The organism is Sphingobium indicum BiD32 (assembly GCF_000382885.1).
Taxonomy (GTDB): Bacteria; Pseudomonadota; Alphaproteobacteria; order Sphingomonadales; family Sphingomonadaceae; genus Sphingobium; species Sphingobium japonicum_C.
The window spans coordinates 1-54,771 of record NZ_CAVK010000072.1; the positions used below are offsets into that span (position 1 = coordinate 1).

At 61.6% G+C, this 54,771-nt stretch carries 61 protein-coding genes and 1 pseudogene (1 of these 62 only partly in view); 20 read left to right on the top strand and 42 right to left on the bottom strand.

Features of this window, described 5'->3' with window-relative positions:
* Positions 1-200, bottom strand: a 200-nt coding sequence (locus EBBID32_RS24830) for an AbrB/MazE/SpoVT family DNA-binding domain-containing protein (RefSeq protein ID WP_231382137.1), incomplete at its 3' end; no start/stop codon positions are given.
* A gap of 164 nt (positions 201-364) precedes the next feature.
* Between EBBID32_RS24830 and EBBID32_RS07540 the strand changes: the two genes are divergently transcribed.
* The 4 genes from EBBID32_RS07540 (at position 365) to EBBID32_RS07555 (ending at position 3,515) form a co-directional block, all read left to right on the top strand.
* The gene (locus EBBID32_RS07540; RefSeq protein WP_037489668.1) at positions 365-610 is read left to right on the top strand and encodes an AbrB/MazE/SpoVT family DNA-binding domain-containing protein; all 246 of its coding nucleotides are present in this window, start codon (positions 365-367) and stop codon (positions 608-610) included.
* On the top strand, positions 598-987 hold the full coding sequence (locus EBBID32_RS07545; protein ID WP_006953537.1) for a type II toxin-antitoxin system VapC family toxin: 390 nt from the start codon (positions 598-600) through the stop codon (positions 985-987). The genes EBBID32_RS07540 and EBBID32_RS07545 overlap by 13 nt, the downstream gene beginning before the upstream one ends.
* Positions 988-1,010: 23 nt before the next feature.
* Positions 1,011-1,844 carry a restriction endonuclease gene (locus tag EBBID32_RS07550; protein WP_037489574.1) on the top strand — a complete coding sequence of 278 codons (834 nt, stop codon included), beginning with the start codon at positions 1,011-1,013 and terminating at the stop codon, positions 1,842-1,844.
* 447 nt (positions 1,845-2,291) lie between these two features.
* The gene (locus tag EBBID32_RS07555; protein WP_006953541.1) at positions 2,292-3,515 is read left to right on the top strand and encodes an IS256 family transposase; all 1,224 of its coding nucleotides are present in this window, start codon (positions 2,292-2,294) and stop codon (positions 3,513-3,515) included.
* Between the two features lie 41 nt (positions 3,516-3,556).
* Here the strand turns inward: EBBID32_RS07555 and EBBID32_RS07560 are convergent, their stop codons facing one another.
* The 3 genes and pseudogenes from EBBID32_RS07560 to EBBID32_RS07565 all read right to left on the bottom strand — a co-directional run bounded on the left by EBBID32_RS07560 (position 3,557) and on the right by EBBID32_RS07565 (position 6,439).
* Entirely contained in the window at positions 3,557-5,221 is a 1,665-nt protein-coding gene (locus EBBID32_RS07560) for a SulP family inorganic anion transporter (protein WP_051093302.1), read from the bottom strand.
* Positions 5,222-5,329: 108 nt separating this feature from the next.
* Positions 5,330-5,479: pseudogene (locus tag EBBID32_RS24035) on the bottom strand (IS481 family transposase); the annotation flags it as partial.
* A gap of 84 nt (positions 5,480-5,563) precedes the next feature.
* Positions 5,564-6,439: an MBL fold metallo-hydrolase gene (locus EBBID32_RS07565; RefSeq protein WP_006953545.1), complete on the bottom strand. Its 876-nt coding sequence runs from the start codon at positions 6,437-6,439 to the stop codon at positions 5,564-5,566.
* A 73-nt stretch (positions 6,440-6,512) separates the two neighbouring features.
* Between EBBID32_RS07565 and EBBID32_RS07570 the strand changes: the two genes are divergently transcribed.
* Genes EBBID32_RS07570 through EBBID32_RS07580 form a run of 3 tightly spaced genes read left to right on the top strand, consistent with a single transcriptional unit; the run spans position 6,513 to position 8,140 of the window.
* Positions 6,513-6,827 (top strand): ArsR/SmtB family transcription factor, encoded by a 315-nt coding sequence (locus EBBID32_RS07570; RefSeq protein ID WP_006953547.1) that lies wholly within the window; start codon positions 6,513-6,515, stop codon positions 6,825-6,827.
* Positions 6,828-6,831: 4 nt separating this feature from the next.
* Positions 6,832-7,353 carry a rhodanese family protein gene (locus EBBID32_RS07575; protein ID WP_037489674.1) on the top strand — a complete coding sequence of 174 codons (522 nt, stop codon included), beginning with the start codon at positions 6,832-6,834 and terminating at the stop codon, positions 7,351-7,353.
* 16 nt (positions 7,354-7,369) lie between these two features.
* On the top strand, positions 7,370-8,140 hold the full coding sequence (locus EBBID32_RS07580) for a sulfite exporter TauE/SafE family protein (protein ID WP_156022500.1): 771 nt from the start codon (positions 7,370-7,372) through the stop codon (positions 8,138-8,140).
* Between the two features lie 3 nt (positions 8,141-8,143).
* Here EBBID32_RS07580 and EBBID32_RS07585 read toward each other — a convergent pair whose 3' ends face one another.
* A complete protein-coding gene (locus tag EBBID32_RS07585) occupies positions 8,144-8,980 on the bottom strand; it encodes a universal stress protein (RefSeq protein WP_006953552.1) in 837 nt (278 codons plus the stop codon).
* A 427-nt stretch (positions 8,981-9,407) separates the two neighbouring features.
* On the opposite strand from EBBID32_RS07585, the gene EBBID32_RS07590 reads away from it, so the two are divergent.
* From EBBID32_RS07590 to EBBID32_RS24040, 3 genes are all read left to right on the top strand, one after another.
* A complete protein-coding gene (locus tag EBBID32_RS07590) occupies positions 9,408-9,644 on the top strand; it encodes a hypothetical protein (RefSeq protein WP_006953553.1) in 237 nt (78 codons plus the stop codon).
* Between the two features lie 75 nt (positions 9,645-9,719).
* A complete protein-coding gene (locus EBBID32_RS07595) occupies positions 9,720-10,046 on the top strand; it encodes a TraR/DksA family transcriptional regulator (protein WP_037489677.1) in 327 nt (108 codons plus the stop codon).
* Between the two features lie 330 nt (positions 10,047-10,376).
* Entirely contained in the window at positions 10,377-11,057 is a 681-nt protein-coding gene (locus EBBID32_RS24040; protein ID WP_156022495.1) for a hypothetical protein, read from the top strand.
* A gap of 39 nt (positions 11,058-11,096) precedes the next feature.
* Here the strand turns inward: EBBID32_RS24040 and EBBID32_RS07605 are convergent, their stop codons facing one another.
* The gene (locus tag EBBID32_RS07605) at positions 11,097-11,381 is read right to left on the bottom strand and encodes a hypothetical protein (protein WP_037489580.1); all 285 of its coding nucleotides are present in this window, start codon (positions 11,379-11,381) and stop codon (positions 11,097-11,099) included.
* A 441-nt stretch (positions 11,382-11,822) separates the two neighbouring features.
* Between EBBID32_RS07605 and EBBID32_RS07610 the strand changes: the two genes are divergently transcribed.
* Positions 11,823-12,032 carry a hypothetical protein gene (locus EBBID32_RS07610; RefSeq protein WP_006953557.1) on the top strand — a complete coding sequence of 70 codons (210 nt, stop codon included), beginning with the start codon at positions 11,823-11,825 and terminating at the stop codon, positions 12,030-12,032.
* 2 nt (positions 12,033-12,034) lie between these two features.
* Here the strand turns inward: EBBID32_RS07610 and EBBID32_RS07615 are convergent, their stop codons facing one another.
* The 19 genes from EBBID32_RS07615 to EBBID32_RS07705 all read right to left on the bottom strand — a co-directional run bounded on the left by EBBID32_RS07615 (position 12,035) and on the right by EBBID32_RS07705 (position 31,166).
* Positions 12,035-14,836 carry a conjugal transfer protein TraG N-terminal domain-containing protein gene (locus EBBID32_RS07615; protein ID WP_006953559.1) on the bottom strand — a complete coding sequence of 934 codons (2,802 nt, stop codon included), beginning with the start codon at positions 14,834-14,836 and terminating at the stop codon, positions 12,035-12,037.
* Between the two features lie 16 nt (positions 14,837-14,852).
* Positions 14,853-16,253: a conjugal transfer protein TraH gene (locus tag EBBID32_RS07620; protein ID WP_037489583.1), complete on the bottom strand. Its 1,401-nt coding sequence runs from the start codon at positions 16,251-16,253 to the stop codon at positions 14,853-14,855.
* Between the two features lie 65 nt (positions 16,254-16,318).
* Positions 16,319-17,140 (bottom strand): conjugal transfer protein TraF, encoded by an 822-nt coding sequence (locus EBBID32_RS07625; protein WP_006953565.1) that lies wholly within the window; start codon positions 17,138-17,140, stop codon positions 16,319-16,321.
* Positions 17,141-17,288: 148 nt separating this feature from the next.
* Positions 17,289-19,118, bottom strand: a complete 1,830-nt coding sequence (locus EBBID32_RS07630) for a conjugal transfer protein TraN (RefSeq protein WP_037489680.1) — start codon at positions 19,116-19,118, stop codon at positions 17,289-17,291.
* Between the two features lie 32 nt (positions 19,119-19,150).
* Positions 19,151-19,897: a type-F conjugative transfer system pilin assembly protein TrbC gene (gene trbC, locus EBBID32_RS07635; RefSeq protein WP_006953569.1), complete on the bottom strand. Its 747-nt coding sequence runs from the start codon at positions 19,895-19,897 to the stop codon at positions 19,151-19,153.
* 9 nt (positions 19,898-19,906) lie between these two features.
* Entirely contained in the window at positions 19,907-20,926 is a 1,020-nt protein-coding gene (gene traU, locus EBBID32_RS07640; RefSeq protein ID WP_006953571.1) for a conjugal transfer pilus assembly protein TraU, read from the bottom strand.
* Positions 20,926-21,195 carry a hypothetical protein gene (locus EBBID32_RS07645; RefSeq protein ID WP_006953574.1) on the bottom strand — a complete coding sequence of 90 codons (270 nt, stop codon included), beginning with the start codon at positions 21,193-21,195 and terminating at the stop codon, positions 20,926-20,928. The genes traU and EBBID32_RS07645 overlap by 1 nt, the downstream gene beginning before the upstream one ends.
* Positions 21,195-21,800 (bottom strand): type-F conjugative transfer system protein TraW, encoded by a 606-nt coding sequence (traW, locus tag EBBID32_RS07650; RefSeq protein WP_440590957.1) that lies wholly within the window; start codon positions 21,798-21,800, stop codon positions 21,195-21,197. Before traW ends, EBBID32_RS07645 begins: the two co-directional genes overlap by 1 nt.
* Positions 21,801-21,847: 47 nt before the next feature.
* Entirely contained in the window at positions 21,848-22,384 is a 537-nt protein-coding gene (locus EBBID32_RS07655; RefSeq protein ID WP_006953577.1) for a S26 family signal peptidase, read from the bottom strand.
* On the bottom strand, positions 22,365-23,006 hold the full coding sequence (locus EBBID32_RS07660) for a type-F conjugative transfer system protein TrbI (protein WP_006953579.1): 642 nt from the start codon (positions 23,004-23,006) through the stop codon (positions 22,365-22,367). The genes EBBID32_RS07655 and EBBID32_RS07660 overlap by 20 nt, the downstream gene beginning before the upstream one ends.
* A complete protein-coding gene (locus EBBID32_RS07665) occupies positions 22,999-23,358 on the bottom strand; it encodes a hypothetical protein (protein WP_006953581.1) in 360 nt (119 codons plus the stop codon). The genes EBBID32_RS07660 and EBBID32_RS07665 overlap by 8 nt, the downstream gene beginning before the upstream one ends.
* Positions 23,359-23,361: 3 nt before the next feature.
* Entirely contained in the window at positions 23,362-25,953 is a 2,592-nt protein-coding gene (gene traC / locus EBBID32_RS07670; protein ID WP_006953582.1) for a type IV secretion system protein TraC, read from the bottom strand.
* A gap of 1 nt (position 25,954) precedes the next feature.
* Positions 25,955-26,755 carry a TraV family lipoprotein gene (locus EBBID32_RS07675; RefSeq protein WP_006953584.1) on the bottom strand — a complete coding sequence of 267 codons (801 nt, stop codon included), beginning with the start codon at positions 26,753-26,755 and terminating at the stop codon, positions 25,955-25,957.
* Positions 26,756-26,916: 161 nt separating this feature from the next.
* Positions 26,917-27,789 carry a DsbC family protein gene (locus EBBID32_RS07680; protein ID WP_037489590.1) on the bottom strand — a complete coding sequence of 291 codons (873 nt, stop codon included), beginning with the start codon at positions 27,787-27,789 and terminating at the stop codon, positions 26,917-26,919.
* Positions 27,776-29,098: a TraB/VirB10 family protein gene (locus EBBID32_RS07685; protein ID WP_006953588.1), complete on the bottom strand. Its 1,323-nt coding sequence runs from the start codon at positions 29,096-29,098 to the stop codon at positions 27,776-27,778. Before EBBID32_RS07685 ends, EBBID32_RS07680 begins: the two co-directional genes overlap by 14 nt.
* Before the next feature lie 4 nt (positions 29,099-29,102).
* A complete protein-coding gene (locus EBBID32_RS07690) occupies positions 29,103-29,921 on the bottom strand; it encodes a type-F conjugative transfer system secretin TraK (protein ID WP_037489593.1) in 819 nt (272 codons plus the stop codon).
* Positions 29,918-30,496 (bottom strand): type IV conjugative transfer system protein TraE, encoded by a 579-nt coding sequence (locus EBBID32_RS07695; RefSeq protein WP_006953591.1) that lies wholly within the window; start codon positions 30,494-30,496, stop codon positions 29,918-29,920. The genes EBBID32_RS07690 and EBBID32_RS07695 overlap by 4 nt, the downstream gene beginning before the upstream one ends.
* 1 nt (position 30,497) lies before the next feature.
* Complete coding sequence (traL, locus tag EBBID32_RS07700) at positions 30,498-30,788, bottom strand: type IV conjugative transfer system protein TraL (protein ID WP_006953593.1); 291 nt, start codon at positions 30,786-30,788, stop codon at positions 30,498-30,500.
* A gap of 57 nt (positions 30,789-30,845) precedes the next feature.
* Complete coding sequence (locus EBBID32_RS07705; protein ID WP_037489682.1) at positions 30,846-31,166, bottom strand: hypothetical protein; 321 nt, start codon at positions 31,164-31,166, stop codon at positions 30,846-30,848.
* Positions 31,167-32,128: 962 nt separating this feature from the next.
* Here EBBID32_RS07705 and EBBID32_RS07710 point away from each other — a divergent pair.
* Positions 32,129-32,623: a hypothetical protein gene (locus tag EBBID32_RS07710; protein WP_037489596.1), complete on the top strand. Its 495-nt coding sequence runs from the start codon at positions 32,129-32,131 to the stop codon at positions 32,621-32,623.
* A 34-nt stretch (positions 32,624-32,657) separates the two neighbouring features.
* On the opposite strand, the gene EBBID32_RS24495 is transcribed toward EBBID32_RS07710, so the two are convergent.
* Positions 32,658-33,620: a lytic transglycosylase domain-containing protein gene (locus EBBID32_RS24495; RefSeq protein WP_037489599.1), complete on the bottom strand. Its 963-nt coding sequence runs from the start codon at positions 33,618-33,620 to the stop codon at positions 32,658-32,660.
* 110 nt (positions 33,621-33,730) lie between these two features.
* On the opposite strand from EBBID32_RS24495, the gene EBBID32_RS07720 reads away from it, so the two are divergent.
* Entirely contained in the window at positions 33,731-35,026 is a 1,296-nt protein-coding gene (locus tag EBBID32_RS07720) for a hypothetical protein (protein WP_006953603.1), read from the top strand.
* Here the strand turns inward: EBBID32_RS07720 and EBBID32_RS07725 are convergent.
* The 4 genes from EBBID32_RS07725 to EBBID32_RS23515 all read right to left on the bottom strand — a co-directional run bounded on the left by EBBID32_RS07725 (position 35,023) and on the right by EBBID32_RS23515 (position 36,815).
* On the bottom strand, positions 35,023-35,292 hold the full coding sequence (locus EBBID32_RS07725) for a hypothetical protein (protein WP_006953604.1): 270 nt from the start codon (positions 35,290-35,292) through the stop codon (positions 35,023-35,025). The genes EBBID32_RS07720 and EBBID32_RS07725 overlap by 4 nt on opposite strands.
* Before the next feature lie 431 nt (positions 35,293-35,723).
* Positions 35,724-36,218, bottom strand: coding sequence for a hypothetical protein (locus EBBID32_RS24050; RefSeq protein ID WP_037489602.1), 495 nt, complete (start codon positions 36,216-36,218; stop codon positions 35,724-35,726).
* A 32-nt stretch (positions 36,219-36,250) separates the two neighbouring features.
* A complete protein-coding gene (locus tag EBBID32_RS07735) occupies positions 36,251-36,460 on the bottom strand; it encodes a hypothetical protein (RefSeq protein ID WP_037489604.1) in 210 nt (69 codons plus the stop codon).
* A gap of 199 nt (positions 36,461-36,659) precedes the next feature.
* The gene (locus tag EBBID32_RS23515) at positions 36,660-36,815 is read right to left on the bottom strand and encodes a YdcH family protein (RefSeq protein ID WP_006953606.1); all 156 of its coding nucleotides are present in this window, start codon (positions 36,813-36,815) and stop codon (positions 36,660-36,662) included.
* A 600-nt stretch (positions 36,816-37,415) separates the two neighbouring features.
* Between EBBID32_RS23515 and EBBID32_RS07740 the strand changes: the two genes are divergently transcribed.
* The 4 genes from EBBID32_RS07740 (at position 37,416) to EBBID32_RS07755 (ending at position 39,254) form a co-directional block, all read left to right on the top strand.
* Entirely contained in the window at positions 37,416-37,634 is a 219-nt protein-coding gene (locus tag EBBID32_RS07740; protein WP_006953609.1) for a hypothetical protein, read from the top strand.
* Between the two features lie 88 nt (positions 37,635-37,722).
* Entirely contained in the window at positions 37,723-38,028 is a 306-nt protein-coding gene (locus EBBID32_RS07745; protein WP_006953612.1) for a hypothetical protein, read from the top strand.
* Positions 38,029-38,097: 69 nt separating this feature from the next.
* Positions 38,098-38,682, top strand: coding sequence for a hypothetical protein (locus tag EBBID32_RS07750; protein WP_037489610.1), 585 nt, complete (start codon positions 38,098-38,100; stop codon positions 38,680-38,682).
* Entirely contained in the window at positions 38,679-39,254 is a 576-nt protein-coding gene (locus EBBID32_RS07755; protein ID WP_037489613.1) for a hypothetical protein, read from the top strand. Before EBBID32_RS07750 ends, EBBID32_RS07755 begins: the two co-directional genes overlap by 4 nt.
* A 334-nt stretch (positions 39,255-39,588) precedes the next feature.
* Here EBBID32_RS07755 and EBBID32_RS07760 read toward each other — a convergent pair whose 3' ends face one another.
* Positions 39,589-40,896, bottom strand: coding sequence for an SLC13 family permease (locus EBBID32_RS07760; protein ID WP_006953620.1), 1,308 nt, complete (start codon positions 40,894-40,896; stop codon positions 39,589-39,591).
* 102 nt (positions 40,897-40,998) lie between these two features.
* Between EBBID32_RS07760 and EBBID32_RS07765 the strand changes: the two genes are divergently transcribed.
* On the top strand, positions 40,999-41,877 hold the full coding sequence (locus EBBID32_RS07765; RefSeq protein ID WP_037489616.1) for a hypothetical protein: 879 nt from the start codon (positions 40,999-41,001) through the stop codon (positions 41,875-41,877).
* Positions 41,878-41,984: 107 nt separating this feature from the next.
* Positions 41,985-42,461 (top strand): response regulator, encoded by a 477-nt coding sequence (locus EBBID32_RS23520; RefSeq protein ID WP_231382138.1) that lies wholly within the window; start codon positions 41,985-41,987, stop codon positions 42,459-42,461.
* 146 nt (positions 42,462-42,607) lie between these two features.
* Here EBBID32_RS23520 and EBBID32_RS07775 read toward each other — a convergent pair whose 3' ends face one another.
* Positions 42,608-43,006 (bottom strand): MarR family winged helix-turn-helix transcriptional regulator, encoded by a 399-nt coding sequence (locus tag EBBID32_RS07775; protein ID WP_006953625.1) that lies wholly within the window; start codon positions 43,004-43,006, stop codon positions 42,608-42,610.
* Positions 43,007-43,095: 89 nt separating this feature from the next.
* Between EBBID32_RS07775 and EBBID32_RS07780 the strand changes: the two genes are divergently transcribed.
* A complete protein-coding gene (locus EBBID32_RS07780; RefSeq protein WP_006953627.1) occupies positions 43,096-44,883 on the top strand; it encodes a chloride channel protein in 1,788 nt (595 codons plus the stop codon).
* Here EBBID32_RS07780 and EBBID32_RS07785 read toward each other — a convergent pair.
* The 10 genes from EBBID32_RS07785 to EBBID32_RS07835 all read right to left on the bottom strand — a co-directional run.
* Positions 44,880-46,289: an efflux transporter outer membrane subunit gene (locus EBBID32_RS07785; RefSeq protein WP_037489622.1), complete on the bottom strand. Its 1,410-nt coding sequence runs from the start codon at positions 46,287-46,289 to the stop codon at positions 44,880-44,882. The genes EBBID32_RS07780 and EBBID32_RS07785 overlap by 4 nt on opposite strands.
* Positions 46,283-47,182: an efflux RND transporter periplasmic adaptor subunit gene (locus EBBID32_RS07790; protein WP_006953631.1), complete on the bottom strand. Its 900-nt coding sequence runs from the start codon at positions 47,180-47,182 to the stop codon at positions 46,283-46,285. The genes EBBID32_RS07785 and EBBID32_RS07790 overlap by 7 nt, the downstream gene beginning before the upstream one ends.
* Before the next feature lies 1 nt (position 47,183).
* Positions 47,184-47,408, bottom strand: a complete 225-nt coding sequence (locus tag EBBID32_RS07795; RefSeq protein WP_006953633.1) for a DUF1656 domain-containing protein — start codon at positions 47,406-47,408, stop codon at positions 47,184-47,186.
* Complete coding sequence (locus EBBID32_RS07800) at positions 47,405-49,480, bottom strand: FUSC family protein (RefSeq protein ID WP_006953636.1); 2,076 nt, start codon at positions 49,478-49,480, stop codon at positions 47,405-47,407. Before EBBID32_RS07800 ends, EBBID32_RS07795 begins: the two co-directional genes overlap by 4 nt.
* A gap of 145 nt (positions 49,481-49,625) precedes the next feature.
* On the bottom strand, positions 49,626-49,871 hold the full coding sequence (locus tag EBBID32_RS07805; RefSeq protein ID WP_231382139.1) for a hypothetical protein: 246 nt from the start codon (positions 49,869-49,871) through the stop codon (positions 49,626-49,628).
* A gap of 447 nt (positions 49,872-50,318) precedes the next feature.
* Positions 50,319-50,633: a hypothetical protein gene (locus EBBID32_RS07815; RefSeq protein WP_006953639.1), complete on the bottom strand. Its 315-nt coding sequence runs from the start codon at positions 50,631-50,633 to the stop codon at positions 50,319-50,321.
* A gap of 80 nt (positions 50,634-50,713) precedes the next feature.
* Positions 50,714-51,157: a Cu(I)-responsive transcriptional regulator gene (gene cueR, locus EBBID32_RS07820; protein WP_006953641.1), complete on the bottom strand. Its 444-nt coding sequence runs from the start codon at positions 51,155-51,157 to the stop codon at positions 50,714-50,716.
* Positions 51,154-53,649, bottom strand: a complete 2,496-nt coding sequence (locus EBBID32_RS07825; RefSeq protein WP_006953644.1) for a heavy metal translocating P-type ATPase — start codon at positions 53,647-53,649, stop codon at positions 51,154-51,156. The genes cueR and EBBID32_RS07825 overlap by 4 nt, the downstream gene beginning before the upstream one ends.
* 487 nt (positions 53,650-54,136) lie before the next feature.
* Positions 54,137-54,424 carry a hypothetical protein gene (locus EBBID32_RS07830; protein WP_006953646.1) on the bottom strand — a complete coding sequence of 96 codons (288 nt, stop codon included), beginning with the start codon at positions 54,422-54,424 and terminating at the stop codon, positions 54,137-54,139.
* Positions 54,425-54,582: 158 nt separating this feature from the next.
* A protein-coding gene (locus tag EBBID32_RS07835; protein ID WP_231382140.1) for a type II toxin-antitoxin system HipA family toxin crosses the window boundary here: on the bottom strand, positions 54,583-54,771 show its end. 1,020 nt of this gene lie beyond the right edge of the window; 189 of the gene's 1,209 nt are visible here — the last part of the coding sequence; the start codon falls outside the window, past its right edge; the stop codon is at positions 54,583-54,585.

Sequence of the window (54,771 nt, forward strand, 5' to 3'; positions counted from 1 at the left end):
CTTCGGGCCGACTGGGCCAGATTGAGGATGTCGCCGCCCTGAAGCTTCATTTCCTTGCGCAGTTGCGCCGGAATCTGGATCCGGCCATCAGCAGTGATTTTGACGCTATGAATGGTCATCGGCGGTTTCTCTCTTGGATGCGGACATGAGGCATCTACGGCGAAATCTAATATAATGTCGCTATCGGTGCTATCCACCATAGATTGAAGTCCCCCCATTTATGTCCGAGAATCATGTTTATCGGACATAAAGCCATCCATCATTCCTCGCTGGACGGCGAATGTCATTAGAACACTCAATGGTCATTTGATGTTAGAGCTGGTAGTAGAATCGTCATATGCCACTCGTGAGGACGCAGGCCATCATGACGCTCCAGATAACCATAACGCCCAATGGACGGATGAGCCTTCCTATCGAAATCCGTAGGCGCCTCGGACTTGAAAAAGGCGGTGCGGTGCTGGTCGAAGAAACGGCTGAAGGTGTCGTCCTGCGGACAGTCGCCCAAGCTGTTGCTCGGGCGCAAGCGCTAAGCAAGGCGCTCACGGAGGGCAAGGACGGCACCTCCGTCGACGATTTCCTGAAAGAGCGGAAGAGCGAATGGCAGGAGTAGTCCTCGACGCCTCGGCCATATTGACGCTGCTGAAAGGCGAACCTGGGGCCGAAAAGGTCGCGGGCGTCCTTGATGAGTCGATAGTCAGCGCGGTCAACTACGCGGAGGTCGTGTCGCATTATGCAAAAACCGGCTCACCCCGCGAGCTTATCGATGAAATGCTCGGTGCATTGCCGATCACTGTCGTTCCGGTCGATACGGAACTTAGCGCGCAAGCCGGAATGCTCCGGCCGCTCACGATCAAGGCCGGGCTTTCGCTCGGCGACCGCTTCTGCCTCGCCCTTGCAATCCGGGATGACCTGCCGGCATGGACCGCCGACAAGGACTGGAAGACCATCGAACACACAATCGGCGCCACGGTAGTGGTGATCCGGTGACGAACGGCGTGCGACCAATCGACATGATCCTGCTCGACGACATTTTCGAGATGGGCAGCGGCTATGTCCTCGACTTCTCCGATCGGACGATGAGCCAGTTCTTTGCGCAAGAACTGAACCTCGACATCGACGATCCGAAATATGCGCGGAACGGAACCTCCAAGGCGAAGCGGCTGCGGGCCTTCCTGACGATTGTCGATCCCGCAACCGCCGTGCGGACGCTGCGCGCGCTTTGGGAGTATCGCCAGGCCATCTACGCACGGCGCGGCAGGGCGGAAGCTGTGGCCAATGCCGAGGGTCGCTTTCTCGAACTGATCGCGCGGCTCGAGGGTGGGCCGGCGGCGCCGGCAGCCACTCCGCCGCCCGCCTTCCGGAGGACGCAAATCGCAGAGGCGCGGAAGGCTCTCCTTGCTCTCTGGGACCTTCCACCCCAGCAGCGCGGCTTCGCATTCGAGCGCTTCCTGCGGGACACCTTCGACCTCTTCGGACTGAAGCCGCGGGACAGCTTTCGTCTCCGGGGAGAGCAAATCGACGGCAGCTTCGATCTGGCCGGCCACACCTATTTGCTCGAAGCCAAATGGGAGGCGAAGCCCACCCCGGCCGCCGATCTTCATGTGTTCGAAGGCAAGCTCGGCGAGAAGGCGGCGTGGTCGCGCGGACTGTTCGTCAGCTATATCGGCTTCAGCGAAGACGGCCTGCACGCCTTTGGCCGCGGCAAGCGGATCATCTGCATGAGCGGCGAGGATTTCGACGAAATGTTCGCGCAGGAGCTACCGATCGACGAGGTCATCGCCCGCAAGGCGCGACGTTTCGCTGAGACAGGCAATCCCTATAGCCGCGTGCGCGAACTATTTTAGGACATCGGCGGGGAATACGAAGAGGAAGGAGCCACACGGATCCCCGTTGTGGACGAATTTGCAAAGACAGCTGTGCACGCCGAGCGAGGAAGCAACGGTCGCGCGGGTCCGTGACGACATCCTCGAAGTCAATCATTGAGGGAAGCCGGGCGTCACCCCCTCAATGACTCTATCTAGCAGGGGACAGCCATTTAACAGTAGTAATGTTAAATGGCTGTTGTGATGTTAGACGATCGACCCGAGATCGGATTAGACACTCTTGGCGAGGCGGCTGTGGCCTAACGATCTCGAACGCGTGCTGGAAGTCCCGCTGCGTTTCAAAGCCGATAGCCGGGATCCGGTGGACGAACTGGTTGGCAGTACAAGGCGCCACGCTGCCGTTTTAGACCCGGGAGTGTCAGGATTTCCGTGTGCGGCGAGGCATAATGGGCAACAAGGAGACCCAATATGTCACGACGGAAAGAACCCTCGATACCGAACGAGATTCTCGATCAGCTGTTGGCCGGCACTGACGCGGCGGCAGCGCTCAGCCAGGGCGGCCTGCTCGATTCACTGAAGAAGGCTTTTGCCGAACGGGCCCTCAACGCGGAGATGGATCATCATCTCGGGCATGATGACCAGGTGGGCAACAACCGCAATGGCTATGGTCGCAAGACGGTGACGACCGACAGTGGGCGGATCGAGGTCGAGGTGCCGCGCGATCGGGCCGGCAGTTTCGATCCGCAGTTGATCGCCAAGTATCAGCGTCGCTTCCCCGGTTTCGACGACAAGATCATCTCCATGTACGCGCGGGGCATGAGCACGCGGGAGATCACCGGACATTTGCGCGATCTGTATGGGATCGAGGCCTCGCCCGATCTGATCAGCACGATCACCGACGCGGTGCTGGAGGAAGTCGCAGCCTGGCAGCAGCGGCCCCTGGATCCTGCCTATCCGCTGGTTTTCTTCGATGCGATCCGGGTCAAAATCAGGGACGAAGGCATGGTCCGCAACAAGGCGATCCATATTGCCCTGGGCGTTATGGCCGACGGCACCAAGGTCGTCCTGGGGCTGTGGCTGGAGCAGAATGAAGGCGCCAAATTCTGGCTGCGCGTCATGAACGAACTGCGCAACCGTGGCGTCGAGGACATCATGCTGGCCGTCGTTGATGGGCTCAAGGGCTTCCCCGATGCCATCACCGCCGTATTTCCCGAAGCGATGGTTCAGACCTGCATCGTCCACTTGCTGCGAAACTCGATGGATTTCGTGGCGTGGAAGGATCGCAAGGCGCTCGGAATGGCCCTGAAAGCCATCTACCGTGCCGTCGATGCCGCCGCCGCCCAGGAGGCGCTGACGGCATTCGAGGCCGGCTTCTGGGGCCAGCGCTATCCCGCTATCGGCCAGAGCTGGCGTCGGGCCTGGACCGAGGTCATCCCATTTTTCGCCTTTCCCGACGAAGTCAGGCGGATCGTCTATACGACGAATTCCATAGAAGCCCTCAATTCCAAGCTGCGCCGGGCGGTCCGCGCCAGAGGGCATTTCCCCAATGATGAGGCAGCCACCAAGCTGCTTTATCTGATCTTGAACAGATCGGAAAAAGAGTGGAAAATGCCGCCCCGTGAGTGGAACATGGCAAAGGCACAATTTGCCGTGCTCTTCGGCGAACGTTTCATCAGAGCCATGACGGCCTGATGGTCAACCGCCTCGCCGCACACGGAAATCCTGACACTCCCTTAGACCCCGATCGCCGCCAGTGCTTCATGACGACTTCCAAAGATCTTTCCCTTTCCGAGCGCTGCCGTGACACCGTGGCGATCCAAATCAGCATGGAGTGAGGGGCTTACGCGAGCGAAGAATATCCCTATCTCCTGGCGATGCAGTTCCTCCAACAGGCTCAGGACCACGCGCGCGGCCGTGTAATCGATGTTGGTGATCGCATCGGCCTCGATGACCAGCCAGCGCACCCGATCGGGAGCACTGTTCACCAACGATAGGATCTCGTCAGCGAAGCGAGAGGCGTTTGCATAGAATAGAACCGCACCGAATCTATAAAAGATGAGGCCAGGCGCGGACTCGTGCCCTGGCGTCACCGGCGTCGCAATCCAACCGTGCTCCGCTTGCCATTGCAGGACCGCGGTGTTTGGTCGATAGCTCTGCCGCACATGCCTGAGCAGCGATAGGGTGATGGCTAACAGGACGCCCTGCTCGACGCCAATGATCGCGACCGCACAAGCGGTTGTGACGGCCAATTTGAATTCGCCGGGGCTTTCGCCTCTCATCGCGCGCAGTGTGCCAAGATCAATCATGCCGATGGCAATTGTGAAGATCACGGCGGCCAGCATGCATCGCGGCAGGAACTGGAGAGGCGCTGTGAGAAGGAGCAGGACAATGAACACACAGCCTGCGAACGCGATCTGGGCTAGTTGGCTGCGCGCACCGGCACGTTCTGCCATCGCCGTCTGCGTAGGGCTTCCGTTCACGACGAATGCCCCTGAGAGCGCTGCCGCGCCATTCGCGATGGCGAGACCCAGAATATCGTCATCCTCAACAAGGTGTTCGTTGTAACGCGCCGCGATCGCGCGCGCCGTCGCTGCGCTTTGGGCGATAATCACCACGAAGCACGAAGCGGCGACCGGCAACAGTTGAAGCACTTCATCCCAATTCGGGAGTGATAGACCAAACGGTGGCAATCCGCCTGCAACCGGACCAATCGTCGCGACGCCGAACGCAGCGAAGTTCCACGCCCAACTGGCGCCGGCCGTCGCAATGACCAGTCCGAGAGCAATCGGCGCATTCGGGGCAAGCCGCTTGCCGCCAAGCAGCGCCAACACCAGAAGCAGCGAAAGCCCAAGCGTAGCGGGGCTCAGGTGAGAAATGCCATTTACCAATTGCCACAACTGCGAAACGGCTCCGTGACCGCTGGCCGCGATCCCCAGCATGTCACCCAACATCGCAATTGCCACCTGGATTCCAACACCCGTGAGGAACCCGACCAGCACGGTGCGCGACAAGAAATCGGCGAGGAAGCCGAGTTTGAAAAGCCGCGCCACGATCAGCATTACGGCCGTCAGCAGCGCCGTCATTGCCGCAAGCGATGCATAATGAGCACTGCCCGGCGTCGCCATGTGACTGAGCGAGCCTGCCAGAATGGCCGCCGTGCCCGAGTCCGCAGCCACCACAAGGTGCCGCGAGGAGCCGACCAGCGCGAAACCGAGGGGTGCCAGCAGAGCGGTGTAAAGCCCCGCGACGAGAGGCATGCCGGCGATGTGGGCGTACCCCAACAATTGCGGTACGTTCATTGACGCGAGGTTGATACCGGCGACCAGATCACGCCGCGCGCCTTCTACACCTCCTACCGGGTAGGCAGCCCCAAATAGTCTCCATCTTGGCAATTTCATCCAACCACCACCCCCGGCCAAGAGATGTATCTATCACATGCCACCGCTCGAAAGACGGTTTGCGGTTGACGCCGGAACAGCCTGCGCCGGGCCCGAAACACAGGAGCGGGAACGATCGTTCCCCAGCCCCCATTTCGCCACCGTCTTCGGGTCGACACCATGGTGATTGGCCAGAACCCGCAGACTGTCCTGGCTATGCTGAATTGCCTGATGGACCGCCTCGGTCGTGCGAGCGCTTCGGTGAAGAACTTGGCCCAAAATGGATCCTTCCGTCCGTTGCCTGGGATGCACCCCGATATGCCGGATGTTGCCTCTCCGCCACCGACCAACTGTGCCCTGCTGTTACCCTTGGCTCTTAATCTTAACCGGTATTTTGAGATAGTGGACGCCGTTCGCTTCCGCTGCCGGCAAGTGCCCAGCGCGAATGTTAACCTGAATCGAGGGAAGCAGCAGCTTTGGGACGGCAAGCGTGGCATCGCGGGCCTCCCGCATCGCCACAAACGCATCCTCGGTCACGCCGTCATGGACGTGCACATTGGCTTGCCGCTGCTCGCTTACAGTCGTTTCCCACCGATACTCCTCACGGCCTGGCGCCTTGTAGTCATGGCACATCAGCAGCCGTGTATTCGCCGGGAGATCCAGGATCCGCCGAATCGAATGATAGAGTGTCCGCGCGTCGCCTCCGGGAAAATCAGCCCGAGCCGTACCGTAGTCCGGCATGAAGAGCGTGTCGCCGACGAAGACCGCATCGCCGATCCGATAGGCCACGTCCGCCGGTGTGTGTCCGGGCACATGCATGACCTCGATCTCAAGGTCTCCGAGAGTGCACCGCTCGCCATCGCCAAGCAGGTGATCGAAATCGGAGCCGTCGGTCTTCAAGTCCTCGAAAGCAAAAACGGGACGAAAGATTCTCTGCACATCCCGGATATGCTCACCGATGCCGATCACCGCGCCCGTCTTTGCCTTGATGTAGGGCGCTGCAGACAGGTGATCGGCATGCGCATGGGTTTCGAGCACCATCACGATGACCAACCCCTGCTCCTCCGCGCACCGGAGAATGCGCTCGACCGAGCGAGTGTCCACCTCACCATTTGACAAGTTGAAGTCGAGCACCGGGTCGATGACCGCAGCCCGGCGACTCTCGGGATCACCGAGCAGGTAGCTCACCGTGTTGGTCGGTTCGTCAAAGAATGCCTCAATGATCGGCTTGCTGGACATCGCGCCACCTCCCGTGTCTTGACACATATATTGTTGATTACTAATTTAGCAATATCGCATATTAGAGGCGAACATGCTCAAACAGCCGATGGATCTCGCCACCTTCGAAGCAAAGGCCAGCCAGGTCGCAAGCCTGCTCAAGGCCATAGGCAATACCCGTCGCCTGATGGTGCTCTGCAAACTCGTCGAACATGGCGAGATGACTGTCACCCAACTCGTGGCGGAATCCGGACTATCGCAATCCGCCCTTTCCCAGCATCTCGCTAAAATGCGTGGCGAAGCCATCGTCACCACACGCCGCGAGAGCCAGACGATCTGGTATCGCATCGCGGATCCGAAGACGGGCGACCTCCTCGCCACACTCTACAACCTATATTGCATGGAGTGACATGATGCCGATTGCGACCATCACCCCGATTGACGCCAAGCGGGCGATTTCTGCAGGCGCGACCCTGGTCGACATCCGCGATCCTGACGAACATGCTCGCGAGCGGATTCCCGGCGCGGTAAACATCCCGCTCGCCAGAGTGGGCGACGTATCAACCGCCGCCGGGCCAATTATCTTCCATTGCAAATCCGGCATGCGTACCGGTACCGCTGCTCAAGCGCTTGCCGACGCGGCACACGGACGCCCTTGCTATATTCTCGAAGGAGGAATGGATGCATGGAAAAAGGCTGGCGCGGCCACCCAGATCGATCATAAACAGCCGATTACGGTGATGCGCCAAGTCCAACTTGTCACCGGCAGCCTGGTGTTGCTGGGCACTGTCCTTTCGCTAACCGTCGCCCCCGCCTTCATGGCCCTCCCCGCCTTCATTGGCGCAGGCCTGATGTTTGCCGGCGCAACGGGCTGGTGCGGCATGGCGACCCTGCTCAGCACATTGCCCAGGAACCGCCGCGCGCCAATGGCCTGAACCGGCCGTGCCCGCCATGGGAAGCCTCGTCGCCGTCGCCTCTGGCGCTGTTATCGGCCTCGTGCTCGGACTGGTCGGCGGTGGCGGATCCATCCTCGCCGTTCCGCTCCTCGTTTATGCCGTCGGGGTCGGCTCGACCCATGCTGCCATCGGGACGGCCGCAGTCGCGGTCGCTGCCAATGCAGCGACGGGACTGATTGGCCATGCGCGTGAAGGGACCGTCAAATGGCCATGCGCCATTGTCTTTGCCCTCGCGGGCGTGTTGGGCGCCGCACTCGGAGCAGAGCTGGGTAAAGCGATGGATGGCAATCGCCTCCTCAGTCTGTTCGGATTGCTGATGATCGGCGTCGGCATATCGATGTTGAGGCCGCGCCATGACGCGGAAGCGCCAAATGTGCGTCTATCCCGCGCCACCGCTTCGGTTCTATTACCTCGCCTCGTACCGATCGGTTTTAGCGTTGGACTCGCCGCTGGCTTCTTCGGAATTGGCGGAGGTTTCCTCATCGTCCCGGGTCTCATGGCCGCCACGGCAATGCCATTGCGCAACGCAATCGGCACATCACTGGCGGTCGTGACCGCGCTTGGCGTCACGACCGCGGCTTCCTACGCCCTGTCCGGCTTCGTAAACTGGCCGCTGGTCGCCCTGATGATCCTTGGCGGCATAGGGGGCGGCCTTATCGGTATCCGGCTAGGGCGCCGCATGGCGACACGCAAAGATCTGCTGGAGCGGACCTTCGCGCTGATCGTGATCGCCGTTGGACTATATGTCTCCCTGCGAGGGATCTGAACATCAGTGCGAGATGAGGATCGGTAACTTCGGGTCATCGAGAACCGATCGCGTCACGCCCCCCAGGACGAATTGCCGCGCGCGAGACTGCCCGAACGCGCCCATGACCAACAGACCGCGCTCATCACGCTGACAATAGCCCTGGAGCGCCGCTGCCGCATCGCACCCATCAAGTCCAATTTCGACCGCCTTCGCATCGATCCCATGCAGCCTGAGGTTGCGAACCGCCTCGGCCAGGGGGGCCGCCCTTGACAGGTCCTTCTCACCGGCGACCTGCACGATCGCAACCGAACTGGCCTGCCGCGCCCAAGGCATCGCATCGGAGAGTGCGCGTGCCGAAACGCTGCTCCCATCCCAGGCGATGGCGATCCTGTCGAAATTCCATTCCGAGCTCGTGACCTCTGGCAGCAACAGGACGGGACGACCGCTTTCGAACACCAGTCCCTCGGCGAGCGAAATCGTCTCCGCATGTCCATAAACCGGAACCACCGTGAGGTCATGCGCCCTCGCCCGCACGGCGAGCTCCCAGTGGGTTACCATGCCAGGACAGTTTATTGTTACCGTCTCACCGAGCTGTTCGCCCGCCAGCTTCGCTACGAAACTTTCGCCAAGCGCAAGGCCGTTGGCGATGCTCTTCTTGTTTTCACCCGCGATCATGCCATCGATGTTGAGGAGCTTGTTCGCCAACCAGTTCGACATCTGGGGGATATGGACCTGGCAGACGGCAAGTGAGACTTTCGCGCCAAACCGCGCGCCCAGTTCGGCCACCCTGTCGATCGCCCATTGCGGGGTCGGTTCGGGATGTGTGTTGGTCTGCAACAGAATATCTCGAATGGTCATCATATCCTCCAGTTCCCCGCTCTATGGCACGCGGGTCGTGATCGGCTGATCCGTAAAGTCCCGGACCCCAAAGGCACGCCTCAGTCTGGAGAAAACGCAATCAAGCAGCCAGGTTGGAACAGTCGGTTACCTCATGAGCAAGCCATACATGGCGTTACGCGGCGATTCTCGTGACGCACCACCGTCCTGTGCCGCTGCAGAAGATGCGCGTGGCGCTGCCAGCAATAGGAGCCACCGAACCCCAGCAATGGAACGCGAATTGCTCCGCCGCGACAAACCAATCCACGATTTGCGCTCGATCCGAAGCGGATCAGACCTACAGGCGGCGCCTCGGTCCGCTCCATCCGGTGGTTTACGTAACGCGGTAGGCGGTTTGGTTCGCTAGTGCATGCAAGTAGTAGAATCTTGGTGGCCGAGGAGAAACGACATGAACGCACTCGATGACCTGAAGGCGGATCTCGTCAAGCTCAGGGGGGAAGCGGAGGTTCAAGTCCACCTCGCGACCATGGAAGCCAAGCAAGAATGGGGTAACATTGAGGCCAAGTGGAACCGCTTCGTCGCTGAAGCGGGCCTGCACAAGAGCGGCGAGGAAATCGGGACTGCCCTGCAAAATCTTGGCAATGAACTTCGCGACGCCTACCGGCGCCTGAAAAAGGCGCTCTGAACGTCGGACCAATGCGATATCACGCCAACGGCCTAATATCGACCGGATCGCATGTATATTCCAGGGGATGATCAAATGACCGATGCCGCCGCCACGAAAGTCCGGCTTGAAGCACAGCTCGCGGAGCTTCGCGGCAGACATGGCCGGATCGAGGCCGATCTCGCGGAACCCCTGGCTGCCGATTTTTCCGAGCAGGCGGTCGAAAAGGAAGACGATGCCGCGCTCGAGGGTCAGGCCGCCCTCCTCGACCGCGAGATAGCATCCGTGAGCCGTGCCCTCGAAAGGATCGAGCAGGGCACCTATGGCGACTGCGTCCGCTGCGGCGCCGCTATCGCACCCGCGCGCCTTGAGGCCCGGCCGGAAGCCGCACTCTGCATCAGTTGCGCCCGTAGTGAGCAGTGACATCCAGCGCTAGCGCGTGACGATGCGCATCGCAGCCCTCCGCGAACCGGCTGACCACCCAACAGGGCTACAGCGTTGCGTCGCTCACGCGCGAGAGCCTTCGTTCGGTTCAATCGTACAGGCTGGACAACTATCTTGATCAGGGATGGACAATCACCGGCCGATCCCGATCGCAAATATTTCACCTTGTCCACCTCCGGGGATATCTCCTGCCCGCCCACCGCCGGTGCTCCCCCTACTCTCAGCCTGAACGATCTCCTCGAATGCTTGATCTAAGCCGCGGGCAGCAACATCATTCCAGCGCCCGCCGCCACCCCCGACGAACCTTCGATGACAGACGTATTCGCTGCTTTAACCACCGCTGCAGAGGGCTTCGAGACTATTTCAGGCGTGAAGCTGGCTGATCATCTATGGACCCACACCGCGCCCTTCCATTCTGGCGAAGTCGCATCGACCTTGATCCGCTGCGGGTGCCCCGGACACCCCGCTCCCGGCTTTCTGCTTCTTTACGCAACCGACGTCCGGCTACCGCTGCTCTATTTGCCGAGGCGGCAGCCTCTCCGGGTCCAGACAATACAAGGAACGCGACATTGTACTATTGGCGGTCCCTTTCTGGCCCTTGTGGTCTGTGAGGTCGCCCCCGATGGTCAAGCTCAGGCCATGCAAGCCTGCGCAATACCTATCTATCGCTCCCGCCGCTTTGTTCCGGTCAACTCAGACCTTGGCCGTGACGTGCTCCGCGCGCTCGAGCACCTTCAGGTGACACTCGACGCCTACGGTGCCGAATGTACGATCCGGTGTGAACCGCCCTTCTCCGACACGATGGCACGCCATCTCACGCTCAGCTTTGCCGCAACGGACCACGCGATCCGCGAAATCAGGCTTGAGATCGCCGGGGACGACTTATCCAATCACTCGGACATGGCCCGGCCGCCGGTCGACTTCCTGGTGACCTCAAAGAACTGGGCTGATGGCACTTTCACCCGCTGGCTCGCAGGGGTCCTGGCATAATCGCCAATCCGCGCCGCGACCGCAGCCGAACTGAGTTTATCACCAAAGCCCCTGTCGTAGCGCGGCTTCATGTCGTTTCGGCTGCGCCTCCCGAGACTTGCGAATGTTAACCAACTTGAATTGCAGGGCCGGCAGGTCGCGGAGAGGAAGGAGATGGCCGTGCAGGGTGGGGTTCACCTCTACCTTGATCTGGGCCTTGCCGCACTGGCAGTTGAGCTTGATCTCCATTCCCTCCTGACCCTGTCGCGTCGCCGTCACGCGGTAGTCCCCGGAAGGCGATTGTGCCGTGAAGCCCAGATCGTACGGCGGGAACTTGCTTTGCATATGCCGGACCTCGTCCTCCAATGAGTCTGGAAGCGGGCAGGGAGGACCACATAGAGCGGCAGCTTGAACTGCGCCTGGCCGTTGTAGAGCGCGCCACGCCCCAGCGGACACCAGCCACTACGAAGCGGGTAGTTCCACAAGATCCTGCGCCGTCAGCTCAAGCGCCTTCAGATTCGGACTGGGGGCCACTGCAGACGGTTCCCAGGCATCAAGCAGCGACCTCAATTTCTCGGCGCGAGATGCCTTCACGATATATCTGCGGTATAATTTCCAAGGCCGCTCAATCCTTCAAAACTTCCGCCTCAATATATCACGACATATCTATAGCTTACGATCCGAAGGTCGATCCTAGCGCGCTTGAATACCAGCGAGCACGGTAATTCACCTCAATCCGTTGCGAAACACGCTCGAACCGGCTATTTTCCTTCGCAGGAGATGCTCATGCGTTTCGTCAAATTCGACCTCGATACCTATATTCGAACGAAGGATATGTCCGGCGGCGCGATCTACACCGTCGTCGAGGATGATCTGCCAGAACTCGAGATGATCACGGATGAGCAAGGGCACCCCACCCGCGGAGGCCTCATCGGCTATGCTCTCGCCTATGCTTTGATGGCCGGCTTCGTCGGAGCGATGTTCTACATCCTCTGATCCTATTTACGAAGCTTGGGATCCTGGAAGAAGCCGCGGTCATGGTCACGGTTCACCTCCTGCTCAAGATCGGCCGCCCCTTGCACTCGCTGCCCCCGCACCGTCTGCGCCGCCGCACGATCACCGCCCAGCTCGGCCTTGCCCGCTTCGATGATTGCGCCGGCACCTACATCCCCGCCGCCGGCAGGACCGGCGGGCAACCGTCCGGGCCCGTGTGGCCGGTAGGATGCCCTGACATCCGCCTCGCTGGAGACGCCTGGCCGGCTCACATCGACGAGGTCAGGATCGTGCAGGCGACCCGCGATCTCGGACCGGATGCCGTCCTGCTTGTCATGCATCCAGCGTGTGATCATTTCCTGGCGAACAATCCGCTGCTGGTCGGTAAGATCTGTCGCCCAAAGCTCGGGCGCGTCGAGGCCTGGGTTTTCGACCTGTTGGCGGCGATACCATTGCGCCAGATCCTGGCTCAGATTCTCGCTGAGTTGCATGCCATGCGTCTCGGCATAGCTGGCGTCGCGGGAAAGTTGCTGGGAAAGCTCCTCCAATTTACGTGCCGTTTCGGAATAGGATTTGGCGAGCGCGAGCGAATCTTCCGTGCTCGCCGACGCTGACGATGTCGTCGAGGCCCTACTGAAGCTGCCGCTGCGCGAATACGTCCCGTCGGACATCGACGCGCCGGTGCCACTTGAATGTTCATCCCGTACACCACTCGAAGACGTGCTGGCGCTATCGGTGCCCCGGGATTCATCGGTGTTATGGCGCAGCGCGTCAGTCTGAGTTCCCGTCTTCGAAACAGAGGCACCAATAGTCGGCAGAATTCCGCCTCTCCCACCTCTCCCCGCACCGCCTTTGCCCCCGCCTACGCCAAGACCGACATTTCCACCGACCGTATCGTTAATCTGCGCTTGTCGTTCATGCCCCTGAGAGACCCGTGCGCTCTGAGAAATAGATGATCGCTCCTCCAAGCCTTGCGTGCTGCTCCCTGTCCGCCGGTCGAACTGGTCGACGGAGGTGTTCGCCTGGCGCCCACTGCTTGAATCCCAACCGGAAGACCGCTCGGTCGAGGTGCCGAAAGCGCTCCGGTTCGCGTGGGTCGCGGTCAGAATCTCGGCCGCGGCATTTTCATAGGCCTGCGACTGCCGGTGAGCCTCGCTGGCCATCTCGCGCCATTCGGCAACGGAGCCGCTTGTCATCGTCGGCGTAAAGCCGAGCCGCGAGATCGCTCCCGACGTGTCGAAGACTTCCTGCCCATTTCCGAAGCCCGTCACCATCGCCCCATTGTCCTGGCGCCATCCAAAGCTCGCCCCCCCGCCCATATAGGTCGGCGCGGTCGACCACTGATCAGCCTGCCGCATGTTCGATGTCGCGTTCGCCCAACTCACATTGCCATAGGAGTAGTTCCCGGTGGTCTGCTCGAGCGCGGCCGCCTCGGCCGCGTTCTGCGCCGGCGCCAGCATCGACATGGAGTGGCCGGCAATCGACATGGCACCGCGCGCGAGACCCGCGGCCAGGAAAGGCACGCTCATCAGCATGAAGCCGGCAATCGTCGCTGTTTCCCCGTTTACCGCGCCGATCCCGGCATAGCTCGCGAGCGTAACGCCGCCGCCGGCAACACCCGTTGCGGCCGACGTCGCGCGGGTCATGCAGATCATGTGAAGGATGACGTAGAGCGGGCCCCAGGCGGCGAGGTAGAAGAACCCCATCGCATAGCCCTTGAGCGAACTCAGGCCCGTCTGCGGCATCAGGAACAGCGGGAAGATCACCGGGAACATGGCGAAGAAGACGACGGTCAGGACGATGTTCAGGATCGGCACCCAGGCCATCGCCTGCTGCGCGATCGAGCTATAGGTGTTGCGCGCCTGAATGTCGGCGCGTGTCTGTGCGAACGTGTCGATCGCTGCGGCCCCGGCTCCGCCCGCCATGCCGTTGCGCGCCTGCATGAACGCATTGATCGCGGTGTTCTGCCGCATGACTTCCGCATAGCTGCCGCTCGAGCCCGTGAAGGCCGCGCTAACGATCGGCACATCGTGCTTGAGCTTGTCGGCGGCGAGCGCGTTGCTCAGCTTCGGATAGGCCTCCTTCCCCCAGAGCGGGGTGTTGGCCTCGATCATCGGTCCCCACTGCGCGTCCAGCGCCTGATAGGCCTGCCGACAGGTGATGATGTAACTGTTGACCGTTCCGTCGCCCTGGCGCTCGAGCCATTGCTGCGACCGAGCCTCAGCGCCAGGCCCGATCTCCGCCCACAGATCAGTCGCCTTGGCGAGATTGGTCAGCGACTTCTGATAGAGCATGACGTCGCCGAACAGGCAGTTCTTGAAATGGTTCTCAAGGTTCGTCGAGAACTCCGCGTCCCGGATGACGAAATTGCGCGTGGCATCGAAGAGACGCGCGCCATAGACCATGCCATTGGTCGAATAGTTAAGCTCGCTTGGCATGACGAACACGGCCTCGGCGGTCCGGGTCAGCCAGTCGCCGATCTGCGTCGTGAAGCTGGCGAGAATGCCCAATCCCATTGGCACGTTGTCCACCGTCGCCGGGGCGAGGCTCGGATTGAGCCGGTCGGTCACCTTGATGTCGACCGTGGGGACCATCAGGCAGAGATAGATTGCCGTCGCCTGCAGGAACCAGTTCATCCACGCTTTGTAGTTGAGCGTGAAGGCCACAACGAGCAGTGAATAAATGAGACCCATGACCATGACGACGCGGATGAGGGACTTGTAGCCCCCGCCGCCGGACCAGGCCGCCACCGCGTTGAAGATGTTTACGAGATACTCGCCGCCGCCAACCGTGAAAACCTCAAGCATAGCCCTGCCCCCACGCCTAGTTCAGCCCTTGAGCGTTGAGCCCGCGCGAGAAATTGAGCGCGGCCGCCATGCCCGGCGTCATCGAGTTCTGCAGCGTCGATTCCAACATGACGGAGCGGTTGATGATCTGCATCGTGACCTGCAGCTTGTTGTTCAGCCTGACGTCGCGCTGGCTGAACTTCGCTCGTGTAGCCGCGATCTGCTGCTTCCACTGCGTCGCTGTTTCCTGATCGAACGTCTGGTAGTGGACTTTCGCCTGTTCGACACGATCGAGCATATTGTCGAGCATAGCGGACAGAAGATCGACCGCGACGATCTCGGAGAGCGTCTCGATCTCGCCCTGGGTCAGCGCGTAATGCGCATAGGCCTGCACTGCGAGAATCTTGTAGATCGGCACGGTCGCGAGGTTCAGGAGCTGCTTTTCGGCCGCATCGAGCGGCGTGTCCGTGCGGATTTTGTCGCTCATAGATCGGATCATCGTCGCGATCCGCGGCCGCAACGCCGATGAGGCCGGCACGCTCAGTGTCTGCTCGCCGACATCGTAGCAGTTCTCGTCATTGCAGCGCAGAATCTTGACCGGCGGTGCATCGGCTGTTCCATCGAGCAGCGCGGTTACGACCGCTTCCTCGGCCGGTCCGAACATCACAACCTTCCCGCCCACGCTGGGATCGGTCGAGGGTGTCGTCACCACGGTGCCGACAAGCGTCATGACATATTCGGAGAAGCTTTGATCGAAGGCGCCGAACTTGGCGGACTTCCGAAGCGCTTCCCAGGTGTAATTATGCGGCTCTCCCACCAACTGGTCTTTCATCGACGCATCGGTATTGCCCGCGATCGTCGAATCCCGGCGGTTGCCGTTGTTGCAGCCCTGACGCGCCGCCGCCCAGTCGGAGAAGACGCCCTGACTGTTGCCGACTGCTTCGCAGATTGTCGCCCGTGTCGTTTCCATCTGCGGCCAGATGCCGCCGACGAGCGCCTGCGCCGTCTCGCAGCTCGAGATGTTCATCTGGTTGAGCAGCTGCGCCTTCTGGCTGAACTCGTCCATGACCTTGCCGATTTCCGGGGAGACGGAATCGATCGCCAGCTTGAAGGCGAAACCCAGGGCATTGTTGGCCGTCGCCTTCAGCATCGCGATGATCTCGGACGCGTTGATGAAGGAGAAGCTGCCGCTGAACAGGTCGATGCCGCCGCAGCCCGCGCGGGCGCTCGGAAGCTGCAGATTGAAGGGCTGGACGCTCTTCTGCGGAAACCGTGTCCAGACGTTGCCGAGCGAATAGTAGCCCGCCGATTGTCCCTGGAAGGCCGAAGGACCCGTCACATTGGCGGCGCCTCCCGCATCCGAGAAGAAATTGTTCATTTCGGAGGCAACATCGGCGTGGGCCGTTTCGGTGACCGCAAGATTGGCAGCGGCCAACATCGCAGCCCAGCCTGCCGTGCCGCGAAGGACCCGGCGCCATGCCGTCGCAGAGTGAAACTGTCCCATCAGTAATCGCTCCCCACCTTGGTATTGGTCAGCGCGAAAATGCGATCCATGATCTCATCCGCGCTCAGGATGCCGTAGCCCACCGGAATCGTCCGCTTCGTCGCGGTATCGAACAGCACCAGCGCGGGCGTCTCGTTGCCCGGGATTCCCATGCGCGCCCGCTGTCCGGCATCGACGACATAATTCGGGAAATCGCGGCTCGGGCCGCCGTCCATCGACACGGCCATCACCGCCATGCGGTGGCTGTCAGCAACCGATCTAAGGATCGGCGAGAACAGCTCGCAGGCGCCGCAGCTCTGGGCAAAGAAGTAGAACAGGCCGTAGCGCTGCCCCAGATTGGTCAGAACGGCATCGCGATCCGCTTTGCGGTTGTCGAGCCATGCCCGCTTGCCGACCGTGGAGACAGGACGCTGCAGCGTGTAGTCGAGGTCGGGGTTCTGCCACAACGCCCGCTGCCAGGTGTCCGAGAAGGTCGATGCTCGATCGAGCTGCTCGCGTTGAAAGCGGACATAGGCGATCACATTCTCTTCAGTAGGGTCGAGGATCGCACGGGCCTTCAGTTCGTCGAGCTGGCGTGTGATCGCGCTCATGCGCTCCACCGCGCTCTGTTGTGGCGGCGATGGCTGCGCGGCCTGCTCCTTCGGTCGAGGCTTCGCGCAGTAGAACCATTGCCCAAGCTTGCGCTCGCCGCAGTAGAAATCGTCTGGGCCGCTCGATCGTTCAACGCCATCGTCAGCGGGGCCGGGGGATTGCGCGGCGACAGGCCTCCCAACAGCAACCAGGGTCAGGATCACGACGGAGAGTATGAACAAGCGGACCATGATCGAACCTCCTTTCCGTAGTACCGTCCGCGGCGTGACAGAGAAGCGCGGAAGGGTATGAGAGGCATGGAGTAGCGCGTTCGAGGCTGTGCCAACGCAGCGAGAGCATGCGAACGGATAGGCGCCCAGGGGCAAGGCCGCGCTGGGATCATTTGCCGTGAAGGTCATAGTAATCCTGAATCTTCTGCTGGATCTGGGTCATCGTCTCGACTTCATCGGGGAGGCGCGCCGCATCGACGAACTCCGCATAGACCTCGGTGAAATCCATGACCGACAGGTCGAGCCGGGCGAACTCGTCGATGGTGAAGCCGAGGCACTGCTCGCGCTTGGGCGCGCCCCAGGGCCTTCCGAGCTGGATGCGACCCTGCTCCTGAAGAATACGGCTGAGCTTGCTCTCGAAGCAGCAATAGGCCGTGCGCTTGGTACTGCAGATGCCGAGGAAACTCGACGAGCAATAGGTCCCGACATTGTGGCAGAAGCCCATGCGGTCCCTGATGTCGAGCTTCATCTCGTCCTGCGAACAGGCGAAGAGCGTCAGGAAGGGGGTCGCGAGCGCTGCAATCGCGACGGGCCCGCCTGCCAATGCCGCGGCGCCGGCGCCGGCCGTCAGGACACCCGAAACCTTGCCCGCGCAGCAGTTGATGAGGCCGAAGACGGGCTTGTGGCACGTCTCTCTGTCCCCGCTGAACACGGTGAAATTGGTCTCGTCGAACTCCTTGCCCGCCTGGTCGATCGAATGGAGCGCAACAAGCGCATCCTTGAACTCGGTCGACGCCTCGCGGACGATCGGCTCGCAGTCACCGTTGATGCAGTAGACGTCGTTGCCGCAGATATATTGAGGGGTGTCGGTCACCGTTCCGCCTGGCGTCCGGCATCGATAGATGCGCTCTTCGACCAAGCAGGAGCCACCGGGATCGTCGTCCAGGCATTCGGTCCGCGTATATGTGCAGCTGCCATTGGCCTCGAGGGTCCCGCAGTCGTTGTGGCCGGTCGAGATCCGCTTGCACTCGTAGGTGCGCTCCCATGCCCAGCAGGGCTGGGTCACGGCCACGCCATTGACGATGCGGGTCACGGGATCGCTCGAGGTGCAGACCTCGGTCTGCAGCGTACACATCGAATCCCCGGCGAGCGGCGCGCACAGCCCTTCGTTGCGCGAAACCGTGGTGACAGTGGGCTCGTCGACCTTGGAGAGCCAGTATTGCCCGGTCGCGAGCACATAGCCCGGATGATAAGCGCCCGGCGTAATCCCCTGGGCTTCGGCAGTACATTTGACCTCGACGGCGGTGTGACCAAGGCTCTTGCAAGTATCCGCCGCCGTGTAGCCGTAGGCGCTCATGTTGTCGCAATAGTCGATCGGGCGGCTTTCCCAGCAGACGCCGGACACGATCTCGTCGTCAAACGCGGCACGGGCGGGATAAGGGCCGCCATCCTCCGGCATGATGCTGAGCCGGCCGGCGTAATAGGTGTATATCGTTCGCGTCTCGGCACGCACATCCAGACTGACAGAACAGGTGCGGTTCTCGGTCGTGACCTTGCTACCGGTGTTGCAGCTGGTCTCGTAGTAGCCGTCGCTGCCGGCCGGTGGGGGCAACGGTGTACAAGTGCCGGACGTACCGCTCATCTCCTCGCCCGCGAGGAAGGTCGAAGGATCGTTCTCGACCGATGTGGCGCGCGAGGTCGTCGCGAGGATCTCCGCATTGCTGAAAGTCGGCCGGCTCCCATCGGCGTCAGTCGTGATTCGGTACGGATCACTCGAGGCTTTCGCGGAATGAGCCGCGGCCTCGAGGTTATCTGGATGATCGAAATAGTTGCCCTCGGGGAGCGCGGTGCCCGAATATCCCGGTACGACTTCCGCGCGGGCATTGTCGGTTGGGACCAGGGTACTGTCGTGTCTCGTCTCGTTGCCGAGCGTCCTGCCTTCCTCACGCGCCTCTTCAAGCGTCATCTGCGCGGCCGCCGGCGATGCAAGCGCGAACATCGCGGCAAACGCAGCAAGGGCAGCGCGGAGGCTCACCGAGCAGGCTTCCTCATGTTGGCGAGACCGATCGCGGCAACCCGCGCGCCCGGCCCGTTGCCGTCAGCAAAGGACGAGAGGGCATATTCGATCGTCACGTTGCCGATCATCCGGTCGTGGGGCGGCACCTTGGTGCGGCACGAGAAGCCTGCACACAGATCAAAGTCGGAGGAGACCGCGACATAGGTGGGGACCGCCTGGACGTCGAATGCCCGGAAGAGCCGCGGATCGATGCCGATATTGGCGAAGTCGTCCTGCCGCTCGACGATCTTGCCGAGCGTCTGTGAGAACTCCTTCATCGAGTTATTCGGAAAGCCGCGAAAAACGACCACGCCGCCGGCGCGCGCGGTATCCTGTATGAGCTGCCGCAACGCCTTCGGCGGCATCGACAGGCTGGCGAAGGCGATGAGTTGCGGCGCTTCGCCGCCACCGGCCATCGCATTGGACGCCGCGCCCTGCACGATCTCGTCGAAATCGATCGGACCGGCCGGCCCCTTTGGCAGATCCGTCTTGGCGACGCGCTGCATGTTGCGCAGGCCATCGTCATGAACCGTAGCCGCATCCTCTCGGAAGGCATCGCCACGGTCCTTGACCTGATCGACGAACGCCTGTGCATCGGCCTGCAGATCGGCGGATCGCTGCTTGATCGCCTGCACATCCAGACCATCGATGGTCTGGGCAAGCAGAACCGAAACACTGGCGAGTGCGATGATACCGGCCGAACCCCAGGCGATAAGTCGCATCATGCCCTCCTAAAGCACGCAGCAGTTGCGCTTGCGCCAGACGAGGTAGCCCATGTCCTCGCCGCCGGCGGGATAGGCACGCCCGGCGTCAGGCGGCATGGTCGAGGCCCCGATCGCCGAGCAGGCGAAGCGGCCGTTGACCGTCGGAATGGGATTGGTCATCTGGAACCGATATTGTTGCTTGCGCATGATCGGCATCAGGTACTTCTTGCACAGGCCGGCCGAGCCCATGGTGCCCCACGCCAGAGCCTGTCGGTGCATCTTGTAGGCGAAACGGGACAGCGCGAGCCGCGACGACTGGACGTGGCCGATCGATGATGGGATGTTTCCGTTGAGCGGATACATGCTGCCCTGGCAGCCCGCACACCAGAACAGCGGATCGAGCGGCAGATGGACGGTGCCGGCGATGCAATCCCCAGCACAAGCAGCCTGGGCGATCGGATTGGCGAAGACGATCGCCTCGGGATTGATCAATGCGGCCAGCGAATCGTCCTGCCAGAGCGGGTCGACCTCGGTCATGTAAGCGATGTCGAACGAAGCCTGCTCGAAGCAGACGAAATCGGTGAGGATCTCCATCCAGTAGAGCAGCGGATAGACGTACCAGTGCACGTGCCATTTGGCGGTGCTCTGCGACCGCCCGCCCACCATCGACGGGCCCGCGAGATAGCCCTGGCCGATGTCGAAGCCGGGCGCGATGCGCATGCCGCCCAGATTGGGGAAGCACCAAGGCTTCATCGTCACGTCGGCAAGGCGCGCCGGCTCCCAGAAGCCGACCGCGATGCCGATGCGCGGCAAAGGGTCGGCGCAGGCACAGATCGGCGAGGCAGGATTGTTGGTGTCCGGCCGCCCGCTCGGCCAGATCTTGAGCCCACCGACAGAGAGCGGGAACAGACAGGACCAGCAGACATCGGTGATCGGATTGACGAACTTGCCGTTGCAGGTCGGTCCTGCCGCCTGCGCCGCCTGCGGCACCGCAAGAGTGCCAAGCGCGAGCAGCACAGCCGCCAACGTGGATCGAAGCGCGCGCATCACCGGCCCTCCCCCAATGTCGCCAGATAGGCCGTGTCGGCGCCGTGCTTGCGGCGCAGGTAGACGAGCGTCGCGATGAGCGCCGCGAGCAGCAGGACCGCGATCAGGCAGGGCGCACCGCGCCCCAACGACGCGCGCAGCGGCTTCAGAGCCAGAATGCTTGCCGCGAGCGCGAGGCAGAGGCTCTGCCAGAGGAAGCGCAATCGCCTGAGGCCCGCGGTTTCGGGCGCGGCCATCGGCGTGCGCAGCATGTCCAGCCAGAGCGGCATCAGCCCGGACTCCCCGGCTTGATGACCATCTCGGAGACCCGCATGACCTTGCCAGCCTGCGTCACGACTGCGGGCGTGTGCTCGATGCCGAAGATACCGGTGAGCTTGCCTTCCTGGTCGAAGTAGAAGCGGCGCTTCTTCGCGGTCATCTGCTCGATCGGTGATCCGCTGACGAAGATGATCTTGGCCTTGAGATCGGTGTAGCGCGCCGTCGCCCAGGCCAGCTCGGCCGCATTATCGCCGTCGACAAAAACGAGGTCCTGCCTGATCGCGACGAAGTCGAGCGGGTTGATCTTCTGCCCGGCCGCAGCGATCAGATTACCCTTCTGGTCCCTGATATCGCGCTCGATCGCAACGGTCGGATCATAGTCCCAGTTCCTGGCTGTTCGTGCCGGCGTGATGCCTTCGACGGGCTTGGGCCGGCGAACCTTGGCCTCGACCCGTTTGGCGAACACATCGTTCATGCGCGCGAGCTCGCCGCTCGCCTCCGCGCGGCGCAGGCGAGCCTCTATGGTCGAGAGAAGGTCCGGCTCGATGATCGGGAATGCCTGCCCTGCCTGGCCATAATCCTTCGCCTCGCTGCGCATGGGGCCGACCAGCAGCAAGGCTCCGGCGACCGCCAGCAGGGCGATGCCTCCGCCAAGGACGCCCCTCACAGCACCGGCTCCCCGGTTCCGACGATCTGCCGCGCGCAGACGAAGCCGATCTCGGCATAGCGGCTGTCGAAGCCATCCTTGTGCGGCGTGCCGGCGAAGAAGCAGCCCGGCGGCACTCGCCCGGTCGCGCCTGGCGTCAGGGGCTCGCCTGCCCTCGTGAAGGATTTCATCCGCGACACCCGGGCGCCGTTGATCGTGACGTCCGCGCCATCGTGGCGGACAACGTCTCCGGGCAGGCCATAGACGATCTTGCCAAACATCTCCGGCTGCTCACCGAAATGGCGGCGCAGCAACGCGCTGGGCGGAGGGTCGAAGAAGACGTAGTCGCCCTTCTCCGGCATGTGGCCGCGCCGGATGAGGAACGCCCAGTTGGGAAGCGAGTGAGAGGTGTTGATCAGGAAGAGATGATCATCCCGCCAGTCGCTGATCGCTCCGAGCGTAACGCTGCCCGCGACGAACGCACCGAACGTAAGCCAGAGCCGCCCGTTCGGTCGCCATCCGTGCGCAGGCACGTCATTGACCGCCGCTGCCATCACCGCCTCCGAATGTTGAGACTGAAGCGGCCGGCGGCGCATATTGCGGGCCGGCGGCCGGCGCCATCGGGCCCGCCGCCATCGGATCGATAGTGCCCATCGGAGGCGCGGCCTGAGCCGGCACCGCTGCCTGCGGCTGCGCGGCCAGCATCGCCTGCTGCTCGAGCTGCTGAAGCTCCGCCACGCTGGCTTGCCTGGGGCGCGCCACGCCCGACGCGTAGACGGCCTCCTTCAGCTTATCGGTGATGTCGGGCACGTTCTTCGTCAGCACCGCTTCGCCGACGAGCACGATCTGACCGCTGGCGCTGCGGCGCTGCAGCTCGGTATCGAGCGAGGCCATGAACCGCCGCATCTCGGCCTCGACCTGGGAGGGCGGCGACGGGGATCGGGCCTGGGCCTGGACATATTCGCCGACAATCGACGACAGGCGCGCCGAAACGATACGATCCTGCTTGGGCGTGACCAGCACCTTGGTCACCCACATGCCCCAGATCAGCGCAGCGAGCACAAGCACGCCCATGAGGATCTGAAGCCGCGTGAAGCCCGCGAAGATCGCGCGCCGTCGCCGACGTTGAGGCGCGACCGCAGGGGCCGGTAGATCGAGTTCGGGCTGTTCAGCCATTGTCTTGACTCCCCCTCGAGAGCGCCGGCGGCATGATCCTGTGGCGCCGAAGGACGATCAGTCCGGCGGCCAGAATGAGGTGCGCGGCGACGAAGATGTGCTTGAACGAGGCGATCCGCTCAGGGCTCGCGGTGACATACCGGCTCGTCAGGTTGTCCAGCTGATGAATGAGCCCGTCGAACGAAAAGCCGCCGAGGGCGAGGAAGAAGAGCGCGAACAGGCCCCATGTCAGGAGCAGCGTGGTCGCGGCGAAGCCGGCGAGGTGCAGATAGAAATGGAGGATAGCGCGCGCCCGAGGCAGTCGCGGATGGGTTGCGCGTGAGCTGTCGGCGGTGGAGATGGTGCTTGCCATGGCTCACTCCGCCGCTTCGGCAAGGCCGGCGTCGGGATGCGCCGCCCATTTTTCGGGATTGTCGGGAAAGGCGATCCGCTCGATCGCCTCGTCCATGCTGAGGCCCTGCGCCACCAGGCTCTCGATCGCCGCGTAGACCGTCGGGCTCGACGAATAGACCGCGGCGGAAAAGGGATCGAGCACCAGGCGGCCGACCGCCAGCGTCTCCGGACCCTTGATGAGAATGTCGGAATATTCGCGGCCGTTGATCTTCAGCGATCGGAGCAAGGCGTCGGTGTGATCATCCATCTCGAAGCGATCGTGCTTCTTGAAGTCGGCAATGGTCTCGGGCTTCTGCTGGAGGATGACGAACCAGTCCGAGTTCTCGAGCGCGGCGATCGATCCGGCCGACTTGTAGTAGTCGTTGAGTGACTGCGTCGCGGTCACCAGCGAGGCGCCGTATTTGCGGCAGGTTCTCGCATAGGTTTCGATGAAGTCCGCCATCGCGCCGCCGCGCAGCATCTGCCAGGCCTCGTCCAGCAGCAGCGCCTTGGGGATCGCGCGGTCGACCTTGCGCATCATCTGCTGCGACATGAACATGATCGCGGTCAGGACGACGCTTCGGAGCTCCTCGCGCGAGGACAGGTCCGAAAGCTCGAAGACCGTGAGCTGCGCCGACAGCTCGAACGAGACTTCGCCCTGGAAGAAGCGGCCATAGGTGCCGCCAGACGAAAACGGCCGCATGGCAATGCCGAGATCGCTGGCGAGACCGTTGCCCGTCGCATCGAGCGCCGCGATCACATCGTCGATAGATCCATGGCGGCCTTTCTCCGTCCAGACGCTGTTTACGGCGCCGTCGATCAGCCCGCGCTCGGTATCGTTCAGCCGGTCGATATGGCGCGACATCTGGTTCACGATGGCCTTGAGCATCGCCATGCAGTCGAGGAGATAGTCCTCGTCCGTAGCCGCGAGCTCTTCGTCGATCATGCTGAACGGGTTCAGGCAGAAGCCCGAGGACATGGTGAACTCGACGAACGCACCGCCCTGGAGTTTCGCGGAGTGTTCGAAAGAGCGGCCGTCGTCGATTACGACGACCCGAGCGCCCGCGCCGCAAAGCGAAGCGCAAAGCTCCTGCAGCGTCACCGACTTCCCAGAGCCCGATTTGCCGAACACCGCGACATTGTGGTTGCCGGCGGCATTTTCGAACGGCGACCAGAAAAACGGCTGTCCGCGCCGGCCGATCAGCATGAGATGCGGCACCTGGCCGCCGAGGAACTCGCCCTGGATCGGCGCGAGGTTAGCGGCAGTTGTCGTCAGCAGCGTGCGCATGCGCTTCATGCGATCGAGATCCCGCGACAGACCATTGGCCATCGTCATGGGCATCGCGCACAGCAGACCCATGATCTGCAGGTACCGATCGTCGAGAAGATCCCAGCCCGCCGCGCGGTAGACCGATTTCAGCACCCGCTCGTTGGCATCGCCCTTCCCCTTGGGCGAGAAGGATGTCGCGCTGAAGAAGACGCGGACGAGCTTGCGGCCTTGGCGCAGTTCATCGTTCACATAGCGCCATTCCTGGCTTTGATCGCGCAACTGCGGCAGAAACCGGGCCGACTTGGAATCGGCGAGGCTCGTCGTCCGCATGAACTTGAATCCGGCCTTGTTCGTGAGCGCCTGCGGGTCGGGGAACTCGACGCACAGATTGGTCGCGACCGGACACGGCATCCTCAGCTTATCGGTGAACATGTCGCCGATGAGGCGCGCGACGTCCCAGGGCGCCCACCGGGTCGGGAGGTTCCGCACCGAGAAAGACCGCACGTCGAAGACGTCTGGAAGGATTTCGCCTATTTCAGGAGCGTCATCGACCGTGTTACCGGTCGGCCGGAAGCGCTCGGTTCGCAGCAGCATCCGATCGGGCTCGATATGGAGCTCGACATCCCGGCGAATGGCCTGATCGGCGATCGGGTCGAGCGGATTGTAGTTGACCACATCCTCACCGGCCGCTGTCGTCGGCGAGGTGATGTCGTCGATCCAGGCGATGAGGTCGGTCGGGTCCATCTTGCGGGCCGATACATTGATCGAGGCCAGCGCCGAGATGAGGCCGTCCATCACCGCAGTGATCTCCTCGACCGAGACGCTCGAATTTTCTGGCGTCGAATAGGAGATGGCGACTCGGTGGTTGCGCAGCGAGAACGGCGCGTCGGCCGACAGCGAGCGCCACACCCCATCGGTCAGGAAATCGACGCGGTGTTTGGCCATGCGCTCATAGACGCCCCGCGCGGCGTAGCGCGGGAGGTACCATTTCGATAGGCGCTCGCCCACGCGCGGGCTCATCCATTGATGGAACTGAAGACAACCCGGCGCGGGGATGGCCTCTGAAAGGAACTGGGTGAGGATCTCGCCGGTGCGTTCGTCAGCGCCGATGAGCGGGGCAGCCTCGACGACGAAGCCCCGCGACGCGCTGTTGTAGAATATCCCCGTCTTGGCATCGTAGCTGCGGTAGGGTAGCCAATGCGCCAGCATCGGCACACCCAGCTCTGGCCGGCCGGCATCGGGACGCTTGGCATCGCCGAGGATGCCCGACATCAGATTCTCGATGAAACCGCCCTCGCCTGCCATGTCAATTATCCTCGGAAACGGCAGCGGGGAAGCTTGCCGCCTTGACGGGACCGCTCTTCGCGGGCGCGGGCTCCGCGCCCGTTTGGGCCGCGGCGTCCCGCGCGCCCTTGGCGACGCCGGATGCGATGCCCTGATAGGCGGGATCAGCCTTGACGCGATTGACAGCCGCCACGCCCGCGGCCGAGGTCACTGTTGCGCTCTGCGCAGCCGGCTTTGGCGCGAGCACACCACTGCTCGCCGGCGTTCCCGCAGGAATGGCTGGCGCCGAAGCAGGGACAGCACCTACAGCAGGCGAGACCACGGCGCCCTTTACGGGAACCGCACCACCCTGCGGCTTGGGCGCCAGGCGCGCAGCGACATCCGCCTTGATCGCGCTCACGGGATCTGCGCTCCGCGCGCGGGCGGCAGCGACCGCTGCGGGATCGGGAAGGGTGGGATCAATTCCGGCCAGGCCGCCGGGCGGGTCGGCGCGATCGACGGCGTCGGCGAAGGACTCAAACGGGTCGGGATATACAGCAGCCGAACGGCCGGACGGTGGGGCCACCTGGAGAACGGCTTGCTGCCATTCGCCACTCGCGACGACGGCATGGACAGCGCTGGCCTCATGGAGACGGCCCCGTTCATCGATATAGGGTTGGAACACGATACGCAGCACCTTCTCGCGGGTGCGCGCCGGATCGCTCGCGGCTAGACGGGCCGGCTGCGAAATGGCAGCGCGATTAACCCTTCCGGCGGGACGCTGCCCATAGCCGCCCGCCGGCGATGGTTCGCTGTCGGAAGCATCGCCCGAGATCATCGCCAAGGCGCGATCGTCGATGTTGGAACTCGGTGCACAGATCCCATCAGGAGCCGCGCACGAGAAGCTCCCCTTCACGTTGCCTCCAAAGCTCGCACAGCCGGCAAGCGTCATGAGGCTGGCTATCGCGACGGATGCGGTTAGCCGGCTACGGCTGTGGCGCGCGCTCACGACTGCGTCTCCCTCAGCCACTGCTCGAGGAAGGCGCGCGGCCGATAGCCCTCGAGGACGGCGCCATCGCTGCGCACAATGACCGGCGTCCCATTGAGGCCGTGCCGGTGCGCGAATGCCTCATTCGCGTCGAGACCCGAGGTGTTGCACGCCGGCCCCGCCTTCAAAGGTTCGCCGGCATAGGCCGCGTGCAGCGCCGCTTCCCGGTTCTTCGCGCAATAGACCCGGTCGGTGACGTCGCGGCTGCCCAGGACCGAGATCGGGCGCTCGACCACCCTCAGGTTCATCTCCTTGAGAACGCCGGTGAGCGCCCGGCAGTAGCCGCAGCGGAAATCTGTGAAAACGGTCACCGTCTGTCCGGCCGGATTGCCCCAGACGATGGCGCCATCCTGCGGAAGGCCCGCCAGGGAGAGTTTGCGCGCCTTTGCCGGCGCGGCCTGTTGCTCGCGCCGAGCCGACGCCGCCGCAAGCTGCTGGGGCGCATCATCTTCTCCGGTTGCCGCAGCGGCATTCGCCCGTGCGGCGGAGCCGACAAGCATGTCGGGGTTCATCTCGAGGAGCCGCGCCGCGGTAATGTCCTGGCGCGTCTGCATATCGTAGACGCGGCCAATCATCAGGTACCGGGCGCCCGCGTCGACATAGAACAGATTGTCACCCGCCGTGATCTCGCAAAGGCCGCCGATCTTGCCGCAATCGATCGCGCTGATGGCGGTCTTGGGCAGCCGGGTCTTGAGCAACGCGCGAACCCGATCCTCGGGGGAGCTGGTGTCGGCCGCGAGCGCAATGCCAGCGACACTGAGACCAAGCACGGTCGCGGCCATGAGCCGTGACGGCCGCGCGAGGACACGCAAACGATCAATTGCGGACATATACACCCTCCAGGAAGACGATCTCGACATCCACGCCGGTCGGCATCTCGATGACCGGCTGATATTGTTCGGCGCGCTCGATCAGGTATTTCGACACCATGTCGCCGGTCTGGGCGATGCCCTCGCCGAAACCACCCTCGAGGATCTCGCCGGTCGACAGCTTGTCACGCTGCCCGTTGGTCGTGATGTTGGTGCCCTGGAAGACGCTGTTCGCGTTGGCCGAGAAGCCGCGCCCGAAACCGCCGGCGAGGCCGGCAAGGAATGCCTGGGTTACCAAAGAGCCCTCGCGCGATACGACGCGGCCTCTGACGCCGGTCTTGCCGCCGAAGGCGATAAAGCCTTTGACCTCGGAGACGGCGTAGCGACCGCCCGGCTGCGGACAGGTCATCTTCTGCAGCTTCACATAGACCTTCTCGCTCGAGAGATCCCCGCGGGCCGCGCCGTTGATGAGACAACCTTCGATCTTCGTCGTGAGCAATCTGCCGTTCTGATAGACCGAGCGGGCCGGTCCCGTGACGCGCAGCACGACCGGGAGCGGATCGGTCTGGCTGTTCACTCCAGCGCTGGCATCCACGCCGACGATGACTTTCGCCCGAGCGAAACTGTTCGGCGGCAAATAGTTGACGCTGTCAGTGTAGACCGTGTTGCCCTTGGCCACACGGGTTGCGTTGCCGGTGTCAACGACCGAGAAATTGACCAGCTTGACCTCGCTGGCCGCGCGCATCGGTCCCGCCGCACCGCCCCCGGCTCCATCGGGCCGTTGATAGGACTGGGGACCGTTCGGCCCGTAAAGAGCGGCCGGGCCAGCGGCGACAGGCGCCGGCGACCTGTGCTCGTTCACCTGCCGGCGCAGCTGCTCGTTCTCGGACTGGTAGGCGGACAGGACGCGCTGGCCATCGGCCTGCATCGCCTGGTTCTGACCCTTGAGCGTCTCCACCTGCGCGGTCAGCATCTCAAGCCGGCGGTTTTGCCCATCGATCGACTTGAGCTGGTTTTCCGTCGACTGGAAGCGGTTCTCCGAAAGCGCCATCCATTCCTGTTGCGACAGGTTGCGGTTGACAAGATCCTTCGTCGAGACGGTGACCTCAGCCACGCCGTCTTCGCCAAGCTTCTCGCTGTCTTCACTGCCGCTGAAAATCCAGAACGAGGAGACGACCAGCCCGGCACCCGCCGCGCCCGCCAGGAGCAGACGCTGCTTGCGCCGCACCGCCTCGTTGCCAGCCAGATCGCCAGACAAGGGCGAGACGCCTTCGTCGGATCCTCCATCGAGCGGCGGGCGCTTGCGATTCAAGAAATCGGAAAGGGCCATGTTCTCACCTCCTGTCCAGCGATGATTGGCCGTTCTGGGATACGAGGTAGGCCGTGGTGACCTTGCCCGGGCCGAGCTTGTTTTCCGCGACCGACACCGCGAGCGCGCTCGCCGGCGCAACCATCGCCTCGGTGAGCTCGACGAGCTGGTCGCCCTTGTTCTCGATGCGCAGGACCTTGCCGGTGAGATCTTGCCCGCGATATTCGGCGATCATCTGCACCTTGAGTGTGCCGACATAGACCGGCCGCAAGGCGCGCTGGCGCATCTCATAACCGTCGGCAACGGCATTGGAGTACATCGCCTGGACGAGCTCGACCGCGGCGTCGCGAGGTGCGAGCCTCTGTGCCGACCCGTTCTCGGCTGCCTTCTCGCTGGCGATCGCCGGATTTGAGACGAAGACCTGGGCCGCCTGCTCGCCATTTATCCGGCAGACGAACTTGTAGACGTAACCGCGCTTGCTCGTTGCGAAAAAGGACAGCGCTGGCCGCGCAAAGCCGTCCGGCACCGACAGATAAATGTCGCCGCGCACCGGTTCGTTGACGACCGAAAAGTCATCCATCGGATTGCCCGTCGAGATTTTCGACACTGACGCGAACTCGTCTTCGACCAGGCTTATGCGGGTCAGGTCCTTGGCCGAGGCCATGCAATCAACCTGGGCGCTGTCCGCGGCCATCACCGTCTGATCCGCCCAGGCGGGAGCTGCCGCCAGCAGCACTGCGGCCCCCACCAGGCCAGCACCTATGCCGCGGCTCACCAAGCAATCGATACGCGACAGGAAGGCTGTGCCCGCAGCAACGCTGCCGATAACGTAGACCGACATCATTTATCCTTCCCCGTTTGCTCGCTGGAGAGGGCCGTCACCATCCCGAAGCCGATCAGCTTCAGTGACAGGCCGGAATATTCCCAGTCGTACCGGAAGGTCCGGCGTTCGTTGGAAATGACCTTGTTCCCGACGATCGTGTGCAGGCTGCCCGTGACCTCGGAACGAAGGTTTCTGGTGTCGAGCTCCATTTTCTCGATCGTGAAGAACTGCGAGATCGACGAACCACGCTGCTCATTGACGATCTTGAGCAGGTCCGCCTTGACCTTGCCCTGCATGCGGGGGCTCGTGATATCGAGCACCGCGTTCATCCAGTATTCGAGGTTCTGGGGACTGCGATCGAGGGTCAGCACAACCGTATCGCGGGTGACCATCTCGAGATATTCGCGGCTGACCCCAGCAGAACTGACCGTAAGCGGCGAGCGCAAGATCGGCTGAAGAACCACTTCCCGGTCGCGGGATACGGTGAATATCAGCAGCAACAGCGTCAGTGCGCAAAGCGCGGTCGCCACGATCGCCAGGATGTTCCTCTGCCGGAGGACGCGCTGGCTGTGCGAATGGCTGTACGAAAGTTCCATATCACCCCGCCATCAATCGAAGGTACGAGGGTGGTGTGGCTCTCAGGCCGGTAAAACCGGCCGGAAGATACCAATAGGCCAAGTGGAGAAGCCACGACGTCGCCCGACCTGCCTTAGCTTTTCTGAGACCCCACCAGCCCGCGCCCGAAAGCGCCATTCCGATGAGGATGTGCTGAGACAGGATCCCCCAAGCGAAGGGAATGACCATCGCCAGGAACTCATCCAGGGTCCACAGCCCGATCAGCTCGGGATCATCCAGATGCGTTGGGATGACGTACTTGTCCGTAGCCATTGCACCACCCTCTCCTTGGACCGGTCGAGGCTGCTACCTCGGCCGATCGCGGGACTGTCAGATCGTCGCCGTGACGGTCGAAGTGACGATCGGAATGCCGGTGCCGGCACCAACGCCCACTCCGACGGGAATGGCGATCTGGCCCATCGAGAAGCGCCCCGAGGCAAGCGCGACGATGCCACCGGCGAGACTGAGCACAGTGATGATCTTGCCGCCCGAGCCTTCCAGGAAGTCGGTAAATTTGGTGAGCGCGGTATCGAACGTGGTGTCGGCGCCGGCGAACGCCGGACCCGCGAACCAGAAGAACGCGAAGAGGAACGCCGCGAGAACGAGGATCACCAGCTCCGCGCGCCCACTCTCTTTGAAGACAGAGTGCATGATGGGGTTTCCTTCATATGAAGGCGCGACGGTTCCGCGCCCATCGACAAGCTGGGTCATCGGTCCTGCGGCTCGCAACAATGCGCGTGACCCGGTGTCACGAATCACATCGTTTTTTTCATTTCCTTGGTCGCCAGCAGGGATATCGGGGCGGCGCGCCCCGCCCGGCGGGGCGCCATGCCCTTGAATACGGGGCATCCTGACCAACCTTACGGGGCAACGCGCCCCGCAATTGCGGGCTGACCTTTTTCACGATAGATTCGCAATGCTAAATCTATCAAATATTAACCATTGCCCGTTCATCATCTCGTTTAGGCAACAGACCATATTCGGGATCTGACGAACCCGGGCAAATCAGGACGTGGGCACTATGGGCGCCGACTCACGAGGTTACACCCTTGACATCTCCGAGCCGCTTTTTCGGCTTACGACCGAGAGTATTCGCCTTCACTCAAATGAGACAAGGCGATACCAAACTCTCGATGATCTTCTAAATAGCCGCATTCCTGGAATATCAAAAATTGATGAAGAAGACACAAAAAACATAAAGCATCACATAATTACTCTGCGGTCATCCGGACCAATCAGGGTTCAACTATGCATTACGGAATCAAGTGCCGACAATCTTGAACGCATTAAGAATCTTTTAGAAACCAAGCTTATGACAGAGGTTTCTGTTAGCGATACCTTGTCCGCACTTCTGTTCGATTATGTGGTGGAAAAGCGAGCCGTCCGGACAATCGCAACTCTCGGACTGGACGAACCCGATCAGCCCGGTTCCAACGGCTCGGCGAACGGCACCCATAGCTAAAAGTACAGGCTGACAGCAGCTTAGCTATTCGTTCTGGTCGAATCTGGCTCTAACCGGGCTTGCATTGGCTATGGCGCTATGATTGTCTTCCCCATCCATACGGCTTTGGGGGATCAACATGTCATCTCATGCCAAGGTACGGGCATAAGTTGTGGAGGCTTCGGAAGGCGACGAGCTTGAGGGGGATTACGTCTCCTTGATCCTCCAGGCCATGGCCGAGAAAAGCACCCCTCAGCGCAAGCTCGCCGTGCTGACCGGTATCAGCAAGTCGAGGCTGGGAGTCCTGCTTCATAAGGACCCCGAGAAGCGGGCGACTATGACACTCCCCGAGTTCGAGCGAATTTTGCATGCGCTGGGCATGAATCTTGTCCATGCTTATGTCTGCCTGCGCACCTTCAAGGACCTCGATGCCTATTACCGCAAATGCTATTCCACCGCGGTCCTTATGCTCTGCGACATATGCGTGGGCGCGCCCCGGAAAATGATCGGGGTACTCGAGGAACTTGGCGGCATCGATGGAACGGAAATCAGGTTGAACTGGAGCCCCGCGTTTCAGAATGCCTTCATCAAGAAGGTCACCGAAGAGGTCGAAGCCATACACAAGCGCCGAAATCGCCTCACCGACGATGACAATTTTGATCTCTAGCCGGCTTGCCAGCGATGAGCCGGAAGCCGACGCGCTAATATGTCGCCACGGCAGCCCTTCTCCCCACGACCTGAGGCCTGGTGTCCATCGTGGAAGTAACGACGGTTGCCTGCCGGCCGGCGCCACTCAGTCTCGACCAGTTCAGCAAGACATTTTCGACATAGGCCTGGGTCTCGGTGATCTGCGGGACGCGACCGTTGCGGACCCGCCCGGGCCCTGCATTATATGCGGCAAGAGCCAGATGGTAATGGCCGAAGCGGTCAAGCTGCTCGCGCAGATACTTCGCGCCGCCCCGCAGATTGCCCTCGACGCTGTAGCGATTGACCCCCAGCGACGCCGCCGTCGCCGGCATGAGCTGGGTCAGTCCGAAGGCGTTCTTGGGCGAATAGATATTGGGTTGGTAGCGGCTCTCGCGAATGATCATCGCATCGAACAAGCCCACGGGAATGCCGTACTCGCAGGCGATATTGCTCATCATTCCAAAATAGCCGGCCCGCCGAAATTCCGCATCGGATCTCAGGAACCCCGTGGGCCTGTAGTCTGGAAGCGAGCAACCGGGAACATAGCGAGGCACCGTCGCAGCGAAGGCGGCGTCGCCGCCGCGCATCCAGAGCGGCACGGGAATCGGCGGTGGTGGAAGAGCAGAGCCCGCGACGGCGGAGGCGAAAGGCCTTGCGACGCCGGCATAGGAGAAGGGAACGCCGTCCAGGGCGCCTTGCACCTCCGAAGCGGCGGCCATGCTCGCGTTCATCTGATGCTCGACCCACCGCCGGTTGAGATCGTGAACGCGGAATTGCGATACGAATTCGGTCGCCACCGGGACCGCGGGAATTTCCACAGTAGCCGTCTCGCGAACAGGCGCCTGGCGTTGCGGCACCGGCGCGCCCATCGCGATAAGCTGGACGCTGCGGGCCGTTCGCGCGGGAGGCGATGCCGCCGCCACACCGGCTCCCAACACCACCGTCAGAACTCCGACGCCAACCAATGTCGATCGCATGATGACCTCCCAAATCTGCGTTGGGAAAAGTGGAGATCAGCTGGTCCCAGCTTGTCAATCCATCGCACGGCCGGGAATACGTCCTGGATCAACCTGTCGTCGAGCTCGTCATGTGGTTGATTGCGCGCCACAGCAACGGTTGCGGAGCGGGTAGAATTCCACTTCCCGCACCCGTGCGGGATGCACTCATGCGGTGGTATGTCGGCACCGGTTCGCGCGGCGACGAAGAGGCCGGCATCATGCTGGTACAACAGGCGCGGATCGGCGAAAAATGGATTGCCTGCGATTGCCTGCCGGCAGGCGAACCCCCACCCATCCTGACACCCGCCTTCCTCTCGGAGGCGGAAACCTATTATCTTCGCCGCCTCACGAGCGCCAACCGGCCAGAACATCTGCCAGACTGCCCTTTTTTCCGGGACCAGGCGACAAATCGCATCACGGAAGTGCGGACGCAGGAAAGTCCGGCCGACCCGCCCACTGGCTTTTTCGAGGTTCTGAGACCGGCGCCTGAAAAGCTTGCCCAGCGACCGGATGAGGACAGCACCGACGATCGGACAAGGCAAGCATCGGTACCGCGTCTCGCCCGCCTGCTCTGGCGACTTCTTAATCTATCCGGCCTCAACCGCTGCCCGCCGCTGGCCGAAGATACAGCCGAATTGTCCATCAGCAGCGAATTCAAGGTCCTTTCAACCGCTGCCGCCAAAATCGAGATCGCGCCAGGCATCGAACTGGGCAGAGCCTTCTGGACACATGCCCAGGCGCTCCACAGCCGGCGCGTTTATGCGCGCCTGCGAGAGCTGTCTCACATATGGCCTCGCGGTCACGCCCCTCAGGCGTTCCTGGCCCTGTTTGCTCAGGAGTTCCGCGGCTCCACGATCCATGTCGCCGGGAGCGATCCCGTGGTGCTCGCCAATCGCGTCCAGTCGCCCTCCATACGCGGCAACCCGATCAAAGGCCCCTACCTCACGATCATCGTCGCCGGCGAATATCCCGAAGCCCACGGCTATGCACCTCTTCGCGCCTATGCGCAGCCCATCTACTCGGGCCAGCGATTCATCCCGGTGGACTCCGAATTCGAGCGGAGCATCCTGCGAGAACTGATCAATCTTCGATGGTCGTTCGACCGCAACGGGATCGACCTCGCCCTCGAAAAGCCAGTGTTCGACACGCTGACACCGGCCGGCCCCTGTCGCCCCGACTTCGTCCTGGAAGCACATTCGCGCAGCACCGGCGAGATCAGGGTGCTCATCTTGGAAGCCATGGGATCAAACGATGATGCCTACCTGGCCGCCAAAGCGGTAGTTCATCCGAAAATGGCGCACATCGCACCGGTTGTTTGCATACGCCCTCGCGACCTCGAGGAAGGCCGCATCGGTTCGCTGGTTCGCCGTGCCTTCGGAGCCTAGCGCCAGCTCATCGAAGCAGCGAAGAGCATGACAATCCCAAGGGTCACCGGCATCGACGTCACATAAAGCTTTTGCCAGCGCCACCATGTCTTTGGCACGAAGAGAGCAGCCGAGCGCAGCGAGGTGACGGTTGCCCAGCAGCGCTCACGATAGAGTTCAACCATGATCATCGCGCAGGACAGACCAAGGGCGATCGTGCAGCAGAAGCCTGCGGCGAGATAGAGCGCCATCCAGTTGGCCAGTTCAACTGCCGTAAGCTGTTGCATTGCGGGCAAGTGTATAACCGAGAATCACGAAGAAAGTCTAACCGCTCCAAACCTTCGCTGGCCTACCTGGTCGGGACTGACCGGTGCGGGCTCGGCGGGCCCATAGCGACCGGGTCGAAACCGCGCCGTCAAAAACGTCGGCGGTGGAAGGGCTCGGCCTTTGTCGCGGAATAGGTCGACGCGCACCCAACTTGGGTCAATTACATATATTGCGACGCATTAGCATATGTGCTACTGACTATGAAATTCGTAACCTATCGCACATACCATGCGACACATGACTTGCACGATATGCTGCCATCATTAAAATGATGTGGGAATATTAGCCTTTCACAATCATTTAATTATGGGTCAATACACAAATATATTATGATAAAATCATATTTTGAATATATTTAACTTTCTATCTTGCGATCTTTATTTTTTGATTTTCAGGAATAGTCTGTTGGAAAGGGCAGAAAATCCAAGACCAAAGACCTCTTTGCCCCAACAACGGACAACTTATGCACGCCTCGGTTCTTGTCATACTCTATGAAGGTCACGAAACGGTTGAAATCCACAAAAGCGAGGGCGAGGCCCGTCATGGACTCCTGCGCTTTGTTGACCGGCATTGGCCGGATCGGTTTGGCCTCCCCCCTCCGCCCCTCGACGATACGACGCGGATCGATACCTTCTTCAAAGACGGAGGCATTTACCTTATCGCTAAGGCGGATCTGGCCTCTCTGGGCCAACAGATCGACAACGCTGACCAAGACCGCAGCCGCCTCAATGGCGTCCGCTTGCGATGATCCATCTGGGAATCCTCGATCACCGCATAAGTAGGCAGAGCTCTGTGTTCGAATACCTTCCCAGACGAAAGCTTTACCCGAGGCGAGCCAGCACCTCCCACTGAGTGACGCCTGGCCCGCCAGAATGGCGACGAACATGTGTCGAAACGGCGCCACCTGGCCCAGGGATGCTACGCTTTCGGAAATTGTTCCGCTCGAGCCCCCAAGACCGCGCCGATGCCGTCTTCACCCCCTCCCCGCCTTCCCGGGCCGTGCAGCGCAACATCATGGGCGTACTGCAGGTGAGCTGCGGCCGCCGCCTCCCCGCAGCGATCCAGAATTTCCAGAGCCTCCACCATGAGTGCGATCGCTCGCGCCAGATCCGGATCAGGAGCGCTCATGCAGCCCGCTCAATGCGTTTCAATGCCATCTCCCGCGCCCTTCTCTGCAGCTTTCGCCGGCGCACCGGATCACCTACCGCCCCGCACATGACCCCAAACATATCTTGCAAGACCGCGATCATTGAAACGATTTAAGCGGTGGGTCGCCGGCGGTATCCAGGCAAAACGCCCGAAGAAAAGCGTCGGACCATACGCCAACTCAACTCTTCGCGATTTCTTCCTTGAAGCGGAGCTTTTGCTTCTTGAGCTCCTGGATCACGGCTACATCTGGAAGAGGGCGGCTCATTTCCTCGCGAATCTGCCGGTCAAGATTGGCATGCTTCAGCTGCAATGCGCTGGCATGGGGTGAATTCATTGGTTCATCCTCTTTGCTCAGCCGGACTCGCGATTGCGAGCCGGCACCGATCCAATCCTGATTGGATCATATCCCGCACAGATTGCCAGAGGTTAATCTCTTGCCGGTCATTGGGCCAGACACGGTTTCCACATGCAGTAGAATGCCTGACCCACCCCAAACCACCAGGAAAATCGTCAAATTATAATTTTCACAATATATATAATAGTTCATTACATATAACTAACTTACAAGCATCAATATATACTTTGCTAGGCGTTGTGATGATGTGCAGAGATCATCTGCATATATTTATTCTTACAATATATTACATAATTTACCATACCTCACCTGATCAGGCATAACGCAGGTATCCACGACTTGACATTCCGCTCGAAATTACCATAATGATTTTATTATGATGGCATATGACCTCCATCCCCGGATACAGGCCGGCAACAGCACAGCACGGCTGGATGCCCTAGGCGACTGACGCTCGGTTCGTCCGCCTAGGGCCCTCTCAAAACACAACAGGGCGCTTAGCTCGCCCGTGTTCAACTCATTGCGCATACGTGCGCCTGGCTCGCGAAAATCGCGGCCACATGGTGAGAGGAGATATCCGTGCTGAACCATTTTGTCGTGGAGGCCAACAAGATCACTGCAGGCGTGGCGGTGCGCATCCCTGGCGGCTTCCGCTTTTTCCATTCCGATCCTCGATTCCGCCGACTTGACGGCCAGATCTTCCGCAAGGCGCGTACCCTGGCGCGCAAGGTGCGCGAACTCGCGCAGTCACTCGGGCGGCCTGGCGAACCTGAAAGACCACAGCCTGTCCTGACCTAGGCTTCGAGCGTCGATCGGCTCCCCGCTCGCTGCGGGCCAACCTCTGCCGACGGCAACGCCTCGAATTTGCAGCGACAAGATCAAAGGTGTGGAAATGAGAAACAAACAACGCAGCCTCAACAGGAGCGTCCGACGCAGGCTGGAAATAGAGAAAATCCTTTCGCAATATCCGAACCTGCCTTCCAACAAGATCAATGAGATCGTGCATTGGTTCAAGCGAGAGGCAACGGCCATGGAGGTTGCAGTGGTTGCAAGCAATCTGGACGTCCAGGACAGCTATGAACAATTTCGACAAGCCCACATCGACAAGCTCACGCCGGTTGAGCTGGCGGTGACGGTCTTCATCTGCATGGCCGTGATTGTCGCGTTGGCCGTCGGCGTCGCCATTTCGTAGCGCGCCAGATCGAGCCCGCAACCGCTTCTCCGCAGTACCAGGCGCCAAGCGGCGCACCAAAGGGTTGTTATGATTGATCCTCATTCTCGTCTGCTCGAAAACCTGTTGGAAGCGGCCTGCATCCAAGCGGAAGGCCTGCTTCGCGAGCACGACCCTGCATCACGGGCACTCGGCCAATTGAAATCGGATCTCGAGCTTTCCCCCCTGGTCGAGAAGCAGCTGATCGGTGCGGCCTTGCAAGTGGCCATGGATCACTGCCTGGTAAGCGGGATACGCACGAGCCTTCTCAACCGGTTCCGTGCTTTGCCTCCGGGAGTCGCCATTGAAGCGCAACGCCGTTCGGTGGAAGCCGACGTGATGCAGCGCGGGCTGCCGATGGAACTGGCGAGCGACTACGTTCATACTCTCGAACACAGGCTCGCCCTTCCCTCGCATGAATTGCCCGAGATGCTCTGGGCCTATGGATCGCTCTACGGCGAACTTTGGAACGATCCCCGGATCGGCGCGGGCACCCCCACGAGGCGGATCATGCTGGCAATGACGACTGCGCTGCGCGCGCGCAGCGCACAGCTCAATGCTTCAAAAGCGGCAGCACCCCCGCACTCCGCCGCACGCCACCTTCCAACAATGCCTGTAAATGGTGCAGCGCTATGAGCATCCCGGATGCAAAAATGGGCAGACGGCCGGACCTGATCGACGAGTTGATCGAACATGCCGGCCAGCGTGCCGGCGAGATCCTGTCCGCGCCTGATGCAGCCGCCAGCCTCCGTCACATCGGGGCAGACCGGTTGAGCGAAATTCAGCGTCTGGAAACATCCCCCTTGGCGACCGATCAACTTGTTGCCGTTGCGCTGCGATTGGCTGGATCGAGAACCGCGCGCGGCGATGTGATCGAGCATCTGGCGACCTATTTCAGGTCGCCGGCCTCTACACTCGAGATCGAGGCCCAAAGGCGGACGATCTGGCAGGAGAATCGCGGAGAGCTTCTACCCATCGACCATGCCGAAGCAGCAGCAGTGGAAATCGAGCAAGCCATATCCGATGTCGTTGGCGTGGATTCGTCAGAACAGCTGTCTCGTTGGGCCGCGCTCTATGCCGATCTCTGGTGTGACCCCCGCCTCGGTGCCAGCGCTCACGCAAGGCGAGTGATGCTGGCAATGGTTTCCGTTCTACACGAACGCAGCCGGCTTTTGGCCGAAGGCTTCAACCTGCGAGGAATCTCGTGAACAATCCGCAGTTCGATGAGCCGAACGCGCCTGTCCAAGTGGGATGTTGGGGGCAAGCGGCCATTATCGCGGCCGTGCTATTCATCTTCTTTCTGGCCGTTCCATGGGATTAGTTCCCAAACTCACGTGGATCGGGCCAACCTGTCGATCATGAGCATGGCAACGGCAATCGGGGAATTTTGCGATTTTCAGGGTAGATCTTGCACTTATGGGAATTCACAAAAGCCGCAGCGAGGAAAATCGGCCTGGCGTCCCCGAATGGTCGACCACAAGCATCGCCGATTTCAATTTCTCGGCCGCATAGCGAGCACCCCGGTGCAGGCCAAGGCGCCGCCTAGAACGGAAAGAACTCCTGGATCGCCAGGATCGCGGTTGCGCAGGTGATAATGTTGAGCGGCAGCCCTACCCGCACGAAATCCATGTAGCGATAGCCAGCCATCTGGTAGACGATGACGTTCGTCTGATAACCGAACGGTGTCGCGAATGCCGCGCTGGCCGCCATCATCACGGCAACCAGAAACGGGCGCGGACTAACCGCCAGACTTTCGGCAAGGGCAACCGCGACTGGCGTCAGAAGCACCGCCACCGTGGCATTGGACAAGAGCTCGGTCAGCACCATGGTCACGAGATAAAGCACGATCAACGCGGCAAGCGGCGACAGATCGTGGACGCCTCCGATCAGCAGGCGGGAAGCTTGCTCGGCAAGGCCGCTGCGTTCCATCGCAATCCCGATGACCACCATCCCGGCGATCAGGATAAGGATTTCGGGCTTCAACCCGCTGTAAGCTTCATCGGCGCTGATCACACGCAGCAAAATGAGGAGAACCGCGCCGGCGAATGCAGTCGCCGCGATCGGCGCGACGTTGATCGCGGCCAGCAGGATCGCACCACCGAATACGAGAAGCGCCACGACCGCCTTGCCAATATTCAGCGGCCGTCTGATCGCAAACACATTGGCGTCGCCCACCTGGGCACTGGCAATATGCGAAGGATCAATCGGGTGCGAGGCTTCCGTGCGCTCCTCCCGACCGTGCCTTGCCAGCAGCCGCCCACTAACGAGGAAAAGATAGAGACCGCCCACCAACGCGATCGGCAGGCCGACCGGCGTGATCTCGAAAATCCCGAAGCGCGGCTGTCCGGCCACACTCGCCATATCATCGACGAGCAAATTGGTCGACGTCCCGACCAGCGTGCAACAGCCGGTCAGGACGGTAATATAGGATAGCGGCATCAGATAGCGCTTCGGTGACTGGCGGAGCGTGAGAGCAACATCGCGAATGACCGGCGCGCCCAGGACGACGATTGGCGTGCTGTTAAGAAAGCAGGAGACGCTGCCGATCATCGACAGCAGCAACCAGATCCCCTTCGAGCCCATGCGAGTGCACAGTCCTACCGCCAGCGTAATCGCGCGATCCAAAAGGCCCGATAGCTCAAGTGCGTAAGCAATCACGAACAGCGAGGCCAGGGCAATGATTGCCGGACTGGCGAAGGCACTCTGCACTTCGGACGGTCTGACCACCCCCGCCATCAGCAGGACGGCTGCGCCTGCAAGAGCAACGACGTCGGCCCGCATGCGATCCAATATCAACATGAGGACGACCCCGCCCAGGACCAGCAACGTCAAAATCTGATCTACAGTCATGGTTCGACTGCTCGAACGGCGACCGCTCCCTGTCAATGGTCAAGGCTGCCCCAGGTCCAATACGAACTGGAGCAATCCTGCTAGTCTGCTATCAGTCAAGCGATGCGGGAACCGAGCCTCAGAACCAGTCGCCTTGCCATCGCGGGCGGGTTGACCGCAGCGATGGCCTTGGGCGCGCTTGGATTCTTCATCGGCCGGGAGACCGCCCCCGGCGAGCCACCCGCGCGACCGATCGAGCAGATACCGGCCCCAACGCCCACCCCCTCAATGCCCGAGCAGCCGTCCGTCCTTGAGCGCGCGGACATCATCGCTCTGGCCGATCGCGCTGCGGACGCCTTTTCATCCGGGCGCCCTGCTCCTGCAGAAATCACAGGGCTCGCCGGGCGCCGCTTCGAGCTGGTTCTTCCGTTCGGCTGTGAGGGTCCCACCGCCAATAAGACCGACGAAGCGCTTGGCTGGCGCTATTCGGCTGACGACCAGGTCTTGCGTGTGCATATCGCTGCAACGCGATGGCAACTTGACCAGTGGGGGGTGACCGACCCGCAGACTGCTGCTCGCATCACCGAAGGCTTCTGGGTCACACGCCCGTGGATGTCCTCGACAGCTTGTCCGGCGCACGCCGTGTCGCCGCTTGCAAGTGGGACGGAGCCTGTCAGCCCCATCGAACAGACACTCGCCATTGCGGAGATGAAGCCAGATCTTGCTCTGAACAAGAAGCCACGCTCATCCCGAACTTTCGACACCGTCAAGCGCGTGCGGCCCGATGATCTCGATTTGAGCAAGGGTTTTCGCATAAGATTGACCGGTCGCATCGCCGAACTGCCCGGCGGCCAATCGATACGCTGCGCTCAGCCTGTGGGAACCATGCGGCGACCAGCCTGCATCGTTGCGGTGTCATTCGAAGAGATGGCGCTCGAAAATATGAGCGCCGCGCGCCCTCTCGCCACATGGAGCATGAGCGCACCCTCCGATATCAATTGAAACCCGGACCCGAGCCTCGTCGATTGGCGCGAAACAGCGGCGCCTCCTCATCGCCAGACGCCTCCCGCCGTCCTGTGAAGGCGGGCAGCCCATGGGAACTTATTTCCTTGAACCGGCGTTACTCGTTGAAAACGGGAAACATCGGCCAATCGACTTGCCCAAAGGCGGGTTGCCGGGAGGGGGGAACCAAGAGCGTGGTCATTCCAAATCAGCAAGAGAGCGGCCGACCAATTCACATTCTGGTTGTAGAGGACGAGCCATTGATTCGCGCCGTCCTCGCGGAATATCTTCGCGACAAAGGCTTCATCGTCGTGGAAGCAGTAAACGGCGACGACGCTTTCGCCTATGTCTGCTCCAACCAGCCCGTCGACCTGGTCTTCACCGATATTCAGATGCCTGGCTCAATCGATGGCATCGAGCTCGTTCGCAAGCTTCGCGGATTCCTTCCCTCGCTTCCCATCATCGTCACCTCGGGAGCCGTCGGACCGGAAAGCATCGACGAACAGGCGTCGTTCATCGCCAAACCCTACAGGCAAGAGAACGCCGTCTCGCTCGTATGCTCCACCCTCGGCTTGAACTCCTGATCAGCCGAGTAAAACTCTCCCCCCTCGTCGAATCCGATGCCCGAGGAAGCGCGGGGTGCCGTTGCGGCGAGATCAATCCGGGCAGCCTTCTCGAGACTGGCGACAAGCGGCCGGCTCCTCGACCATCGAGCGCCCGATAAACGCATTCAGGCGAGCTGCGCGAAGACGTCCGAGAACAGCGACCGCATGCGCCGGATTTCTTCCCGATGCACCGCAGACAAGGCGTCCAGCAGACCGTAAGCCTTCGGGGTCAGGCGCAACAACGCTCGCCTTCGGTCCTGGGTGGCGGCCTGTCGCGTGATCAGTTCCAGCGTCTCCAGGCGATTGACGAGACCGGTGGCGCTGTGCGGTTTCAAAATCAGGCGATCGGCTACGTATCCGACAGTCGGTTCGGTTTCACCACAGCCACGGATCGCGAGCAGAGCCTGATGTTGCTGCGGGGTCAGACCAACTTCCATCGCCTTCTCTTCACTGAACGCCTGAAACCGGCGAATGGCATGCCGAAACGTCGCAAGCGCTGCATAATCGGCATCTTCGAGCAGCATTTCCTTCTGTCCCAAATCACCCTCTTCGATTGAACTGCATCGCAATACGATATAGTTGGCCGCTTCCCAATACAGGATAATGCCGATTCATGTCCCTGACACCCCCGCGCTCAGCCGAAGGTCATCAACTCGCCGATCATAGCGTCGACCGCCGCATGATCATGCTGGCAACGATGGCGATCGTGGTTGGAACAGGTGGCGCGCTTGGAGCATGGGTGCTCGTCAAGCTGATCGCGCTCGCGACCAACCTGTTCTGGTTCGGCCGTCTGTCGGCCGATCATTCAGTGATTACCGATGCATCGGTTGGCTGGTTGATCGTGGTCATCCCTATCGCCGGCAGCCTCATCGTGGGCCTGATGGCCCGCTTCGGGTCGGACAAGATCCGGGGCCACGGAATCCCCGAAGCCATCGAGACGATCCTGTTCGGAGAGAGCCGCTTGTCCCTCAAGGTCGCCCTGCTGAAGCCCCTGTCCTCGGCAATCTCGATCGGCAGCGGGGGGCCATTCGGCGCAGAGGGACCGATCATCATGACCGGCGGCGCGATTGGCTCGCTGTTCGCGCAATGCTTCCATCTCAGCGCGGCCGAACGCAAGACCTTGCTCGTCGCAGGTGCGGCCGCGGGCATGACCGCGATCTTCGGGACGCCGCTCGCCGCGATCCTCCTCGCCGTGGAAGTGCTTCTCTTTGAATGGAAACCGCGCAGCTTCGTGCCCGTCGTCGTCGCGGTCCTCATATCCTTCGCCTGGCGCCCCCTCCTCATCGGATCGGGATCGATGTTTCCGATGACAGCCATCACACCCGACGACAGCTGGTCCCTGCTCGCTTCGGCGGGCATCGGCCTGGTTGTCGGCCTGGAGGCGGCTATGTTGTCGACCTGTCTCTACCGCATCGAGGACCTGTTTCACCGCCTGCCCGTCCACTGGATGTGGTGGCCCGCCATAGGCGCGGTCGTCGTCGGGTTGGGCGGTCTGATCGATGCCCATGTGCTGGGTGCCGGCTATGCGAGCATCGAAGCTTTGCTCAATGCCTCGCTGCCGCTCAAGGTCGTCGCCGCGCTTCTCGTCGTAAAAGCCGTGGTCTGGCTGGTGGCACTGGGATCGGGCACATCTGGCGGCGTCCTCGCGCCGCTCCTCATCCTTGGCGGCGCAGCCGGCTTTCTGCTCGGTCAGTTTCTACCTGGCGATCCGGGTTTTTGGGCCATGATCGGCATGGCCGGGATCATGAGCGGTGCCATGCGCGCGCCGATGACCGGCGCCATTTTCGCCGTCGAACTTACCGGTCACTTCAACGCCGTCCCCTATACGGTAGCCGCCGCCGGCGGCGCCTATGCCATCAGCGTCCTGCTGATGCGGCGATCGATCCTGACCGAGAAGATCGCCCGGCGTGGGCGGCATATCCTGCAGGAATATTCGGTCGATCCCCTCGACCTCATCCAGGCGGGCCAGATCATGACGCGCGAACCAGCGACCTTGCCCGGAACGATGTCCGTCGCTGCGGCGGTCTCCTTCTTCGCATCCGATGCCGTCCACCGCAGCTATCCCGTCATCGACCCGCAAGGAGGACTGCTGGGGCTCGTCTCGCGGACCGACGCCCTGCGCTGGCAAATCGATCGCGAGCTCGACGAAACGACCCTTGCCGACGCCATATCGGATGCAGCCCAACCGGTTGCCTATCCAGATACGCCGAGCGGTGTAGTCGCCGACCTCATCGTCGAGTCCGGAATTGGCCGCATCCCGATCATAGAGCCCGGAACCCGGCGCGTGCTTGGCATCCTGTCCCGTCAGGACCTGCTGAAGATCCGCAGCGCGAACCGCCATGCCGAAGTCGGCCGGTCACGCCATGTGGGCCGCAAAACCGTCCCGAAGGTGTCTTCCTAACTTGTCCAGCCGCCGCCTAGCGCCAGAAACAGGGTAATTTGATCATCGTTCAGGGCGGCGCGCGCCTCGGCTGCGGCCTGTTCCGCAGCGATCCGGTCGCGCTCGGCCTCGAGCGCAGGCAGCGCTGCAATCTTCCCCCCGCGCCGCAATTGTCCGGTTCGCGCGGCGGCGCGCCCGGCATCGGCCGCCGCCCGGTCCAGACGATCCTGCTGCTCCAGGCCGGCCGCGTAATTGGTCAGTGCCGTCTCAACCTCACGCAGAGCTTTCAGCACGACACCATCGAACGCGGCAAGATCACCTCGGCTCTGCGCTTCTGCCGCATCCACCCGGGCACGGGCAGCATGCCGGTTGAGCGTCCAGCTGATCAATGGACCAAAACCGAACCGATTGGTAAGGGGCGACAACAAGTCGGCGGCGACGCCTGTCGAACCAACCGAAGCGCCAAGATGGATGTCGGGATAGAGATCCGCTACCGCGACGCCGATCCGCGCGGTCGTTGCAGCAAGTCGGCGCTCGGCAATGCGGACATCGGGCCGGCGCTTCAGCAATGTGTCGCCATTGCCGACAGGAAGCAGCCGCACCAGAACCAGCGGGTCACGACACGAGAGCAACCCAAAATCAGCCTGAGCCGGTGTTCGTCCGGAGAGAGCCGCGATACGGAAAGCCGCGTTGCGCTGCCTGGCGGCCAATCGCGGGCGACGCGCTTCTCCCGCCTCGAGCAGCGCCTGACGCCGGTCCCGTTCATAGGGCGCTGCGCGCCCATGCGCGACCATGATCCGGGTCAGGCGAAGACTGTCCCGCTGAACCGCGATCACACGATCGAGCACACCGAGCTGATAGCCACCATTGCAAATATCGGCGTAAGCCCGGGCGGTTTCGGCCGCGACGTTCACCCGCACGAGATCGCGCGCCGCCTCGGCCGCCTCGGTATCCGCGCTCGCCGCTTCGACGCCGCGCCGTATCCGACCGAACAGATCGAGATCGTAGCTGACTCCAACGCCCACATTATAGATTTGACGCCGGGGTGGCTGGACATGCTGCAACTCAGCCTCGGCCGACCGCTGGGCCCAGCTGGTTTCGGCGTTGACACTACCCTGCACCTCGCGGCTCGCGCCGCGCGCATCGAGCAAAGCCAGGCTGCGTTCCAGATTGGCTTCCGCCATCCTGAGGTCCGTGTTGGCCGCCAGCGCCTGCTCGATCAACTGGTCGAGAGTCGGATTGTTGTAAAGCTTCCACCAATGGTCCGGCAGGGGTTCCAGTGTCACCACGCCCGTTCCCGAACGGAACGCTCCTTGCGCCTCCGGAGCGTTTACCGCGGCGGTCTCAGGAACATGATAATTCGGCCCTACCGCCGCACATCCGCTCAAAGCCATGACGGCTCCCACCAGGAGCGCCCGCCTCACCATGGCAAGCTCCTATGCACGCTACGGCCGTCATCGCGCGGATGGACGACGACGGTGGCGGTCTGGCCAGGAATCAGCCTCACATTGGCCGGAACCTTGTCGATCGCGACACGCACCGGAATGCGCTGGGCCAGCCGGACCCAGGTGAAGGACGGGTTTACATTGGCGAGTTGCCCGTCGGCTCCAGCTCTTTCGCGATCCTCTACCCCGCCGGCAATACTTTGGACATGCCCCTCGATCTCGTCAGCGACCCCCATCAGATAGATGCTGGCCCGATCCCCGACCCGGATCGCCGGCAATTTGGTTTCCTCAAAATACCCTTCGACCCGCAGGGAACGGTTGTAGACGAGGGCAAGAGCCGGCTTTCCAGCAGTCAAATAGACGCCGGGCTGTAGCGACATGTTGGCAACAGTGCCGTCCACAGGCGCGCGGACGATCGTGCGGTCCAGATTGAACCGGGCAAGATCACGCGCCGCCACCGCCTGACCAATAGCGGCACGCAACCCGTCAACCCGAGCGGTTCCCTGCTCGATGGTTTCAGCCGCGATCACTTCGGGCATGGACCGGTTCCGGCGGTCCTCGCGCTGTGCCTGATCGAGAGCCGTTCGCTGGCTCGCCACATTGGCCTCAGCTTGTTCCAGTGTCAGCCGATAGCGTGGCCGGTCGATGATGAAGAGCACATCGCCCTTATGGACCTCCTGGTTGTCGGTCACTTTCACATCCGTGACCAAGCCGCTGACATCAGCGGCAACCGGAACCATATCCGCCCGCACCTTACCATCCCGGGTAACCGGCTCAACCTGATAGCGCAGCCAAAGAGCGTATATTCCAGCGAGAATGACAAGAATAACAAAGAGCGTGGCGAACGATCGCAAAAGATTTTGTCGATGCAGCATGTCAGGAGGCAAACCAGCGATAGAGGAAGACATCGGCGAGCGCGCTCAGGCCCCACCACATCAGAATGAACAGAGCGAGTTCGAGCAGGCTCGGGTGCCAGAGCAAGCGATAGACCGGCAGACGCTGCAACAGCCCGCGCGCCAGATAGACGAGCACTGCCGCCAGTACGCCCCAGGCAAGCGCTGCGGGCATATAGACGCCCAGAACATTGATCTCCTCGATCATGCTCTTTCTCCGGCAGGCATGGGTCTGAGATCAGGCGGGTCCGCTGCCGGAAAAAGATTGCAGCGCATGCCGACAAGCGCGCGCAGCGCATGGCGGCGATGCTCATCAAGCGAAAGGGTCAGCAACGCCGCCAGCGCCCGGTCGATCGGCTCAACCAGTGCCTTGGGAGGAGCATCCATGTGTCCACGGCGCCAGCGCTCACCATAGAAAGCCGCCAGACCGGCGAGCACAGCGCCCAGGCTATGACGCACGTCATGCGGCACGTGGGGGAGCGCCCGCCGGATGGGAATGATATTGCGGCCGATCCTGAGGTCCGCCAAGCCGTCAGCGGCGTGCAACGCATCGCCAGGCGAGGCCACTGCCATTCGCGCGGCAACCTGCCCCAAGCGATCCACCGCCCTGGCCGTCCAGCGATCGGCGCGGAACGGTCGGCGGATATCGGCAAGTTGAGCAAGCTCGGCCCAATTGGCGCGCAGGATACGCCGCGCAGTCCACAATACGTTCGCTGAGCGAAACATGCGGGTAACCGCGAGCGTCGTGACAATCCCCCCCACCTGCGCCAGACCAGTGTTGATAAACAAAGCAAAATCGGCCTGGAAACGCGCCAGAAATCCCATGGCGACGATGAAGCAGGAGAACATCGGCAAAGCCTGCGGCGACCGCGAAGGGTCGGCCTGAATATAGCCCATCCACAAAAGGGCCGGGGCCAGAGTGATGATGAGCATCTCATAGCCATCGACCCGCGGCAGGATCACGAAGAGATAGAGCGCCGCCAGTGGAAAGGTCTTGAGCGTCGCCATCAGATAGCGGCCGATGACCGGCGCGGGGTCATCCTGGGTCGCGAACGAACAGGTGATCAGCGCCGCGAACGCGGCTGTGGCCGAGCCATTGGGCCAGGCAAGCAGAATCCAGATCGCGCAGTACAACGCGATTGCGGTAGCGGTCGCCATCCCGGCAAGCGCGGCGACGCCATGGTCGCGGGCAAGCGAGAACGGCTCCACCGCCAGATATTTGGGGCTGGGCCGGCCAGCCGAGCCGATCCTGCCGGCGAGTCTTTGGCTGGCCGCCAATGCTGTCACGAACTCGGCAATCCGCACGCAGGCGCTGGCCATCAAAAGATCATTCCAGCCGGCGCGCGCCTCGGCCGCCGATGCCATCGCCTCGCATCGCTTTACCAATGCGCCGACCCGCTGGAATCTGTTATGCTCATCATCAAGCCAGTCGATGATGTCGCTCAGCAACATCTCGAGTTCGGGCGGCAGATCACCATACTCCCGCAGGCGATCAAGGCGATTGGCGGCGGCCGATGCCAGAGGCAATATCGTGGCAAGCTGCTGCTGCAGAGCCGTCACGCGACGCCGGGTCGCAGGCGCCCAACGCTGGTCGAAAGGAAGATGAACCGCGATCATTCCCAATTCGGTAACATCGGCGGCCAGCATCCGGCGGTGCTCATCTTCAAGGCGCGTGTGGCGGCTACCCAGCGCTTCCGCGCTCCAGCGGCGCGCATGTCCCAGAAATGATTGGACCCGGGCCCGGATCGCAGGGGTCGCGCTCCAGGGCTGCAACAGCGCGTGGACTGCGGTTACACACAGAATCGCAACTGTCATTTCCTGTACGCGCGCAATGCTCGTCTCGAAAATATTTACAGGGTCGTCGAGATAGGGGAAGCTGATCACGGCCGAGCTGAAGGCCGCCATCTGGAACAGAAAAGCGCGCGGCGTTCGATCCAGAACCGCGAGGTATATGCAAAAGCCGGTCCATGCCGCCAGACAGAGCACCAGCAGTTCCGGCGAGTTCTGGAGATTGGGCACCAGAAGAAGCGTCATGCCCGCGCCGGTGAGGATACCTCCCAGACGATAGAGAACCTTGGGTCGGAACGCTCCGGCCATGGGCTGCGCGGTGACGTAGACCGTTAGCAGCGCCCACCAGGGCCGCGGCAGGCTGGCGGAAAAGGCAATAGCCAGCGTAGCAGCCGCGGCGAGGAAGCTGCTAAATGAGAATAGCAGCTTCTGAAGATCAATCGCAATCGGCGCGACCAGCAGGCGTTTCCGGCCTGGGAGAGCAACATCCATCACTGACAACCATGACAATTGGGATTGTCACGATCGACAACGACCGTGGTCCTAACCTCCCATTGATACCGCGGATGGTCATAATCGAGCGGAGCCGCTCAAGCGTAGTGCAAAATATTTATAGAAAAGTGCAAAAATATTGCACTTAATCCTTGTGGCGCCCCTGTGTCGGCTTTCTATCCCCGTCAGCTGCAGCGTCCCGGTTTTCAGACATATCCTGGCCCTTGCCGGAAACGAAAAAAGCACCGACCGGGACGGCAACGAAAACGATCAGGATGATCTGCTCTTCGCTCAGGATGCGATTTTCGTTCAAATAATAGAGCCCGAACATGAGCCCGGCCAGCACGAGCGTCCAAAGTGCTCGCGGCCAGGTGAACGTCGCCTGCGTCAAATGCTCTCCTGACCCGGGCCCCGCCATGAGGGATCCTCTCTCCTGGTTGTCGCCGGTTCAACTATCCTTGCTGAACCGCCATCAGGCTGGCTGGGACATTAGGCATCGCATCGCAAATGAATGTTTTTGCGCCATTACCTCAAAAACTTTGCGGTCGATGTCATGCCCGCGGCGCCTCGCGACATAAGTCGCTTACCAGAAGCAACCGGCCACAACGCGTTTGGCGATTCTCCGGTCCGACCGAGGTTCACTACCCTGCGCGTTTCGGCGCGAGCACTGCCTTCACAAGCCGGCGCACATGCTGCCGACGAAGAGCACTGCGAGGGACAGGTTCGATCATCTCAAGGCGAACGCGTTTCACCAAATTGCGCATTTCTGCAAAGCTCGGCCTTCTGTCCTGACCCAGGACAGCGATAAGGGCGGGATAAAACCAGATCCGCTCGGTCGTCATGCGCTCCTCCTCGAGGTGATGGAACGATCAAGATCTTCCTTCGGCCGTTCGTCGCTCTCGGCACTTGCCGAAACAAAATAGAGCAACCCCGATGCCACCAGACCAAACACCGCCGCCATCTTGAAAAATTCGCTGTGTCCAAGCGAGGTCAGCCATGCCCCGCCGATCCCGCTGAGCAGAAGGACCCAACTCCAGCGAGGATGATGCAGACGCGTAGCGATTTGCCAGGCAAGGAGGGTCAGCAGTGTCGCTACCGCCAGACTGCCCAGCGTCAGGCCCAGAGCCACAGCCAGGATCTTCAACATCGGCATAGCCGCCTCCTTCAATCCTCTCGCTCGAAGCGCCTCCTGTCACACGCTAATATATATCGTATTACGATATTTTCAAGGGATCATGGGCGGCGGCGTAGCTGCGGTGCGATGGGCAAGGACGGACTGGGACGATCTGCCGGTTCCTCCAGTTCGGCGAGAATGGGGCAATCAGGCCGCTGATCGCCAGCACAACAGTCGATCAGCACTTCCAGTGTACTCGCCATCTGCTGCAAAGTCGCAATCCGCTCACGCAACTGTGCGATATGCGCCTGAGCAATCCGCTTGACGTCACTGCTTTGGCGCGACCTGTCGCGCCAAAGATTCAGCAGCCCATCAATCTCGCGAACCGCAAAGCCGAGATCACGCGCGCGCCGGATAAACCGGAGCATGTGCACGTCCGACGGCGCATAGTCGCGATAACCAGACCCGGTTCGATCCGCCTTCGGTATCAGGCCGGTCTGCTCATAATAACGGATCATCTTGGCCGAAACGCCCGATGCCCTGGATGCCTCCCCTATATTCATCCTCTCGCCCCTCGAACCACCTGGAAGCCGCGCAGGCGCAGCGCGTTGCCGAGCACGAAGACACTCGACATCGCCATGGCGCCAGCGGCGAAAACCGGTGACAACAAGGTGCCCGACACAGGATATAATGCGCCGGCCGCTACGGGAATCAGCGCAATATTATAGGCGAAGGCCCAAAACAGGTTCTGACGAATATTGCTGATAGTCGCGCGGGAGAGCCCAATGGCCGTGGCGACACCATTCAAATGCCCTGACATCAGCACCACGTCCGCCGCCTCGATGGCAATGTCCGTGCCGGTGCCGACGGCAAGGCCGACATCTGCCTCGGCCAACGCCGGTGCATCGTTGATCCCATCCCCGACAAAGGCAATCCCGCCATATTCGCGCTTGAGGCGGCGGATCGCATCCACCTTCCCCTCAGGCAACACTTCGGCAACCACTTCGTCGATGCCAAGCTGGCTGGCAATCGCTTCGGCGGTGCGGGCGTTGTCCCCAGTCAGCATGGCGACTTTAAGGCCCGAGGCATGCAGTGCGGCGATTGCGGCAGGCGTCGTTTCCTTGATCGGATCCGCCACGGCGACGATCGCCGCGAGGTCACCCCCGATCGCGGCATAAAGCGGCGACTTGCCTTCGCGCCCGAGACGGTCCGCCGTGTCCGCAAACACGCCAATATCGAAACCAAGGTCGCGCATGAAGCGGTCCGCACCGATCTGAACCGGCACGCCATCCACATCGGCCGTAACGCCAAGGCCCGTGATCGACGCGAAGTTTGCGACGCTCGGCAAGATAAGGCCTTCTTGCTTTGCTGCCTCGGCGATCGCTCGCGCAATCGGGTGCTCGGACTTGTCCTCGACCGCGGCGATCCGGCCGAGGACCTCCGCGCGATCGAAGCCCGCCATCACCTGAAGATCGGTCAACGCTGGCCGCCCCTCGGTCAAAGTGCCGGTCTTGTCGACTGCCACGACCCTGGCATCGCGCAGAAGCTGAAGCGCCTCGCCCTTGCGGAACAATATCCCGAGTTCCGCCCCGCGCCCGGTCCCCACCATGATCGCGGTCGGCGTCGCCAATCCCATCGCGCACGGACAGGCAATAATGAGCACCGCCACCGCATTGACCAGAGCGTAGGTAAGCGCAGGTGACGGACCCAGCCACAGCCAACCGCCAAAGGCCAGGACTGCCACCGCAAAGACCGCCGGCACGAACCACATCGTCACCCGGTCCACGAGCGCCTGAATCGGCAGCTTGGCTCCTTGTGCCTGCTCGACCATGCGAATGATCTGCGCGAGCATGGTCGCCTCGCCGACGGCGGTCGCACGAAAGGCAAGCGCACCCTGTTGATTCACAGTACCTCCGACCAGCGCCGCGCCCTGCGCCTTTCCAACGGGGATCGGCTCCCCGGTAATCATCGATTCATCGACGAAGCTTTCACCTTCAATCACTTCGCCGTCCACCGGGATACGCTCACCGGGACGGACTTCGAGGACATCGCCCGTAGCAACAGCATCAATGGGGATTTCAATAGCCTGGGCATCCCGGCGGACGCGAGCCGTCCTGGCCTGCAAGCCCACCAGACGTTTGATCGCTTCAGATGTACGGCCTTTTGCGCGCGCCTCCAGATAGCGCCCCAACAGGATCAACGCGACGATCACCGCCGCCGCTTCAAAATAGACGTTGACCGTTCCCGCTGGCAGCAGCCACGGCGCGAAGGTTGCAACCAGCGAATAGGTATAGGCAGCAAGAGTGCCCACCGCGACCAGGGAGTTCATGTCCGGGGCCCTGCGGGCAAGCGCCGGAATGCCGGCGCGATAAAAGCGCCGTCCCGGGCCCGCCAGCACCAGCGTCGTCAGAACGCATTGGAGCAGCCAACTCGTCTGAGTTCCGATCGTTCGCGCAATCAGATGGTGAACCCCCGGGACGAGGTGGGAGCCCATCTCCAGCAGGAAAACCGGCATTGCCAGGACCATCGCCAGGATGAGATCGCGCTTCAGCCTGCGGCGTTCCAGGTCCTTGCGTTCGGCTGCGTCTTCGTAACGCGCCGTGCCGCCCCCGATGAGGTGCGCCGTATACCCAACATGCCCGATCGCCGTGATCAGCGCCGCAATGTCCGCCGTGCCGCGCACACGTACCTGTTCCGTCGCCAGATTGACCGATGCTTCCAGCACCCCAGGAACGGCTCTCAGCGCTCGCTCGACGCGCCCCACGCAGGACGCACAGGTCATGCCTTCCACCGACAGGTCGATCACGCCCGCCGGCACCGTATAACCGGCGCCCTCGACTGCCCGCACGAGATCGTTCCGCTTGATGGCGCCGCGCGCCTCAATGTCCGCACGTTCGGCCGCGAGATTGACGTTCACCGACTGGACGCCTTCGATCTTGCTCAGAGCATGCTCGACACGGCCAGCGCAGGATGCACATGTCATACCTGCGATAGGCAGGCTGATCGCCTGCGTTCCTTGTAGCGCTCCATTGCGCTGGTTTTTGGCGGCGCTCATTGGCCTATGACCTCATACCTATCGATTGGATTTCTCCCAGATAGGGCTTCCCATCGTTGGAAGGTCAAGGAGAGGTTCGAACGCCTAGTCGAAAAGCAACGGACCGCGCGGCGCCCAAAATGCGCAAGATGGTGCAGCCGTGAGAAGGATTTCCGTCACGGCCGGCGCCTATCGGAAGCATGTCGCGACGACTGACAGTACGGCTACATATATTTGCTACAGCACGGCCGTTGCGGCGCCATGCCATATTTTAGGCCTGCCCTCTTTCGTGCAAGCGAGCCGATAGCGACGTTCTCGCGGCAAGGGCAGTGAGACGGATAGACGATGACCGGCCTACCACGCTCAGGACAACGCGGATGAATGTGGGAGCCCGCGGCAAACCAACCGCCAAACCGAAGCGGTTCAACGCGTAGAGGCACACGCCGCCGTTGACAGTGCGCACTTGCCGCGACCTTTGCCGCGTCGCGGCTTTCATCGGACGATGCGCCTAAAAGGGGATGACACCCCTGCGGTATGCGGCAATGACGCATGCCCGGTCCACGAAATCCCGGCTCTGCTCAACACTCCAGTCGGGGTACGAAAAGAACAGGGGATCGGCCAGGACGCCGATCTTGGGATCATGGCCGGCAAACTGGTGAGCGGTCAGATCGTAAATCCAATCGCCGACCATGACCCAGAAATGATGTTCATAGCCGCAGGCCTTCGACCCCTTGAAGACACGGACATTGTCGAGCTCATATTTCTCTTCGAGAAGATAGGTCAGGATGAGGGACACGCTCTCGCAGCAATTTTTCGGATAGGAATAACCAAAGGGGTAATCGAAGATCCTCTCGGATCTGTTGCGCTCCAGAAACGTGAGCATTGTGGTCGCGGAATAGTCGATGTCCGCTTTACGGACCTTGACGCCTTCACCCCTACCCGGAATCCTTCGGCTCAAAGCTTCGGCGCTCCATCGACATAACCCTCGAAGGCATAGTCGTTGACGAACTGTCGGCGCCACAGATAGCTGCGATCAATCATACTCAACTCGGCTTCATCGCAAATGCCGTCCCAAAGCTGCGCGATCGTCACGACCTGGTGGTTTATCAGAGCACGAGCGGCCCCGTCGCTCAGCAGGTAGTT

Excerpts from the sequence above, each read along its gene's own strand:
- traU (WP_006953571.1), bottom strand. The coding sequence starts at position 20,926 with ATGCGCGCGCTTCGATCCACGTTGGCGGCTGTGCTGCTCGCGCTTGGC.
- traC (WP_006953582.1), bottom strand. The coding sequence starts at position 25,953 with ATGGCAGGCGAGGGCGGTTTCATCGAGAATCTGATGTCGGGCATCCTC.
- EBBID32_RS07735 (WP_037489604.1), bottom strand. The coding sequence starts at position 36,460 with ATGAGCGCTCCTGATCCGGATCTGGCGCGAGCGATCGCACTCATGGTG.
- EBBID32_RS07645 (WP_006953574.1), bottom strand. The coding sequence starts at position 21,195 with ATGCCGCTCTGGCTGGACATGCTGCGCACGCCGATGGCCGCGCCCGAA.
- EBBID32_RS07755 (WP_037489613.1), top strand. The coding sequence starts at position 38,679 with ATGAGCATCCCGGATGCAAAAATGGGCAGACGGCCGGACCTGATCGAC.
- EBBID32_RS07800 (WP_006953636.1), bottom strand. The coding sequence starts at position 49,480 with ATGGATGTTGCTCTCCCAGGCCGGAAACGCCTGCTGGTCGCGCCGATT.
- EBBID32_RS07705 (WP_037489682.1), bottom strand. The coding sequence starts at position 31,166 with ATGCACTCTGTCTTCAAAGAGAGTGGGCGCGCGGAGCTGGTGATCCTC.
- EBBID32_RS07760 (WP_006953620.1), bottom strand. The coding sequence starts at position 40,896 with ATGACTGTAGATCAGATTTTGACGTTGCTGGTCCTGGGCGGGGTCGTC.
- EBBID32_RS07540 (WP_037489668.1), top strand. The coding sequence starts at position 365 with ATGACGCTCCAGATAACCATAACGCCCAATGGACGGATGAGCCTTCCT.
- EBBID32_RS07795 (WP_006953633.1), bottom strand. The coding sequence starts at position 47,408 with ATGATCGAGGAGATCAATGTTCTGGGCGTCTATATGCCCGCAGCGCTT.
- EBBID32_RS07775 (WP_006953625.1), bottom strand. The coding sequence starts at position 43,006 with ATGCTGCTCGAAGATGCCGATTATGCAGCGCTTGCGACGTTTCGGCAT.
- EBBID32_RS07560 (WP_051093302.1), bottom strand. The coding sequence starts at position 5,221 with ATGAAATTGCCAAGATGGAGACTATTTGGGGCTGCCTACCCGGTAGGA.
- EBBID32_RS07610 (WP_006953557.1), top strand. The coding sequence starts at position 11,823 with ATGCGTTTCGTCAAATTCGACCTCGATACCTATATTCGAACGAAGGAT.
- EBBID32_RS07570 (WP_006953547.1), top strand. The coding sequence starts at position 6,513 with ATGCTCAAACAGCCGATGGATCTCGCCACCTTCGAAGCAAAGGCCAGC.
- EBBID32_RS07780 (WP_006953627.1), top strand. The coding sequence starts at position 43,096 with ATGTCCCTGACACCCCCGCGCTCAGCCGAAGGTCATCAACTCGCCGAT.
- EBBID32_RS07585 (WP_006953552.1), bottom strand. The coding sequence starts at position 8,980 with ATGACCATTCGAGATATTCTGTTGCAGACCAACACACATCCCGAACCG.
- EBBID32_RS07750 (WP_037489610.1), top strand. The coding sequence starts at position 38,098 with ATGATTGATCCTCATTCTCGTCTGCTCGAAAACCTGTTGGAAGCGGCC.
- traL (WP_006953593.1), bottom strand. The coding sequence starts at position 30,788 with ATGGCTACGGACAAGTACGTCATCCCAACGCATCTGGATGATCCCGAG.
- EBBID32_RS07720 (WP_006953603.1), top strand. The coding sequence starts at position 33,731 with ATGTGGTTGATTGCGCGCCACAGCAACGGTTGCGGAGCGGGTAGAATT.
- EBBID32_RS07665 (WP_006953581.1), bottom strand. The coding sequence starts at position 23,358 with ATGGCAAGCACCATCTCCACCGCCGACAGCTCACGCGCAACCCATCCG.
- EBBID32_RS07615 (WP_006953559.1), bottom strand. The coding sequence starts at position 14,836 with ATGCTTGAGGTTTTCACGGTTGGCGGCGGCGAGTATCTCGTAAACATC.
- EBBID32_RS07790 (WP_006953631.1), bottom strand. The coding sequence starts at position 47,182 with ATGCTGCATCGACAAAATCTTTTGCGATCGTTCGCCACGCTCTTTGTT.
- EBBID32_RS07725 (WP_006953604.1), bottom strand. The coding sequence starts at position 35,292 with ATGCAACAGCTTACGGCAGTTGAACTGGCCAACTGGATGGCGCTCTAT.
- trbC (WP_006953569.1), bottom strand. The coding sequence starts at position 19,897 with ATGCGACTTATCGCCTGGGGTTCGGCCGGTATCATCGCACTCGCCAGT.
- EBBID32_RS24040 (WP_156022495.1), top strand. The coding sequence starts at position 10,377 with ATGACAGACGTATTCGCTGCTTTAACCACCGCTGCAGAGGGCTTCGAG.
- cueR (WP_006953641.1), bottom strand. The coding sequence starts at position 51,157 with ATGAATATAGGGGAGGCATCCAGGGCATCGGGCGTTTCGGCCAAGATG.
- EBBID32_RS07765 (WP_037489616.1), top strand. The coding sequence starts at position 40,999 with ATGCGGGAACCGAGCCTCAGAACCAGTCGCCTTGCCATCGCGGGCGGG.
- EBBID32_RS07590 (WP_006953553.1), top strand. The coding sequence starts at position 9,408 with ATGAACGCACTCGATGACCTGAAGGCGGATCTCGTCAAGCTCAGGGGG.
- EBBID32_RS07580 (WP_156022500.1), top strand. The coding sequence starts at position 7,370 with ATGGGAAGCCTCGTCGCCGTCGCCTCTGGCGCTGTTATCGGCCTCGTG.
- EBBID32_RS07565 (WP_006953545.1), bottom strand. The coding sequence starts at position 6,439 with ATGTCCAGCAAGCCGATCATTGAGGCATTCTTTGACGAACCGACCAAC.
- EBBID32_RS07545 (WP_006953537.1), top strand. The coding sequence starts at position 598 with ATGGCAGGAGTAGTCCTCGACGCCTCGGCCATATTGACGCTGCTGAAA.
- EBBID32_RS07575 (WP_037489674.1), top strand. The coding sequence starts at position 6,832 with ATGCCGATTGCGACCATCACCCCGATTGACGCCAAGCGGGCGATTTCT.
- EBBID32_RS23515 (WP_006953606.1), bottom strand. The coding sequence starts at position 36,815 with ATGAATTCACCCCATGCCAGCGCATTGCAGCTGAAGCATGCCAATCTT.
- EBBID32_RS07680 (WP_037489590.1), bottom strand. The coding sequence starts at position 27,789 with ATGTCCGCAATTGATCGTTTGCGTGTCCTCGCGCGGCCGTCACGGCTC.
- EBBID32_RS07655 (WP_006953577.1), bottom strand. The coding sequence starts at position 22,384 with ATGGCAGCGGCGGTCAATGACGTGCCTGCGCACGGATGGCGACCGAAC.
- EBBID32_RS07555 (WP_006953541.1), top strand. The coding sequence starts at position 2,292 with ATGTCACGACGGAAAGAACCCTCGATACCGAACGAGATTCTCGATCAG.
- EBBID32_RS07825 (WP_006953644.1), bottom strand. The coding sequence starts at position 53,649 with ATGAGCGCCGCCAAAAACCAGCGCAATGGAGCGCTACAAGGAACGCAG.
- EBBID32_RS07660 (WP_006953579.1), bottom strand. The coding sequence starts at position 23,006 with ATGGCTGAACAGCCCGAACTCGATCTACCGGCCCCTGCGGTCGCGCCT.
- EBBID32_RS24050 (WP_037489602.1), bottom strand. The coding sequence starts at position 36,218 with ATGTTCGTCGCCATTCTGGCGGGCCAGGCGTCACTCAGTGGGAGGTGC.
- EBBID32_RS07625 (WP_006953565.1), bottom strand. The coding sequence starts at position 17,140 with ATGGTCCGCTTGTTCATACTCTCCGTCGTGATCCTGACCCTGGTTGCT.
- EBBID32_RS07630 (WP_037489680.1), bottom strand. The coding sequence starts at position 19,118 with ATGTTCGCGCTTGCATCGCCGGCGGCCGCGCAGATGACGCTTGAAGAG.
- EBBID32_RS07605 (WP_037489580.1), bottom strand. The coding sequence starts at position 11,381 with ATGCAAAGCAAGTTCCCGCCGTACGATCTGGGCTTCACGGCACAATCG.
- EBBID32_RS07785 (WP_037489622.1), bottom strand. The coding sequence starts at position 46,289 with ATGGTGAGGCGGGCGCTCCTGGTGGGAGCCGTCATGGCTTTGAGCGGA.
- EBBID32_RS07595 (WP_037489677.1), top strand. The coding sequence starts at position 9,720 with ATGACCGATGCCGCCGCCACGAAAGTCCGGCTTGAAGCACAGCTCGCG.
- EBBID32_RS07690 (WP_037489593.1), bottom strand. The coding sequence starts at position 29,921 with ATGATGTCGGTCTACGTTATCGGCAGCGTTGCTGCGGGCACAGCCTTC.
- EBBID32_RS07550 (WP_037489574.1), top strand. The coding sequence starts at position 1,011 with ATGATCCTGCTCGACGACATTTTCGAGATGGGCAGCGGCTATGTCCTC.
- EBBID32_RS07695 (WP_006953591.1), bottom strand. The coding sequence starts at position 30,496 with ATGGAACTTTCGTACAGCCATTCGCACAGCCAGCGCGTCCTCCGGCAG.
- EBBID32_RS07685 (WP_006953588.1), bottom strand. The coding sequence starts at position 29,098 with ATGGCCCTTTCCGATTTCTTGAATCGCAAGCGCCCGCCGCTCGATGGA.
- EBBID32_RS07815 (WP_006953639.1), bottom strand. The coding sequence starts at position 50,633 with ATGCCGATGTTGAAGATCCTGGCTGTGGCTCTGGGCCTGACGCTGGGC.
- EBBID32_RS24495 (WP_037489599.1), bottom strand. The coding sequence starts at position 33,620 with ATGCGATCGACATTGGTTGGCGTCGGAGTTCTGACGGTGGTGTTGGGA.
- EBBID32_RS07620 (WP_037489583.1), bottom strand. The coding sequence starts at position 16,253 with ATGTTGGCCGCTGCCAATCTTGCGGTCACCGAAACGGCCCACGCCGAT.